This is a genomic window from Halobacillus sp. A5 (assembly GCF_024189315.1).
In the GTDB taxonomy this organism is placed as follows: Bacteria; Bacillota; Bacilli; order Bacillales; family Halobacillaceae; genus Halobacillus_A.
The window spans coordinates 749,730-807,400 of record NZ_JAIZEO010000001.1 but is presented as its reverse complement, the minus strand read 5'-3'; the positions used below and the strand labels follow the sequence as shown (position 1 = coordinate 807,400).

Sequence of the window (57,671 nt, the reverse complement as noted above, 5' to 3'; positions counted from 1 at the left end):
ATTTACGGGAGCCCAATTGATGAAGAATAGATTAGATTTACCGATTAGTGAAGTGAAAGGAATTGGAGAAAAGCTGCAAGCTCACTTAAATGAGCTTGGGCTTTTTAGCATTAATGATTTATTATTTTATTTCCCATTCCGTTATGATTCATATGAAGTAAAGCCATTAACAGAGCTTGCACACGAAGAAAAAGCAACTATTGAAGGTCAGTTAACATCCGATCCGGTTGTACAATTCTATGGTAAGAAAAAATCCCGCCTGACGATGACCCTCCAAGTAGAACAGTTTGCTGTTAAGGCCGTAATGTTTAACCGGGCATTTGCCAAAAAGCAGCTAAGTGCAGGTGATACAGTAACTATTACAGGTAAATGGGATCAGCATCGTCTTCAGATTACGGTCAGTAACTATAAAAAAGGGGCAGCCGAAGACCAAGAACCTATTCAACCCGTTTACACCCTGAAAGAAAGTATTACGCTTGTAACGTTACGAAAAGTAATTAAAGAAGCTCTAGAGGAATATTTAGAGGATGTAAGGGAGATTCTTCCGCAGGATAAGGTTCTCAGTTATAAGCTTCCTGAACGACGGCAGGCAGTAGAGCAAATGCATTACCCAAAAACCCGGACGATGTTAAAACACTCAAAGCGCCGTTTCATATATGAAGAGTTTTTGTTATTTCAATTAAAAATGCAGTTATTAAGAAAGCTGCAGAGGGAATTGACAACTGGTAATGCCCAAAACTACCATAATGATCGTTTAACAGAATTCGTTCAATCTCTGCCTTTCGAATTAACAGGTGCCCAAAAGAGAGCCTTAAGTGAAATTTTAAAAGATATGAAAAACCCGTACCGTATGAACAGACTTTTGCAGGGGGATGTAGGTTCAGGTAAAACGGCTGTTGCAGCTATAGCTTTGTATGCTTCTATAACTACTGGCAGGCAGGCGGCTCTGATGGTTCCTACTGAAATATTAGCAGAACAGCATGCAGACTCTCTAAAAGAAATGTTTGGAGAGAGAATACGTATAGTACTGCTCACGGGTTCAGTAAAGGGGAAAAGAAGGAAAGAAATTCTTCAGGATATTAAAGAGCATAAAGCTGATTTAATTATAGGAACGCATGCTCTAATACAAGATGAAGTGGACTTTCAGCAGCTGGGTTTTGTTATCGTAGACGAGCAGCACCGCTTTGGAGTTAACCAGAGAAGAACACTTAGGGACAAAGGTCTGCATCCGGATGTGCTGTTTATGACAGCTACCCCTATCCCGAGAACTCTCGCAATCACGGCGTTTGGAGATATGGACGTAAGTGTTATTGATGAAATGCCTGCCGGGAGAAAACCGGTTGAAACCTATTGGGTAAAAGGACAACTAACAGAAAAAGTACTTGCATTTATTCAAAAACAAATTCGTCTCGGCCACCAGGCTTACGTCATCTGCCCATTGATTGAGGAGTCAGATCAGCTGGATATTCAAAACGCGATTGATTTATATAATCAGCTCGCTCAAGTGTTTGAACCAGATATAATAGTAGGCTTAATGCATGGTCGTCTAACAAATGAAGAAAAAGAGGAAGTGATGCAAAGCTTCGCTGCAAACCGTGTACAGGTTTTAGTATCGACTACTGTTGTAGAGGTGGGGGTGAATGTCCCTAATGCAACGGTTATGGTCATTCATGACGCGGAACGTTTTGGATTATCCCAGCTGCATCAGTTAAGAGGACGGGTTGGAAGAGGAAGTGAGCAGAGCTATTGCATCCTGCTGGCTGATCCAAAGGGAGATGTCGGAAAGGAACGGATGAGAATTATGACAGAAACGACTGATGGTTTTGAGCTGTCAGAACAAGACTTAAAATTAAGAGGTCCTGGTGATTTCTTCGGAAGGAAACAGAGCGGTCTCCCCGAATTTAAAGTAGGTGACATGGTGCACGACTACAGGGCTTTAGAAACAGCAAGGCAGGATGCTGCACAGATTATTTCTGAAGGTCTGCTCGAAACGAGCGAAGAATATCGCATGCTTAAGCAGATGATTGAGAAGGACGAGCATATTTCAGGTAAAGTACTGGACTGACGGAGAAGCTTGATGATGCCTGCAGGCTTCTTTTTCAACCTCATCCTTGCGTTATTAAAAAAGGTATTATATATTACTATTAGTACCTAGTCATAATTTGATGACAAACGAACGGTGGGACAAAGGATGAAACGATCCAAACAGGTGAGACAGAAAGAATTAAAGGATACTATAAAAGAAACACCTTTTATTACGGATGAAGAGCTTGCACGCCATTTTAATGTAAGCATACAAACGATTCGTCTTGACCGTATGGAATTGTCGATTCCAGAACTGCGGGAGCGGATAAAATCTGTAGCTACACATGAATGGAATGAAACGGTTAAAGCTCTGCCGATTGAAGAAGTAATTGGAGAAGTGATAGATCTTGAATTGGATGAGCGGGCAATTTCTATCCTTGATATCAAACCTGAACACGTGTTTTCAAGAAATAATATAGCCCGGGGACATCATTTATTTGCGCAGGCCAACTCATTAGCCGTCGCTGTCATTAATGATGAACTGGCTCTGACTGCAGGTTCCGCAATTCGTTTCACACGCCCGGTAAAGCTCGGAGAACGTGTTGTAGCGAAAGCGATTGTTAAAGGTGAAGACGATAGAGGACGGACGATAGTGGATGTACATAGCTTTGTAGAAAATGATGAAGTATTTGCGGGGTCATTTGAGATGTTTCGTGAGAACGACCCTAAGGAGATGAAATAGTAATGAAATTAGCAATTGATGCTATGGGAGGAGATCATGCTCCTGAAGCTGTAGTCAAGGGTGCACTGAAGGCTGTCTCCTCTATAGAAGGACTTGAGATTTCACTGATTGGCGACGAGGAAAAAATTAATCCCTATTTAAATAAATCAAATAAAATTAGTGTAATACATACAACAGAAGTCATTACTGCGGATGATGAGCCTGTTCGTGCTGTAAGAAGAAAGAAGCAGGCATCAATGGTGCTGATGGCAAAAGAAGTTAAGGAAGGCAGAGCAGATGGGTGTATTTCGGCAGGCAATACAGGGGCATTAATGAGTGCCGGCCTATTTGGGGTCGGCCGTTTAAAAGGAGTTGAACGTCCGGCTTTAAGTCCAACTTTACCGACAGAAGACGGAAAAGGCTTTTTAATGCTGGATGTTGGAGCAAATGTGGATGCTAAACCTAGTCATTTGCTTCAATATGCGATTATTGGCTCAATTTACTGTGAGAAAGTCAGAGGTATTTCGTCCCCGCGGGTAGGGTTGTTAAATGTAGGGACGGAAGAAGGAAAAGGGAGCGAGTTAACGAAGAAAGCATTTGAACTGATGACCGGTGCTCCTATTAATTTTATAGGAAATGTAGAATCACGCGACTTACTCAACGGTGCAGCGGACGTTGTGGTAACTGACGGATTTACAGGTAATGTAGCTTTAAAAACAATTGAGGGAACAGCTTTAACTATGTTCTCTATGATTAAATCTACTTTTATGAAAAATATTAAGTCCAAAATTGCTGCAGGACTTGTAAAGAATGACCTTAAGAAACTAAAGAATCAGCTGGATTACTCTGAGTATGGAGGCGCGGGCTTATTCGGACTGTCTGCCCCTGTAATTAAAGCTCATGGCTCATCAAATGAGCGTGCTATTTTTAATGCGATTAAACAAGCGTGCAATATGGTAGAACAAAATGTTTCCGAAACTATCGAATCAACGTTAAAGGAAGAACAGAAAGAAGGTGGAGAACTATGAAGAAAGTAGCCTATATATTTCCCGGACAAGGTTCTCAAGAAGTGGGTATGGGTAAACAGATGTATGAAACTTACTCCGATGTGAAACAATTATTTGATCAAGCGGATGAAGCCTTACAATATTCCCTTACATCTCTCATGTTTGAGGGTCCTGGCGAAGAATTAACTAAAACCGAAAATGCTCAGCCTGCTCTGCTGTTAAACAGTGCAGGAATCACTAAGGTGTTGGAGCAGGAAGGCGTCACGCCTGTTATGACAGCAGGACACAGCCTTGGAGAATACAGTGCTCTTGTTGCTGCGGGGTCTCTACAGCCTGATGATGCTGTTCAACTAGTTCATACTCGAGGAAAGCTGATGGAAGAAGCGGTCCCCGCCGGGCAGGGGGCTATGGCGGCTGTTCTTGGTATAGAAAGAGGAGAAATAGAAAACGTATTATCTCAATTAGACGATAGTGAACCAGTAGATTTAGCTAATATTAACTGCCCTGGACAAATTGTTATTTCAGGAACAGCAAAGGGAGTCGAAGAAGCGTCACGCCTGCTTAAAGAAGCGGGAGCTAAAAGAGTGCTTCCTCTAAATGTAAGCGGTCCTTTTCATTCCCGATTGATGGCCCCGGCCAGCGAAGAATTGGCTTCTAATTTAAAGCAGGCAGCCATAAGCCGGGCTCAATGTCCGGTTTACGCTAATGTAACAGCTGAACCCGTGGAACAGGAAGATGAAATCGAGCAGTTATTAGTAAAACAATTATATTCACCTGTGCGATTTGAAGAAATTTTAGAGAAATTTGTCGCGGCTGACCTGGATGCCATTGTAGAGGTAGGTCAGGGGAAGGTGTTAAGTGGTTTAGTTAAGAAGGTTAATAGAAGAACAAAGACTTTTTCTATACAAGACCCTGAATCATTACAAAGCTTTGTAGAATGGTATAAGGAGGAGTCATAATGTTATATGAACAGGCAGCACTTGTTACAGGTGCTTCACGGGGAATCGGCCGGGCAATAGCACTTGAATTAGCAGCTAACGGAGCTAAAGTAGCGGTGAACTACGCCGGCAGTGAAGGAAAAGCAGAGGAAGTTGTTCAGGAAATTCAGGCGAATGGCGGAGAAGCTTTTAAAATTCAGGCGAATGTATCGAATACTGAAGAAGTAAAGAACATGGTCAAGGAAGTGGTAAATCAATTTGGCAAACTTGATATCTTAGTGAATAATGCCGGAATTACCAGAGATAATTTATTGATGAGAATGAAAGAAGATGAGTTTGACGATGTCATCGATACAAACTTAAAAGGTGTTTTCGTTTGTACAAAGGGTGTGACCCGTCAAATGATGAAGCAGAAGTACGGGCGCATCATTAACATTTCGTCAATTGTCGGAGTTTCAGGGAACCCGGGTCAGGCAAACTATGTTGCGGCTAAAGCGGGGGTTATCGGTCTCACGAAATCGAACGCAAAAGAGCTCGCTTCAAGAAACATTACTGTAAATGCAGTAGCGCCGGGGTATATTACGACTGATATGACGGACCAACTCACAGATGAACAGAGAGAACAGATGCTATCATTAATTCCTCTGGGACGCCTTGGAGAGGGAAAAGACATTGCCAGCGTGGTTCGATTTTTAGCTTCAGGGGATGCCGGATATATAACAGGACAAACCATCCATGTTGATGGCGGAATGGTGATGTAAAAATAGACTGGTTTTCCTTTTTGAAATTTACTATAATGATTGAAGGGAGGTGAAGTTCCTATGGCAGATACATTCGAAAGAGTAAAACAGATCATTGTCGATCGTCTTGATGCAGACGAATCAAAAGTTACAATGGAAGCTTCCTTCAAAGAAGATTTAGAAGCAGATTCTCTTGACGTTGTTGAATTAGTAATGGAGCTTGAGGACGAATTCGATATGGAAATTTCTGATGAAGAAGCTGAAAAAATCAATACAGTTGGCGACGCTGTTAACTACATAAACAGCCAGTCGTAACTTATGAATTGCTGTCTGCCCTGCAGGCAGCCTTTCCTATATAGAACAATTATTAGAAAAGGACAAGGTGAATTATGGAGGATTTTTCCAGTTTCCAAGAAAAAGTCAAGATTCATTTTAGCGACGTTTCGTTACTGGAACAAGCATTTACCCATTCATCCTATGTGAATGAGCATCGCAAAACCGATCGTGAGGACAATGAGCGTCTTGAGTTTTTAGGAGATGCTGTACTGGAGCTTGGAGTTTCTCAATACTTATATCGTGAATTTCCAGAAATGGCGGAAGGGGAACTTACAAAGCTTCGTGCTTCTATTGTTTGTGAGGCTTCACTGGTTAAGTTTGCGGATGACCTGAACTTTCAAGACCTGATCCTATTAGGTAAAGGTGAAGAAATGACCGGGGGCCGTAACCGTCCTGCCTTATTGGCTGATGTGTTTGAAGCTTTTATCGGAGCGGTGTATCTTGATCGGGGATTTGATCAGGTGGTTAACTTCCTGGAAAGCTATGTATATCCCAAGATAAAAAGTGGTGCTTTTTCTCATGCGATGGATTTTAAAAGTCAGTTGCAGGAATTTATACAGCGGGACCGCAATAGTCGTATTGAATACGAGATTGTGGAAGAGAGAGGTCCTGCCCACAGCAGGGAATTCATAGCTCACGTGAGTGTTCAACATGAAACAGTAGGAATCGGTGTAGGGCGGACTAAAAAAGAAGCCGAACAAAAAGCAGCACAGCAGGCACTTATTAATCAAGGGGCTATCAGCTGAAATAAGGCATAAAAAGAACCATTTCCATGAACAGAAATGGTTCTTTTTATGTTCGCTTACTTGCGGTAATTCCCTAATTCCTGAACAAAGGCCTGAATTTCAGAAACGCTGAGCTGACCTTTGGTTTGAATGATATCATACAGGGATTTTATTTCACTATACTTGTCCAGGTCATAATCCTCCGGATCCATAATGGAGCGGTTTACCACCTGAAGACGATCCGCCATATCGTCAATAATAAACGTTAAATTATCTTTTGTAGGCTCTTGAAGACTCACACTTTTCCTCCTCAACAATTCTCTGGGGTTTATTACATATCATAAATTAATTTCATGAATTTTAAAACCCTTAAAAAAGATTTACCTTTCTAAGTCGATCTCTACTTACCTAAACCTTAAAGGTTATGATAAAATAGACAAGTTAAAAAAGTGAAACACAGGAGGATGAGTATGTTCCTCAAACGATTGGATACTGTAGGATTTAAATCATTTGCTGAGCGGATTTCCGTAGAGTTTGTTTCTGGAGTCACCTCAGTTGTAGGCCCAAACGGCAGTGGGAAAAGTAACATAACAGATGCCATTAGATGGGTATTAGGGGAACAGTCAGCTCGTTCATTACGAGGGGCAAAGATGGAGGATATTATCTTCGCCGGAAGTGACTCGAGAAAAGCGTTAAACATGGCAGAAGTCACCCTTACACTTAACAATGACCAGCAAACCCTGCCGCTTGATTACGAAGAGGTAAGTGTCACAAGAAGAGTGTACCGTTCAGGAGAAAGTGAATTCTATATAAATAACCAATCCTGCCGGTTAAAAGATATTGTAGATTTATTTATGGACTCCGGTTTAGGACGAGAAGCTTTTTCTATCATCAGCCAGGGTAAAGTAGAAGAAATTCTCAGTTCAAAAGCAGAAGAGCGCCGGTCTATTTTTGAAGAAGCAGCCGGAGTACTTAAGTATAAGCAAAGGAAGAAAAAGGCAGAGCATAAACTCTTTGAAACTCAGGAAAATTTAAACCGGGTAGAGGATATTATTCATGAACTGAATACTCAGCTGGAACCATTAAAGGAACAAGCATCTATAGCGAAAGACTATTTAGATAAAAAAGATGAGTTGAAGCAGATTGAAGTATCGCTTCTTATCACTCAAATTGAGGATGCCCACAAAAAATGGGAGCAGCTTCTTAAAGACCTTGAAAAAGTAAAGCAGGAAGAAGCTGAACTTAACACAGCACTTCAAGAAAAAGGTGCTTCAATTGAAGAAAAAAGAGACCATATTCTAGCCCTGGATGAATCATTAGAAGACCTTCAGGAGACGCTTCTTTCATTGACCAAAGAACTGGAAAACCTTGAAGGCAGGAAAGAGTTAATGAAAGAACGCCATAAGCATTTCTCCGAAAATAAAGTGAAGCTTGAAGAAGAGCACGAAGAACTTACTGCTCAATCTAAGACTCTTGAAAAAACAGTCGATGAAGAAATGAATAAACTTAATGAAGTAAAGAAAGAAAGGCAGCAGACGAAAAAACAGATAAAGCTTACATCTGAAGAACTCAGCCTTGTTACGGAAGATACCGAAGCTCAAATAGAAGATTATAAAAGCGACTATATTGATCTTCTAAATGCACAGGCAGCTAAACGTAACGAAAAACAATCACTGGAGCGACAGCTGGAGCAACTGGAAAATAAAAAAGGCACACAGCAGGGTAAATTCAAAGAATTAGACCTTGAGCGCAAGGAACTGCAATCTTCTTTAAAAGAAATAGAAGCACAGCTTCAAGAGCTGGCTTCGGAAAGAACTGATTTAGAAAAGCAGCAGAAGAAAGTTCAGCATGAAATATCAGAAAATGAAAAATCGTATGATGAATGGCAGCAGAAGTTGTATCAAGGGTACCAGTATTTAGAGAAGCTTCGTTCAAAAAAGGAAATGCTGGAAGATTTAAAGGAAGATTTCTCAGGGTACTTTCAAGGTGTAAGAGAAGTACTGAAAGCTCGTGAAGAATCATTGCTTCAGGGAATTGAAGGTGCTGTTTTGGAGGTCATTGATATCCCCTCCCGCCTTATTACTGCCGTAGAGACTTCTTTAGGAGCTCAGGCTCAGCATGTGATTGTCAAAGACGAACAAACAGGGCGTCAGGCTATCCAGTGGCTGAAAAAATCAAATAAAGGGCGTGCTACGTTTCTTCCCTTATCAACTATACAGCCTAGAACGATCCCCTCCCATACTGTGTCTAAATTGTCGGGTCGAAAAGGATTTGTGGGTGTAGCAGCAGACCTTGTTGAATTTAAGCAGCATTATGCGCCGGCCATAAAACATCTTTTAGGCCACATTGTAATTGCAGAATCCTTAGAACACGCGAATTCCATTGCGAATGAGGTCAACCGTAAATTCAGAATCGTAACATTGGAAGGCGATGTTGTGAACCCGGGGGGATCTATGTCCGGTGGTGCGCAGAAGAAATCGAATCAATCTCTATTTACCCGTGAAAAAGAGTTGCTAGAGCTGACGGAGAAAATTTCTTCTTTTGATGAAAAAGCTAAAGAAGTAGAGAAAAAGGTTCAGGGATTAAAGCAGAATAGCCAAACTCAGCAACAGCAGCAGGAAGAAGTGCAGGCTCTTTTAACCGAGGTGAAAAACAAAGAGTTTGAAAGTCAGTCCAGCAAAAGAGAGTTTAAGATAAAGCTTGATCATTTAAACGATCAGCTGCTTATCTACGATCAGGACCAATCCCAGTATTCCAGCGATAAAAAATATGTAAGCGAACGACTCGTTACGTTAGATAAAGAATTAAATGATATACATGGGAAGCTTGAAGAGATTCAGGAGAATATCGATCGACTCACAGCAGCTAAAGAACGTCAAAAAGAAGATGAAGATAAGCTTCGTGAACGTCATCAGGAATTAAAAATGAAACAAGTTGAAGAAGAGTCAAAAGTAGCCAATCAACAGGAGAAGACGGACAGGCTGCAACAAGAGCTGGGTAAGCTTCAAGAGGCTATAAGAAAAAACCGTGAGTCCTATGGCCAGCTTCTTGAGGTAGCTGAGTCGAACGAAACAGAAGAAGAACTCGAAGAAAAAATGCAGACAACAAAAAGGCGGAAGGAAAAAACTTCTCAGCTGATCCAGGATAGAAGACAGGAAAGGAATTCGCTCTCCGCTGCTGTTCAGGAAGAAGAAAAAATATTAAAAGAAAATCAGCGGATTCATCAAAATTTTGTCCAGGATATCCAGCAAAAAGAAGTAAAAACGAATCGATTGGACGTTGAATTGGAAAATATGCTTGAATACTTGCAAAGTGAATATATTACTACTTTCGAAAAAGCTCAAAAAGAGTATTCAAGAGTAGATAATGTGGAACAGGCCTCAACTCAAGTTAAGTTGATAAAAAGAGCTATAGAAGAGCTCGGGACTGTCAATCTAGGAGCTATTGATGAATACGACCGCATAGTCGAACGCTATGATTTCCTGTCGGGTCAACAGTCTGATCTGCAGGAAGCCAAAGATACTCTTCATTCCATCATTGACGAAATGGATTATGAAATGAAGAGACGTTTTGAAGATACATTCACAAAAATTAGTGAAGAATTCGGACAAGTCTTTAAGGATTTATTTGGCGGAGGGCAAGCCGATTTGAAATTGACAGATCCTGACGACATGCTGGAAACGGGAGTCGATATCGTGGCTCAACCGCCTGGAAAAAAGCTTCAGAACTTAAGCTTGCTGTCAGGCGGAGAAAGAGCGTTAACCGCGATTGCGCTCTTGTTCTCGATTTTAAGGGTTCGCCCAGTACCTTTTTGTGTTTTAGACGAAGTGGAAGCTGCTTTAGATGAGGCGAATGTAAATCGTTTTGCTAAATTTCTAAAAGAGTTTAGTGAACAAACACAATTTATTGTTATTACTCACAGAAAAGGCACGATGGAAGAATCAGATGTTTTGTATGGTGTAACCATGCAGGAGTCGGGAGTGTCGAAACTAGTTTCAGTCAGGCTTGAAGAAACAGCCGAGCTAATGGAAGCCTAGAAAGGATGTTACGATGAGTTTTTTTAAGAAATTAAAAGATAAATTTATTATTGAACCAGATCCGGTGGAAGAAAAAGAAGACAATAAAGAGCTTGAAAAACACCGTGGGTCAGAGACTCCTGAAGAGAATGAGGCTGACACTGACACTTCCTTAGAAGGTGAAACCGAAACGATTAAGGAAACTGATCAGGCAGAGGCTCTTGTTGGGGAAACGGTTATGGAAGAAGAGCGTGCTTCTGATACTACTGAAGAAGAACCGGAGGAAGAATTAGTAGAAGAAGATAGAGTTCAAGATAATGACTCCATTGCTTCTAAATTTAAAAAAGGGTTAGAGAAAACGCGTAATTCCTTCTCTACGAAGCTGAACGACCTTGTGGCGCGCTACCGCACGGTAGATGAAGACTTCTTTGAAGAACTGGAAGAGGTACTTATTTCTGCCGATGTAGGGGTTAATGCTGTTATGGAAATGATTGAAGAGCTTGAGATGGAAGTGAAACGCCGTAACATTAAAGACACTATAGAGGTAAAAGAAGTCATTTCTGAAAAACTAGTAGAGCTTTACTACGGTGAAGAAATGGAAGAAAGTATAGAAGCACTCAGTACCAATCCTGATGGACTAACGATTTACTTATTCGTAGGAGTTAATGGTGTAGGAAAAACGACTACGATTGGGAAGCTGGCTCATCAATTAAAAGCAGATGGAAAGAAGGTTACATTAGCTGCAGGCGATACCTTCCGTGCAGGGGCTATTGATCAGCTTGATGAATGGGGAAAACGGGCTGGAGTGAATGTCATCAAGCACAATGAGGGCAGCGACCCTGCGGCAGTTATTTATGATGGCATACAGTCCGCTAAATCTAAAGGAGCAGATATACTGATTTGTGATACCGCCGGGCGTCTGCAAAATAAAGTAAACCTTATGAACGAATTATCAAAAGTAAAACGAGTGATCGAACGGGAAGTGCCCGGAGCCCCGCACGAGGTCTTACTCGTTCTTGATGCTACAACTGGACAAAATGCAATGAGTCAGGCTAAGACATTTTCCGAAGCTACTGATGTATCTGGGATTGTTCTTACAAAACTGGATGGGACGGCAAAAGGCGGAATCGTTTTAGCTATTCGAAACGAACTTCGAATTCCTGTTAAATTAGTAGGTTTAGGAGAAAGAGTGACCGATTTAGAAACCTTTGATGCCAATGCCTTTGTTTATGGTTTATTTGCAGATATGATAGAAGAGCAGGAAACAGAGCAGGAAGAACGTTAAACCTTGACACTGCCCGTCCAACTCGGTTAGTATTTGTATGTAAAGGTATTTCACTTAACAAGGAGTGAATAAACGTGCTGGAAAAAACGACACGAGTTAACTATTTGTTTGATTTTTATCAATCATTACTCACTCCGAAGCAGCGGAATTATATGGAGTTGTATTATTTAGAAGACTACTCCTTAGGAGAAATCTCTGAGAATTTCGATGTATCGAGGCAGGCCGTTTATGATAATATAAGACGAACGGAAGCCATGTTAGAAGAATATGAAAATAAACTTCATTTGTATGAAAAGTTCGATAAACGCCAAAAACTCTTTCAGCAAATGGAGTCTAAAGCAGAGAGCGATCACAAATTAAACAAATGGCTCCAGCAACTACAAGAATTAGAATAGGAGGGTTCCTTCGATGGCATTTGAAGGTTTATCCGACCGTTTGCAGCAATCGATACAAAAGATTAAAGGGAAAGGGAAGGTTTCCGAACAGGACGTAAAGGAAATGACCCGCGAAGTCAGACTAGCCCTTCTAGAAGCGGACGTAAACTTTAAAGTTGTAAAAGATTTTGTTAAGCGTATCCGCGAACGTGCGGTTGGTGAAGAGGTAATGGGAAGCTTAACTCCCGGTCAGCAGGTCATCAAAATCGTTAAGGACGAGTTGACAGAGTTAATGGGCGGTAATGAAAGTAAAATTGCCGTTGCCCAGCGTCCTCCGACAGTCATCATGATGGTAGGTTTACAGGGGGCGGGTAAAACCACCACCACAGGTAAACTTGCCAATTTACTGCGCAAAAGCTATAACCGTAAACCGCTCCTTGCTGCAGCAGATGTTTATCGCCCCGCAGCTATTCAACAGCTTGAAACACTCGGCAGGCAGCTGGACATGCCTGTTCATTCACAAGGAACAGATGCGGATCCAGTGGATATTGCCAGGCAGGCGGTGGATAAAGCGAAAGAAGAGCATCATGACTATGTCATTATCGATACAGCAGGTCGTCTTCATGTAGACGGAGACTTGATGGAAGAGCTTCAGCGTATTAAAGAAGCTGTAGGACCAGATGAAATCTTTCTCGTAGTAGATGCCATGACTGGTCAGGATGCAGTGAATGTTGCTGAAAGCTTTGACGAGCAGCTCGATGTTACGGGTGTGCTGTTAACAAAGCTCGATGGTGATACTCGAGGCGGTGCAGCGCTCTCTATTAAAGCTGTAACAGGCAAACCGATTAAGTTTGCAGGTATGGGGGAAAAGCTGGACCAATTGGAACAATTTCATCCTGAGCGTATGGCCTCAAGAATCCTCGGCATGGGGGATATGCTTACACTTATTGAGAAAGCTCAAACCCAGGTTGATGAGAAGCAGGCTAAAGATCTTGAATCAAAAATGCGTAATGCTTCATTTACTTTTGAGGACTTTCTCGAACAGATGGATCAAGTGAAGAATATGGGACCTCTTGATGAAATAATCAATATGATTCCCGGCGCTAATAAGATGAAAGGTCTGCAGAACGCATCATTTGATGATAAGCAGATTGTTCATGTTGAGGCAATTATTCAATCGATGACGAAGGCGGAAAGACAGGATCCTTCACTCATGAATGCAAGTCGTAAGAGACGTATAGCAAAAGGTTCAGGAAGATCAGTTTCAGAAGTTAACCGGCTATTAAAGCAGTTTGAAGATATGAAGAAAATGATGAAGCAGATGAGTAATACAAAAGGGAAAAAGGGCAAAGGAATGAAATTCCCCTTTATGTAATGTAAAAATCCTTTACACACATCAAAACATCTGCTAAAATCTAAACTTGTGCGAAACAATTTATAATAGAAAGATTAATGGAGGTTGTTAAATATGGCAGTAAAAATCCGCCTGAAACGCATGGGATCTAAGCGTAACCCATTTTACCGAGTAGTAGTTGCTGATTCACGTTCTCCTCGTGATGGACGTTTTATTGAACAAATCGGAACGTACAACCCTGTAGCTAATCCAGTTCATGTTGATATTGATGCTGAAAAAGCTATGGGTTGGATGTCAAATGGTGCACAGCCAAGCGACACTGTTCGTAACCTGTTCTCTAAAGAAGGAATCATGAAGCAGTTCCACGATAAAAAAAACAATAAGTAAAGAAGCGTGATATCATGAAAGCCTTGATCGAAACGATCGTTACACCGCTTGTAGATCATCCAGAAGAGATCGAAGTTAACGTTAAGGAAGAGAATAACAAAGTTGTTTACCACTTAACAGTTCACAAAGAAGATGTTGGTAAGGTGATTGGAAAGAACGGTCGAATTGCTAAAGCAATTCGGACGGTGGTTTATGCGGCAGGCTCAGATGCCAGTAAACGGGTCTATTTAGATATCATGTGAGAAAAGGGAGAGGGAAACCTTTCCCTTTTTTTAACACAAAAATCCATACAAGAGGCAGGAATGTCATGCAGATTATCAAGCGAATACCCGTCAAGCAAATCTTAACGGAAACGAGCAGACAAGCGTTGAAGGATCGTTTTAATAAAAAGTATGATCAGCTGGATAATGAAAGCCAGCAGCTGCAATTTGAACAGAAAAAAATTGAAAGAAATAAAGAGTTTAACCAAAATGAAGTTCGTCAACGCTTTAATAAAGAAATCCGGCTTCGCAGGGAAAGAATGAAACGGCTTCAGTATCAGTTGAACCAGCTGGAAACCCTTTCTAATGGCGAAGAATTAAAAGTGGATGAAGTAGAAACTTTGATTAATGTAGAAGAAGGCGATCATTACGAAGAGCTGTTAGGAGACCGCCAAATTGTCATTAAAGATGGAATAGTCATACGAGCGAGGTAGGATATCAGATGAGTGAGCAGTATTTTAATGTTGGTCAAATCATTAATACTCATGGTATTAAAGGTGAAGTAAAGGTTCGCCGCATCACTGATTTTGATGATCGGTTTGAACCGGGGCAGCTTTTGTATTGGGTGAATGAAGGAAATTCAATGGAAGAGCTTGTGGTTAAGAGTCACCGTATTCATAAAGGCTTTGACTTACTAAGCTTTGAGAATCACCCTTCTATTAACGATGTCGAGAGGTTACGTGATGGTTACTTAAAGGTTTCTTCAGGCGCTCAGGAAGTATTAGGAGAGCATGAATTTTATTTTCACGAAATTATTGGTTCGGAGGTTTATCTTACTTCTGGTGAAAAAATCGGGAGTGTCAAAGAGATTCTGACTCCTGGAGCAAATGACGTATGGGTAGTAAAACGGGCAGGTGCAAAGGATGCTCTAATCCCTTACATCGAAGAAGTGGTTAAGGAAGTTCGTCCAGAGAAAAAAGAAATTATCATTGATCCACTAGAAGGGCTGCTGGACTAATGCATATCGATATACTAACACTTTTTCCGGAAATGTTTCATGGTGTGATGGAGCAGTCGATGATGAAAAGGGCAGCTGATAAAGGTGCAGTTTCTTATCAAACGGTTAATTTCAGGGAATACACCGAAAACAAACATCAAAAAGTGGATGATTATCCTTATGGCGGTGGTGCAGGACTAGTTTTAACTCCACAGCCCATTTTTGATGCTGTAGAAACAACGAAAGAAAAGCGTGATACACAACCAAGAGTAATTCTTATGTGCCCCCAGGGAGAGCCTTATTCACAGAAGAAAGCTGAAGAACTCTCTAAAGAAGATCATCTCATCTTTTTATGTGGGCATTATGAAGGATATGACGAAAGAGTAAGACAGGAACTCGTGACTGATGAAATCTCGATTGGGGATTATGTATTAACCGGCGGAGAGTTAGGAGCTATGGTAGTAATTGATTCTGTTGTTCGTTTACTGCCGGATGTGTTAGGCAATGAACGCTCTGCCCCGGAGGACTCCTTTTCTAACGGATTGCTGGAGCACCCGCATTATACGAGACCAAGGGAGTTTAGGGGACATGAGGTGCCTGAGGTACTCCTTTCTGGGAATCACGCCAAAATTGAGGAGTGGAGACATTACGAATCGCTGAAGCGAACCTATTTCAGAAGACCGGATCTCCTTGAGGATCGTGAATTGACGGATAAGGAAAAAGCGTGGCTGGAGCAGTGGAAATAAAGGTTATCCTATTGCGAAATATAGAATTCTATGGTATATTATCAGTTGTGCTTAAACGTTCGGTTTAAGCTTTAAAACGGTGTTCCGCTTTCTCATAGAAGATATGAGCATTAGTTAAGAAGGAGTGAAGACAAATGCAACAACTAATTCATGACATTACGAAGGAACAGCTTCGTACAGACCACCCAACCTTCCGCCCAGGTGATACTGTTAAAGTACACGTGAAGGTTGTCGAGGGTAACCGTGAACGTATTCAGGTATTCGAAGGTGTTGTAATTAAGCGCCAAAACGGCGGAATCAGCGAAACATTTACAGTACGTAAGATTTCTTACGGCGTAGGTGTGGAGCGTACATTCCCATTACACTCACCACGTATTGCTAAAATTGAGCGTGCTCGTCGTGGTAAAGTACGTCAAGCTAAGCTGTACTACTTGCGTAACCTGCGTGGTAAAGCTGCTCGTATTAAAGAAATTATCTAATTTAGTGAAAAGGAGCTTGCATCGTCAAGCTCCTTTTTTCTAAATTTAAAAGCAAATAACTCTCGCATTTCTGATTGTTCAGCTGCAGCGGCTAGACACTCGAGTCATAATCCGTTCTTCTACGTGAAGAAAGTTCCAGCTTGGCTTATGCGGGTCGTGTCTCCCAAGCCGCATCGCATTTCTTGAAAAGGATTGATTTTAATGAAGAAGCAATGGTTTGAATGGATTAAGGCTTTTGCGATTGCTGCGGTCTTAGCCGTGATTATCAGGGTGTTTTTATTCGCACCGGTGATCGTAGAAGGTCCGTCTATGTCACCTAATTTACATAATGGGGATCATTTAATTGTTAGTAAAATTAATTATTCTTTAGGGTCGCCCGACCGATTTGATATTGCTGTCTTTCATGCGACAGATCAGCAGGATTACATTAAACGTATAATCGGCCTTCCTGGTGAAGAGATTGCCATGCAGGGGGACGATCTGTATATTGATGGCGAAGTGGTGGAAGAGCCTTATTTAGAGGGTCAGAAACAGGAATTGGCGGAAGGTGAGCAATTAACTGAAGATTTTACTATTGAGGAGCTTCCAGGAGGACATGCAACGGTTCCTGAAGATACAGTGCTTGTATTAGGAGATAATCGTAATAATTCAACGGACAGCCGTTCTATTGGAATGGTACCTTACGAACAATTAGTTGGGGAAGGGCTTTTTAGCTACTGGCCGATTAATCGTATAGGTCTGCTAGACTGAGGAGGAAAATGATGACGATCCAGTGGTATCCGGGTCATATGGCCAAAGCAAAAAGAGAAGCAGAGGAAAAGTTAAAATTAGTCGATTTTGTTATTGAGCTTGTTGATGCGAGAGCTCCATACTCTTCAGAGAACCCATCTTTACATCAGCTTTTGCAAAACAAGCCAAAGCTTGTAGTCTTTATGAAGAAGGACCTGGCTGATCCGTCGTTAACAGATAAATGGATTAACTATTATGCTGAACAACAGATTACAGCTATCGCAATTGAAGCTAATAATAAGAAAGATATTCAAAAAGTAATTCAATCAGGAAAAGAACTCGGCAAAGAGAAAATGGAAAAGTTAAAAGCTAAAGGTGTCCGACCGCGTCCACTTCGAGCCATGATCCTCGGTATACCTAATGTGGGCAAATCCACTCTAATCAATAGACTGGCCAATAAGAAGACTGCTGAAACGGGAGACAAACCGGGCGTCACCAAAAAACAGCAGTGGATTAAAGTTAAAAAAGAATTCGAACTGCTTGATACTCCGGGAATTCTATGGCCGAAGTTTGAAGATGAAGAGATCGGCTATCGCCTAGCAGCCATTGGGACCATTAAAGATACAATCTTACCTAAAGAAGATGTAGCTGCGTATATTCTTGATTACGTTAGCAGCAGGTATCCTGAATTATTGGAAATGAGATACGGTTTTCAATCTTATGATGATATTATGGAAGCATTCGAACAGATTGGCCGAAAGCGAGGATGTCTTGAAAGCGGAGGTATGGTTAATTTTGATAAAACCGCCGATGTCATTTTGCAAGACTTGCGCACCGGGAAGATAGGCTTAATCAGCTTTGAACAACCGGAATAGATGGAAAACGCAATGTGAGGTGAGTCTCTTATTGCGTTTTTCTTATTTTTGCCTTCTATTTTAATTGCTGTTGAGCTTTAGATTTGAAAAACTATTGACGCATACGCTGGCTGAAGAATGAATGGAAATTATGAAATGAGCACCATGGTGTAAAAGAGCCATTTAATTATTAAAAGAACTGCCGATATATACAGTACAGGAGTGAAGACCTTGAATGTTAACAGCACTATAAAAGAAATCAAACTTCGATTTGATTCAGGTGACCTGACGGAAGAAGAACTGAATGTTTATAGAAATGATCACCGAAAAGGAGTTCAGAAACTCGTAGCTCAGCATGAAAGAAATAAAAGCATAAGGGAAAAGCTTAAAGTTCGTTTTCAAGAGATGAAATTTTTTGAAAATATGTTTAGAAATAAAGGTAAATCCCTAATTGCAGGCATAGATGAAGCAGGGAGAGGGCCGCTGGCCGGTCCAGTCGTAGCTGCAGCAGTAATACTTCCAGAAAAATTTTACTTAGAAGGGTTATATGATTCAAAGCAGTTATCCTTACATAATCGAGAAGAATATTACGACTATATTAAAAAACATGCAGATGTTGGAGTTGGAATGGTTTCCAGTATAGATATTGATAAGCTGAATATATACCGCGCAACCAAGCTGGCGATGAAGAGAGCTGTGGAGCAGTTGACTGATATACCTGACCAATTGCTGATTGATGCTATGGTGGTGGAAGATGTCCCGTGCGACCAGGAGTCAATCATTAAAGGTGATCAAAGGAGTGTGTCTATAGCAGCAGCGAGTATAATAGCTAAAGTTACACGCGATCGCTATATGAAAGAGCTGTCGGTTAAATATCCTGGTTATCATTTTGAGAATAATCAAGGGTATGGAACTAAGGAACACATACAAGCTTTGCAGAATTACGGAATTACACCGTATCATCGAAAAAGCTTTAGTCCAGTCAAAGAACGAATCGATTGATAGGAGGTGTAACAGAGTGAGGGCTGCTGTTAAGGCAATTATTCAATCGTTGCAAGGTTCGAATAAAGATTTCTCTAGATCTCTTAGAGCCGGCCAGGTGGTTAAAGGAGAAATAAAGGAGATTTTACCTGGGAATAAGGCGGTTGTGAAGATTAACCATCAAACAATGAAAGCTCAGCTTGATACTCCGCTGACAAAGGGAGAACGGTATCTTATGCAGGTAAAGCACTTAGATGAGCAGCCTTTGCTGAAAGTATTGTCTGTCAATCCTTCCAGCTCGAATGAAAGTTTGATTCACGTTCTACAATCTATTGAAAAAAAGCCGACAAAAACGAATATTTCCTTCCTGCAGCAATTATTAAAGAGGGGAAGCAGCTTTACGAATCAAAGTTTATATAATGCTCTGACCATAATGGAAAAAGAAGGAATCTCAACTAAGTCAAAAGAAGCTCTTCTTCAAATGTTTGATAAACAGCTTCCTGTGAAGGAGAGTATATTCCAAGCATTAAGAGAAAGAAGTTCAATTTCAATGTCAAAAATGTTTAATGATGTTGCGGAAAAAGGTGCTGTTAACCGTACGAAACTGCAAGATACAGCCAATGTGTTTGCAGGAAGAAAACCTGCCATTCCGTTATCATCGGCTGTTAACAGCCAGTTAATTCGTGAACTCTCCCGTAGTGAACGTTCGAGCTTTTTACTACTTAAACAGGCTCAGGCTATTCCTTCTGACGTAACGTTTAGTAAATTTACAAGCCGTATGGAAGAAGCAATCGGCAGAAAACTGACTGTACCCTTAACCAGGAGCGAGACGGATCAGCTATTACAGGAAGTTAAGAGAAATAACCGGCAGTCTCTGCTCATACAGACGGATTCGAAATTCAAAGAACATATGGCAGCCTTATTTAAAGATCAGTTGGCTGTGTCTCCAAAACAGCTTAGAACCTTGTCGGAGTGGAGTAATCAACTTTCCACAATTTCGTCTAATGGCAGACCTAATATATCTCTACTTTCCCACACTCATGAAATATTAAAAAATGAGTCCGTTTTTACTAAAGTACAGGCAGCGTTAGGTGAAAGTTTCAAAACCGGTATACAAAAGATTGAGGCCTATATAAAACATCCTGAGGGCAATCACAACCTTCCTCTTGTATTTAATGATAAAGTTCAATCTCTGGTGCAGCGTCAAGTTTCAGCTGAGGCTGCCCCTCAATTTTTAGACTGGACTCTAAGAGGAAACATGCTAGAAGGTTTGAATAAGGATTCTATTCTATTAAAGATGAAAGCGGTTATGCAGTTAACTGGTTTTCAGGATGAAGCCGGGCTTCTTAAAGACTCCGAACACCAATTTAACGTAAGAGAAAATACTGTGAAGTCTCTGTTGTTACATAGTCTGCAGGAAAGCGGCAGTAAAAATAATGAAATATTAAAACAGGCACTTCATCTTTTAAATGGAATACAGATCGCCTCTCAACATGAAACCGCCCAGACTCTGCAGCTCACTATGCAGTTCCCTGCGGAATTCTTTCAATTGAATGAAGATGCATATGTTCACTTGGAAAGTAAAAAAAATAATCGTGGAGAAATTGATCCTGACACATGTAGAATTATGTTTTATTTGAATCTACAGCACATGAACGAGACTGCTGTAGATTTAATGATTATTCAGCGCAGTGTAAATGTTACGGTTTACAACGAAAATGAAGGAATTGATAAAATAATTAAAGGTCAAAAGAATAGGTTGAGCAAAGACCTTGAACAATTAAATTATCAGCTGGCTTCCGTCGTTATTAAACAAGGAAAAGATACTGACGTGCCTTCTGATTACAAGTTGGATCAGAGGGGGGTGGACCTGAAAATATGAAACGAAATCAAAAACGCGCAGTCGCACTGGGATACGAATCAGAACAACAATCAGCCCCAAGGGTTTTAGCTAAAGGAAGAGGCTATGTAGCAGAAAATATTTTAAATAAAGCAAGTGAAGAAGGTATTCCGATTCAAGAGGATGCAAGCTTAATAGAGCTATTGGCAGAATTGAATATAAATGAACAGATACCTGAGGAATTATATCATGTAGTTGCTGAGTTATTTGCCTTTATTTACAGGTCAGATCAGGAATTTAAGAATTAATTCGTGATTTTGGTTTACGTAATGTTGTGTCTGTAAACTAATTTGAATTTTTCGACAGAAAAACAGGTTAGTGTGGACAATTGTTGTTGTTTTTTTATACAATGATAATGCAGTGAAATTTGATGGGAGGATGAAACATGAATATTCATGAGTATCAAGGAAAACAAATTATGAGCGATTTTGGCGTACCAGTGCCAAAAGGCCATGTGGCATATTCGGTGGATGAAGCCGTTGAAGCAGCTAAAAAGCTGGATAGCAGTGTCACTGTTGTAAAAGCACAAATCCATGCAGGCGGACGTGGAAAAGCCGGTGGAGTTAAGATTGCCAAGAATCTTGACGAAGTGCGTACATACGCTGACGAAATACTGGGTAAAACGCTTGTAACCCATCAGACCGGTCCTGAAGGTAAAGAAGTTAAGCGCTTACTAATCGAAGAAGGATGCGACATTAAGAGCGAATATTATGTCGGATTAGTATTAGACCGCGCGACTAGTAAGGTAACAATGATGGCTTCTGAAGAAGGCGGTACAGAGATTGAAGAAGTTGCAGAAAAAACGCCTGAGAAGATCTTTAAGGAAGTTATTGATCCTGTAACAGGATTAACACCTTTCCAGGCACGCCGTTTAGCGTTTAACATTAACATTCCAAAAGAAGCGCTTGGTAAAGCGGTTAAATTTATGCTCGGACTTTATGATGTTTTCGTGCAAAAGGATTGCTCCATCGCAGAAATTAATCCACTAGTTACAACTGGAGACGGAGATGTTATCGCATTAGACTCTAAATTAAATTTTGATGATAATGCGCTGTATCGTCAAAAAGATGTAGCTGAACTGCGTGACCTAGACGAAGAGGATCCAAAAGAAATCGAAGCGTCTAAATACGACTTAAGCTATATTGCACTTGATGGAAACATCGGCTGCATGGTTAATGGTGCAGGTCTTGCTATGGCTACTATGGATACGATTAAGCACTATAAAGGAGATCCCGCCAACTTCTTAGATGTTGGAGGCGGAGCAACTACAGAAAAAGTAACAGAAGCGTTCAAAATTATTCTCTCCGATGATAATGTAAAAGGAATTTTCGTCAATATTTTCGGTGGAATTATGAAGTGTGACATTATTGCTGAAGGTGTAGTTGCAGCTACGAAACAAATTGGACTAACACTTCCTCTTGTAGTAAGACTAGAGGGAACTAACGTAGAAGCTGGTAAGAAAATTCTTGATGAATCTGGACTAAATATTACTTCAGCAGATTCCATGGCAAACGGTGCCCAAAAAATCGTAGAACTAGTGAAGTAGAAAGGCGGGGAATGGAATGAGTGTATATATTAATAAGGATACAAAAGTAATAGTACAAGGGATTACTGGTTCAACAGCCCTTTTTCATACGAAACAGATGGTCGAATATGGAACGCAGATTGTCGGCGGGGTAACTCCTGGTAAAGGTGGAACAGAAGTAGAAGGTATACCAGTATTTAATACTGTATCTGAAGCTGTCGAGAAGACTGGAGCTACAGCTTCTGTTATTTATGTACCTGCGCCATTTGCAGCAGATGCTATTATGGAAGCAACAGATGCCGAGATGGACCTGGCGATTTGTATTACCGAGCATATTCCAGTTTTGGATATGGTTAAAGTGAAACGTTATATGGAAGGGAAGAAGACACGTCTGGTCGGTCCGAACTGCCCTGGTGTCATCACTCCTGATGAGTGCAAGATTGGCATTATGCCGGGGTACATCCATAAAAAAGGTCATGTAGGCGTTGTATCTCGTTCAGGTACACTAACTTATGAAGCTGTTCATCAGCTTTCTGAAGCTGGTCTTGGACAATCTACGGCCGTTGGTATTGGCGGAGACCCTGTCAACGGTACGGACTTTATTGACGTGCTTAAAGCGTTTAATGAAGATGATGATACGAAAGCAGTTATTATGATCGGGGAAATCGGCGGTACGGCTGAAGAAGAAGCCGCTGAGTGGGTAAAGGCCAATATGGATAAACCTGTAGTAGGCTTTATCGGCGGCCGTACAGCGCCTCCAGGAAAACGTATGGGACATGCGGGTGCGATTATTTCCGGTGGTAAAGGAACGGCAGATGAAAAGATCCGCGTCATGAATGAATGTGGAATTGAAGTTGCAGAAACACCTTCAGTGATGGGTGAGACACTAATTGACGTTTTGAAAAAAGAAAATCTTTTTGAAACTTGCAAAACTCATTAATTTAAATCAAACCGTGCCCTATGCAGGGCGCGGTTTACCTATTATTATAAGTGAAATGAGGACGAGTAATGAACAATCTACGAGATAAATTAATAGCATTACATGAATGCCCTGATGTAACACGTTCTTTATTAAGAAAGATATTGAAAGTAGAAGGACTGCTTTCGTCGCTGGGACGCACAGCTCCTGAACATCTTGCACAAATCATCAGCATCCCTCCTTCAAAATCCTATAAAATAATTCAATTTATAACAAACCCTAATATAATGAAGAAACTCGACATAAATAAAAAAAATTATCATTATATTACTTATTTTGACAGTGAATATCCTGTGCAGTTACGCACCATTCCAGACCCTCCCCTAGTCCTCTATGCTTTAGGTAATACTTCTCTTCTTCATCTCCCCTTAAACTTAAGTGTAGTTGGAACAAGAACTCCTTCTAATTATGCATACCCCGTTATGAAAAAAATACTTACCCCCCTTGTCAAGGCAGATTTTAATATAGTGAGCGGTATGGCCATGGGTGTGGACCAGCTTGCTCATAAGGTTGCTTTATCTAATGGAGGGACTACAATTGCGGTCCTTGGTTCAGGGTTTCATTATCCGTATCCCAAAAATAATTACAGGTTGTTCGAACAGCTGGCGAAACACCAGCTTCTCTTAAGTGAGTATCCACCCGACACCCCTCCGAAAAAATATCATTTTCCAGAAAGAAACCGAATTATTTCAGGTTTGTCTGAAGCAACTTTGGTTGTTGAAGCCCGCCTTAAAAGCGGATCACTAATCACGGTTGATCAAGCCCTCGAACAAGGTCGTGATATCTATGCACTTCCTGGACCAGTAAGTGCAGCAACAAGTGAAGGGTGTCATTACATTATTCAGCAGGGAGCCAAGCTTGTGCAGAGCTATGAGGATATTCTCCAGGGTTACTGTGAGAAAAATTAAATTTTTTAAAAAAAACGTTTAAAAAAGGGATAAAACGGATCAAGATATCTATAAAATTAAAAAGTAAGTTTGACAAACGGTTTCAATCTATTTAATAATAGGGAAGATTTGTGATATATATAATTAAACAGAAATACCTCTATGGGAGGAAACTACATGGCAGATTATCTTGTAATCGTTGAGTCACCTGCTAAAGCAAAAACGATTGAACGATATCTTGGAAAAAAATACAAAGTTAAAGCGTCATTAGGACACGTACGAGACTTACCAAGAAGTCAAATGGGTGTCGACGTTGAAAATGAATTTGAGCCTAAGTATATAACAATACGCGGGAAAGGCCCCGTACTTAAAGAATTAAAGACAGCTGCTAAAAAGGCTAAACGTGTATATCTAGCTGCTGACCCCGACCGTGAAGGGGAGGCTATTGCATGGCATTTAGCCCACAGCTTGGACATCGACGATAAATCTGAATGCCGGGTTGTTTTTAACGAGATAACAAAGGATGCAATTAAAGACTCGTTTAAGCAGCCCAGAACCATTGATTCGGATTTAGTGGATGCTCAGCAGGCCAGGAGGATTCTAGATCGGCTTGTTGGTTATAACATAAGTCCAATACTATGGAAAAAAGTAAAAAAAGGCTTAAGTGCAGGACGGGTTCAGTCCGTAGCCGTAAAAATTATTATTGATCGAGAAAATGAAATCAAAAACTTTGAACCGGAAGAATATTGGACAATTGAAGCAGACTTCCTAAAAGACAAAGAGGAATTCGAAGGAGCATTCTACGGAGTAGATGGAAAGAAAAAAGAACTCAAGTCTGAAGAAGATGTTAAAGAAATACAACAACAGATGAAGGGTGATCAATTCACTATAGAGAAGGTGAACAAAAGGGAACGAAGAAGAAACCCGTCTCAGCCCTTTACAACCTCTTCACTCCAGCAGGAAGCTGCACGTAAACTTAATTTTAGAGCAAAGAAGACGATGATGGTTGCTCAGCAGCTATATGAAGGAATTGACTTAAAAGGAAAACAAGGGATTACAGGTTTAATCACGTACATGCGTACGGATTCAACCAGACTTTCTAATTCTGCTAAAGCTGATGCGAAATCTTATATTGAAGGCAACTTTGGCAGTGAGTATCTTTCCAAAAGTAATAATGAGAAGAAACAGGGCGGAGCCCAGGATGCTCACGAAGCTATTCGTCCCACAGGTGCTGACAGAGACCCCAAATCGATGAAGAGCATTCTATCTAGGGACCAGTACCGTTTATATAAGTTGATTTGGGACCGATTTATTTCAAGTCAAATGGCGCCTGCCGTATTAGATACAATGACTGTCCACCTTTATAATGAAGGTGTTGAATTTAGAGCAACTGGATCTGAAGTCAAGTTTAAAGGTTTTATGAAAGTGTATGTGGAAGGTAATGATGATAATAAGAAAGAGAAAGATAAGCTTCTGCCTCCATTAGAAGAAGGTATGAAAGTAAAGGCCGAAGCTATTAAACCTAATCAGCATTTTACTCAGCCTCCTCCACGTTATACAGAAGCTCGATTAGTTAGAACGCTGGAAGAGCTTGGAATAGGCAGACCTTCCACATATGCACCGACTTTAGATACCATTCAACGTAGAGGATACGTCGCCCTCGACAATAAAAGGTTTGTTCCTACTGAACTTGGTGAAATCGTCTTAGAACAGTTAAGGGAGTATTTTCCTGAAATTATTGATGTTGATTTCACAAAGGATATGGAAGATGACCTGGACTCTATTGAAGATGGCAAACAGGATTGGGTTTCAATTATTTCTCAATTTTATCAAGGCTTCCAGCCAAGACTTGAAAAGGCTGAGGAAGAAATGGAGCACGTTGAAATTAAAGATGAGCCTGCCGGGATAGATTGTGAGAAGTGCGGCCATGAAATGGTTTATAAAATGGGCCGGTATGGGAAATTTCTTGCCTGCTCAAATTTCCCTGACTGCCGCAATACGAAACCCATCTTAAAGAAAATTGATGTTACTTGTCCTAAGTGTCAAAAAGGGGAAGTGGTTGAAAGAAAAAGTAAGAAAAACCGCAAGTTCTTTGGGTGTGAAAGATTTCCTGAATGTGACTTTATATCCTGGGATAAGCCGATTTCAAGACCTTGTCCTAAGTGTGAATCCCTACTCGTGGAGAAAAAGTCTAAAAAAGGAACACAAATTCAATGTACCGAATGTGATTACAGAGAAGAACAGCAATCCTGATGATGAGAAACCTGCGTCGCAAGAGAGGCGCAGGTTTTTTTTATGAAAAGGATACTAAATTGTTTGACACCTCTTCACTTGAAAGCTATAATTACGGTTTGGTAAGAATAATTACTTGACAGTAATTATTTGTAAACGTTTATTTTTGGTTTCATTAGCCGTATAATAATATAAATGAACCTTAAACAATTCAGAATTTTATTACAATTTTATTAAATGAATTGTTATTATAGTGAATAGTGTGATAAAATTTAGACGCTTTGTGAGGTGAATTATGAACGATAGTGAAATCAAAAGCCAAAAAAATTTATTCTTAGAATATTTGCAGATTGAAAAGAATGCTTCTCCTTTAACAATAACGAATTATAAAGAGGATCTCCTGCATTTTATGAATTTTTTGCAGGGCGAAGCAATATCATCATTGAAGCAGGTTGATTATTCTGTAATTAGAATTTACTTATCCCAGCTCCATAGTGATCAGCTCTCCAGAAGAAGTATCTCTAGAAAGCTATCCTGCTTAAGAAGTTTTTACCGCTTTTTAGAACGGGAAAAACAATTGAACAGCAACCCTTTTCTGAATATAAGGATGCCAAAAACTACGAACCCAATCCCGCAATTTTTCTATGAAGAAGAACTGAAATACTTATTTGAAGTAAGTGATACGACGACTTCTTTAGGCCAGCGTAATCAGGCTTTAATTGAACTGCTGTATGGTACCGGCATGCGGGTGAGTGAATGTGAACAGCTTGTGTTTAGTGACATTGATTTTTCTCTTTCTACACTCCTTGTAAGAGGTAAAGGACGGAAAGAGAGATATGTGCCTTTCGGTCAATTTGCTTCTGAAGCTCTCTCACTTTATTTAAAAGAAGGAAGACCTGATTTGCAAAGTGAAAAAACGCAAGGTACGAACCGTATCTTTTTAAACGCAAGAGGCGGACCTTTAACAGCAAGGGGGATTCGCACTGTTTTAAATAAAATGGTCGAGGACGCTGCATTAACCGTAGATATTCATCCTCATAAGCTGAGACATACATTTGCTACACATCTGCTTAATGAAGGAGCGGATCTCCGTTCAGTGCAGGAATTACTTGGTCATGAGCATTTATCTTCTACGCAGATATACACACACGTCACGAAGGATCGACTGCGGCATGTTTACATGAATAGTCATCCTCGCGCTAATAAATAGATGAGGTGATGGAATGGAGCATCAATTTCATGCAACAACTATATTCGCAGTACAGCACAACGGCACAGCAGCAATGAGTGGTGACGGACAGGTGACTCTTGGTAATCAAGTTGTCATGAAACATAAAGCAGTCAAAGTTCGAAGGCTTTTTAACAGTCAGGTTCTAGCCGGGTTCGCAGGGTCAGTTGCTGATGCATTTACGTTATTTGAAAAATTTGAGGCGAAGCTTGAGGCCTATGACGGCAATTTAGCACGAGCTTCTGTAGAACTGGCAAAAGAATGGCGCAGTGATCAGGTTCTCAGAAAACTCGAAGCCATGTTAATTGTGATGAACAAGGAGAAGATGTTTTTAGTTTCTGGTACTGGTGAAGTAATAGAACCGGATGACGGTATTCTCGCTATTGGCTCTGGAGGAAACTATGCACTTAGTGCAGGTCGTGCATTAAAGAGGTATTCACCTGACCAATCAGCTGAAGAAATCGCTCAGGCCGCTTTAGAGATAGCAGGCGAAATTTGTGTATTTACAAATAACAATATTACGTTAGAGGTTTTGGAATAGGAGGCTTGCGCTGTGTCCATGAATTTAACACCTAAACAAATTGTCGAACGTCTCGATCAGTATATTATAGGGCAGACAGATGCAAAAAAATCAGTAGCTGTAGCTTTAAGAAACCGTTATAGACGTATGCAGTTGACCGATGACTTAAAGAATGAAGTCGTTCCTAAGAATATCTTAATGATGGGGCCGACAGGGGTTGGGAAAACGGAAGTAGCCAGGAGGCTGGCTAAGCTTGTAGGTGCTCCGTTTGTAAAAGTTGAAGCAACTAAGTTTACCGAAGTAGGCTACGTGGGCCGGGATGTTGAGTCGATGGTACGTGATCTGGTAGAGATGGCCGTGCGAATGGTTAAAGAAGAAAAAATGGAAGCCGTCAAAGCCCGTGCGGAAGAACAAGCCAACAAACGATTGGTTAAACTTCTCGTTCCATCTAAGAAAAAGCAGGCCAGCACAATGAAGAACCCGTTTGAAATGCTTTTTCAACAAGGGAACGAGGATACTCCGCAATCCGATCAAAACAGTGAGGATAGTGAAGTAGAATCGAAAAGAAGCCGTATAAAACATCAGCTTGAACTGGGTGAATTAGAAGATCATATGGTGACGGTAGAAATTGAAGAGTCTCAATCTTCTATGTTTGACATGCTCCAGGGTTCGGGAATGGAGCAAATGGGTATGAACATGCAGGATGCATTTAGTCAGTTTATGCCCAAGAAGAAGAAGAAAAGAAAACTTCCTGTCTCAAAAGCTAGAAAAATATTAACTCAGGAAGAAGCCCAGAAGCTGGTGGATATGGATGAAATCGGACAGGAAGCAGTTGAAAAAGTGGAACAGTCAGGCATGATTTTTATTGATGAAATTGATAAAGTTGCCGCGAAAGGTGAAAATCAGGCGAATGTTTCCAGAGAGGGAGTACAAAGAGATATCCTTCCGATCATTGAAGGCTCAACCATAGTAACAAAATATGGTCCCGTCTCAACAGACCATATTTTATTTGTTGCTGCCGGCGCGTTTCATATGGCAAAGCCTTCAGACCTGATTCCTGAATTACAAGGGCGCTTCCCTATTCGGGTAGAATTGAAAAAGTTATCGGTGGAAGATTTTCGGAGTATTTTAGTAGAACCTTCAAACGCTTTGCTGAAACAATATACAGCACTTCTTGAAACGGAAGGTATAAAGGTTGAATTTTCTGACGATGCTATAACCAGACTAGCTGAAATTGCGTATGAGGTTAACCAGGAAACCGATAATATTGGAGCCAGACGCCTGCATACAATTTTAGAAAAGCTTCTTGAGGACTTATCTTTTGAGGCGCCTGATGTAACACTAGAAACTATAGAAATAACCCCTCAATATGTAGAAAGTAAACTATCTACAATTGTTAAAAATAGAGATTTAAGCAGATTTATACTTTAGAATTTGTAAGGAGGAAAAGCACAATGGAATTATTAAACCGTGCAAGAAGAATTAATGCAATGCTTCAAAAGACTACAGGGAAATCGGTGGACTTTAATGACATGTCTGCCACATTAAGGGACGTAATCGGAGGAAATACTTTCGTCCTGAGCCGCCGCGGTAAACTGCTGGGTTTTGCCATCAAGCAGGAGATTGAAAATGAAAGAATGAAAGCTATGCTTTCCGAGAGACGTTTCCCTCAGGAATACACTCAAAATCTATTTAACATACAGGAAACCACTCCAAACCTGGATATTAATAGTGAATATACTGCTTTTCCAGTAGAAAACAAGGAGCTTTTTGAAGAAGGATTAACCACCATTGTTCCGATTATTGGCGGAGGGCAGCGCCTGGGGACACTCATCCTTAGTCGTTTAAATGAAAGCTTTAACGAAGATGATTTATTATTAGCTGAATACGGGGCTACTGTTGTAGGAATGGAAATACTTCATGAGAAAACCGAAGAGATTGAACAGGAAGCGCGTAACAAAGCGGTAGTACAGATGGCTATCAGTTCATTATCCTATAGTGAATTAGAAGCAATTGAACACATTTTTGAAGAACTGGAAGGTAATGAAGGTCTGCTGGTTGCAAGTAAAATAGCTGATAGAGTGGGGATCACCCGGTCGGTCATTGTTAATGCCCTTCGTAAGCTGGAAAGTGCCGGCGTTATTGAATCAAGATCTCTTGGTATGAAAGGTACTTATATTAAAGTACTAAACAACAATTTTCTAGTAGAACTACAAAAGCTCCGCACCAATTAATAAAAAGCAGTTCCCGAATTCGGGAACTGCTTTTTTACATTGGGCGAGTTATATCCTGCTGCTTGCTTATTATTGAAGAGGGAGGGTAAAAGAGTCTTGCTGACTGAACCGTTTTTATATTTATCTCGAAATCAGATTTTACTTTAAACATGCTGGATAGATATTATTTGAGCAAATATCACCATTAATAACAATTAATTTTATTATTAAGTAAGGCCTAGATTAGTGGAAGTAATTTCTAAATACTAAAGCAAAAGGACCTCATTTGTCCTCCTTTTGTAGCTTTTTTAATATGTTTGAAATTCTAATTTATTTTACTGAGTAATTATGTAATAATGTTCTTTATAGTAGTTTTTTCGACAAATAGAAATATTATCCGACTTATTGAGTCTTTTTTACTAGTAGTAAAGTTGTGTTTGTTCGTTTAAATAAAAATTACCAATATTATAATGGACACTTTACCAAACTTTGCATAAAATAAAGTTTGGCTGCTTGTCAATTTATGTCTAAATACAGGGGGGAAAACATGAAGCTGTTTAATGATACCTTTACCACATTAGAAAACTCGTTAAACTTATCTACTAAAAAAAATTCAGCAATCTCCGATAATATTTCAAATGTAGATACTCCGGGTTACAAATCGAAGGAAGTCGCTTTTAAAGATGTGCTTAATGGTGAGATGGGCGGAATGGAAGCTCAAAGGACAAATGAGCGGCATCTGCCTTTTACCGGAACAGAAGGGAATAACATACGAACAGTACGCAAAGAGGGCACTACATATAATCACAATGGAAATAACGTGGATATTGATAAAGAAATGAACGATCTTGCTAAAAACCAAATTCAATATCAGGCACTTGTTGACCGAATGAGTGGTAAATTTAACAGTCTGAAAAGTGTCATTCAAGGGGGGAATTAGGTATGAGTATTTTTAACTCTATTAATTCTAGTGCCAGCGGTCTTACAGCTCAACGACTTCGAATGGATACAGCTTCTTCCAACATGGCGAACGCTGATTCTACACGTGCTACAGAAAATGAAGACGGAGAATGGGAGCCTTATCGTAGAAAAATGGTTGAATTGCAGCCTAAAGACCAGTCATTTAGTTCTTTTTTAGAAAAAGCCCAGTCAGGAAATGATTCATCGGGAAAAGGCGGAGTGAAAGCTTCTGAGATCCAGGATGATGAAACACCCTTTAAACAAGTTTACAACCCGGACCATCCGGATGCTGATGGAGAAGGATATGTAGAAATGCCTAATGTTGATCCATTAAAAGAAACGGTCGATATGATGAGCGCAACACGATCTTATGAAGCCAATGTAACTTCATTAAATGCCTCTAAAGGTATGTTAATGAAAGCATTAGAAATCGGTAAACAGTAAAGGAGGTTATTAGGTTGGTTACCAGTAATCCAATTCCAAGTAATTCAATTCAAGCCCCACAGTCAGCTGCGCCGGTGTCAGGCTCGCCTGCTGAGGCACATTCTCAGTTTTCCGATCATTTAAAAAATGCAATAGAGAATGTAAACAGCACCAATAAGGCTTCGGATGAGATGACTAAAGGTCTGGCAAATGGTGAAGTCGATGATTTACACGAAGTAATGATCGCCTCTGAAAAAGCCAGTATTACCACTCAAACTTCAGTAGAAATTAGAAATAAAGTAGTAGATGCTTATAAAGAAATTATGAGAATGCAGGTATGATCCTATAGTTAATTTCAAGTATTAAACACATTCTCGAATCTTCTGCTTTTTGTGGGGGCAATTATGAAAGAAAAATTTAAAAATTATCAACGTAAAATCACAACGTTTTGGAAAGAGCGGAGTAAAAAGCAAAAAGGTTTCTTTATTGGAGCTGCTGCAGCATTCGTTATTGTGTTGTCCGCAGCAAGCATTTTAGCAGCCAGCTCAAATATGGTCCCACTTTACAGGGATCTTTCTTTGCAGGAAGTAGGGCAGGTCAAAGAGGAACTTGACGCCAGAGGTGTAAATTATGAACTTGATTCGGGAGGTACGACGATTTCTGTACCTGAAGCCGAAGCAGAATCATTATTAGTAGACCTGGCAGCCTCCGGTATCCCTGACAGCGGAAATATTGACTACAGTTTTTTTAGCGATAATGTTTCCTGGGGGATGACTGATAATGAATTTGATGTGATAAAACTAGACGCCATGCAGTCAGAATTATCAGGATTAATGACAGGTATATCAGGAATTGAGGATGCGGACGTTATGATCAATGTACCTGAAGAAGAAGTGTTTGTTTCAGATACCGAGCAGACGGCTACAGCTTCTATAGTCCTGACTTTGACGCCTGGTCATGACATTCAAAATGAACAAATTGAAACACTTTATAACTTAGCTTCTAAGTCAGTTCCAAACCTATCTAAAGATGATATCGTCATAATGGATCAAAATTTCAACTATTTTGATACAAATAATTCAGAAAATGCAAATAGTTCAGATGCTTATACATATCAGCAAGGTGTAAAAGAAGACATAGAACGAGATATTCAACAGCGAATTCAGAAAATGCTTGGTACTATGGTGGGTCAGAATAAAGTAGTTGCTTCTGTTACAGCAGATATCGATTTTACACAAGAAAATCGTACAGAAGAACTGGTTGAGCCAGTCGACGAAGAAACTATGGAAGGATTGCCGGTAAGTGTGGAGAGGATAGAAGAAGCTTATGAAGGCGGTACTCCCGAAGGCGGCACAGCAGGGACCGGCGATGAAGACGTACCTGGATATGAGGCGGAAGATGGTGAGGACAGCGGGGATTATGAGATGTCCAAGGAAACTGTGAATAATGAATTTAACCACATCCAGCGGAATATTCAGGAAAGCCCATTTAAAGTGAGAGATATGGGAATTCAAGTAGCAGTCGACTCATCTAAAGGTGAAAATGCACAAGGTGAAGTAGAAATGCTTTCCCAGCAGGAACAGGCCACAGTTGAAGAAAGTATACAATCAATGATTGATTCGATGATCACTACTTCAATTGATGGAAGCTATGAAGAAGAAATCGATACAGCAGAAAAAGCTTCGATTGTATTTCAAGAATTTGAAGGCAGCCAGCAGACTACTCCTGAATCTGAAGGTTTACCACTTTGGGTGTACATTGCAGGGGGCGTGCTCCTGGTGATGGTCATCCTTGTTATTTGGAAACTCATGAGACGGGGAAGCGGGGAGGAAGAGGAAGATTACGTTTTTGAAGAAGTCGTAGAGCAACCGGCACCTGCAGCTGTACCTAATATGGAAGAAAAAGAATCAGAATCAACTGTGAAAAGAAAACAGCTTGAACGAATGGCGAAAGAAAAGCCCGAAGACTTCGCCAAGCTGCTCCGTTCATGGATTGCAGAAGATTAAGGAGGGACCTAAATGGCCTATCAACAAGCAGGTTTATCAGGAAAGCAAAAGGCAGCTCTTCTGCTTATCTCTCTTGGTCCTGATGTGGCAGCTCAAGTATATAAACACTTAACAGAAGAAGAAATGGAAAGATTAACCCTGGAAATATCATCAGTACAAAAAGTAGATGCGAAGCAGAAGGAAGAAATAATGGATCAGTTTCACCAGATTGCTCTGGCCCAGGATTATATTTCGCAGGGTGGTATAGGGTATGCGAAAACAGTACTTGAAAAAGCGCTTGGTGAAGAAGAAGCATCAAATATAATCGGCAGGTTAACCTCGTCCCTTCAAGTTAAGCCTTTTGATTTTGCTCGTAAAGCGGATCCCGGCCAAATTTTAAATTTCATTCAAAATGAACACCCTCAAACCATTGCGCTGGTTCTTTCATATCTGGATGCTGCTCAATCAGGTCAGATTCTCTCAGAACTGCCGCAGGAATTACAAGCGGATATTGCCAGACGGATTGCAACTATGGATTCCACTTCTCCAGAGATTATAAGCCAGGTGGAAAGCATTCTTGAAAAAAAGCTTTCCGCAACTGTGACCCATGATTATACAGAAACGGGAGGGATTCAGGCGGTTGTAGAAGTATTAAACGGGGTGGACCGAAGTACGGAACGAACCATTCTAGATGCTCTGGAAATCCAGGACCCTGAGCTCGCCGAAGAGATCAAGAAGCGCATGTTTGTATTTGAAGACATTGTCACCCTTGATAATAGAGCAATACAGAGAGTCATTCGTGAAGTTGAAAATGATGACCTCCGTCTCTCACTGAAAGTTTCCAGCGAGGAAGTAAAAGAGCTTGTATTTAACAATATGTCAGAGAGAATGGCTGATACATTCAAAGAAGAAATGGAAATTATGGGACCTGTACGACTCCGGGATGTTGAAGAAGCACAAACAAGGGTCGTATCCACCATCCGGCGCTTAGAGGATGTTGGAGAAATAGTAATTGCCAGAGGCGGAGGAGATGACATCATTGTATAACAACAGACGTGTCATTGAAATCAAGCCCGTAGCTGATGAGAAACGTCATCCTTCGGTAGATGTTCAGCAGCAGGCCGGCCAATTACTTGCGGAGAGTAAAACACAATTGCTGAAAGCTGAACGTCAAGCTGAGGATATGTTACAGGAGGCAAGGCAATTGATTGAACAGGAAAAGAAAGAATGGAGAAAAGAAAAGGATTATGTTAAGAGACAGGCAGAGGAGAAAGGTTACCAGGAGGGTTTTTTGAGAGGGGAACAAAAGGGGGTACAGTCTTATAGTGAAAAAATAGATGAAATAAATTATTTAGCAGAGCTGGCCCGCCAGGATTATTTAACTGAAATTAGTTCAACCGAAGAAGCGATTATTGAAATCGCTGTTGCATGCTCAGAAAAAATTATTAATAAGGAATTGGAGCAGAACAAAGACTGTATCGCTGAAATCGTTAAGAAAGCTATAGAAGAAGTTTATAATCAGCCTGAAATTAAAATATATGTTCACCCCGATGATTATAAAATCATTCACTCTCAAAAAGAAGAACTTGCATCCATAATAGACTATCATTCTTCACTCCATATAATCATGAAAGAAACTGTTGAAAGAAACGGGTGTATTATTGAATCTCCATTTGGTCAGATCAATGCTGAGGTAAGTTCTCAGCTACAGGAACTAAGAGAAAGACTTCATCAGCTCGCGCTAGAGGAGAAGAATGATGAATAAAGATTTCTATTTAAAATCAGTTCAAAATTTTGATGCATATAAGCGTTTTGGAAAGGTTACAAGAGTTATTGGATTAATGGTGGAATCAAAAGGGCCTGAAGCGAGTGTGGGTGACTTGTGCTATATTCATACCCCTGCTATTTCTGAAACGAGGAAAATTGCAGCCGAGGTTGTTGGTTTTAAACAAGAAAATCTCCTGTTAATGCCTTTTTCTGAACTAAAAGAAATAGGTCCGGGAAGCCTAGTTGAGGCCACTAAAGAGCCTTTGCATATTAAAGCAGGTAAAGGCTTGATTGGACAGGTAATAAACCCTATGGGAGAAATGTTGAACACGAAGCCATTGCCTAAAGGGTTGAAAGCATACCCTACAGAACAGCTTCCTCCCAATCCTTTAAATCGACCTCCTATATCAAATCCTATTCAAGTGGGAGTCAGAGCAATTGATACGCTGCTTACTATTGGTGAAGGGCAGAGGATTGGTATATTCGCCGGCAGTGGTGTAGGAAAGAGTACTCTTCTTGGCATGATCTCAAGAAATAGTTCAGCAGATATTAATGTTATTGCTCTTATTGGGGAACGGGGCCGGGAAGTGAGGGAATTCATAGAAAACGACCTGGGTGAGGAAGGCTTGAAACGATCAATCGTAGTAGTGGCTACTTCAGATCAACCGGCTTTGATGAGAGTGAAGGGAGCGTATACAGCTACAGCCATAAGTGAATATTTTCGTGAACAAGGGTACAATGTCAATTTGCTGATGGATTCGATTACTCGTTTTGCCATGGCGCAGCGTGAGATTGGACTTGCAACTGGTGAACCTCCGACTACAAAAGGTTATACTCCTTCAGTTTTCGCTGAATTACCAAAACTACTCGAACGGACGGGTAAGAGCCGGGCGGGTACGATTACCGCTTATTATACTGTTTTAGTGGATGGAGATGATTTTAATGAACCCATTGCAGACGCTGTCAGGGGCATACTGGACGGTCATATCGTTTTAGATCGGAAACTTGCTGAACAGGGTCAATTCCCTGCTATTAATGTTTTGAAATCAATCAGCCGTGTCATGAACCAGGTTATTGACAATGACCACAAAAAAGCGGCTGATAAGCTTAGATCTCTACTAGCTACATACGAAGAAAATAGTGAACTTATTCAAATAGGAGCTTACAAACGGGGAAGCAGCAGAGCGATTGATGAGTCGATAAAATATCAACCTTCAATTGTGAAATTTCTAAAGCAGGATGTTAATGAAAAATCTAGTTTCGACCAATCTATAAAAAATCTTTCACAGCTTTTTGACTAGGAGGTTACTGCAATGACATCTCTTCAAACGTTTTATAAAGTTAAAGATTTGCAGGAACGTGAAAAAAAACAAAAACAAAAAATTTATCAGGAACATATTGACCATTTTGAGTCGGTAGCTACCCAAATGTATGAACTACTTAAAAGAAAAGAAACTGAGGATTTACGCTTTGATGAAGAGCTTTCGGGTTCCTCTATAAAAGCAGAGGTCTTTATGCAGCACGAACGATTTGTAGAACAGCTCGAACAGCAGATAAATGATCTGCAAAATACGGTACATAAAGCAAGAACCGACATGGAGTCAGCTCATGAAGTGCTTTCGACTGCTCACATCGAAGTTAAGAAATATGAGAGTCTCATAGACCGGAGGCTCCAGCAAAGATCTGCATGGAACAAAGCAGAGGAAAGTAAATCTATGGATGAGTTATCAGTGAGACAATTTTTAAATTATAAAAACAGGTGATTGCATGGCAAAACAGAAGAAATCAAAAAAAACCCCTATACAGAGCTTCTTTATGATCATTGTAGTGCCGGTTGTGTTCACTTTAACTTTGGTAATCGTGGTGCTTCTTTTTATGGGGATTAATGTATTTGAGAAAGCAGAAAATACAGCAAGCCAAATTCCTGTTGTTTCTGAGTGGTTCCCAACTTCTGAAGAAGAGAATGTGCAAGGATCTACTGAAAGATTAGAAGCCACAATAGCAGAGAATAACTCAGAAATTGAACAATTAGAAGCAGACAACAGTGATAAAGAATCGACTATTGAAGAACTAAATCATACCATAGAGAATTTAGAGTATGACCTGGAACCATCAGCCGAGGAAAAGGATAATGAAGACTCAGATCAGACAGAGGATATGGCAAGAGCCTTTCAAGAAATGGACGAAGAAGAGGCTGCACCTATTATTGAAAATATGGATGAGACTATAGCCATTGCCCTGCTTGAGCGTATTCAAAGTGATCAGCGTGGAGCGATTTTAGGTGTGATGGATGCTGAGACGGCAGCGGAATTAACTAGTTTAATGACAGATTCCTATTAATGATAACTATTGAAAGGAGGTGAACGAAATGGAAATGACGGCTCAGCTTATGCCGCAGAAGCATAAAAATATTATTCAGCAAACCGAACCCAGGTCAACGAAGAAAGCTGAAGGTATGGCGTCGTTCATAGAAACGCTTGAAAGCTTTAATCAAGGCGAAGGCGACCTATCGAATAATAAAGAATTGCAGGATTTATTATCTTCAATTAAAAAAATGATGGAAGAACTGAACATATCACTAGATGAAGGTACGGTGGATCTAAGCGCTGATCAAGTAACATCTATCATTAGTAAACTTGACCCTTCTAAAGCTTCGATGTGGATGGAAGAAGGGGTTCCTGAAGAACTGCAAGTTTTATTACAGATGGATGAATCTCAGTTCAAGAAATTAAATGAAAGTGATCAATCTGAGCTTATGACTAAGCTGGAAAGTATTGGTGATAATTTAGGTGCCGGTGAAAAAAATATCACGGAAGTACAAAAATCTATTCATCAACTGCTTCAGTCTACTACTGGAATGAATCACTTAGAAGATGTAAAGACTTCTGAAAATCAATCCGTATTATCACAGCTCAAGGAGATGTGGAGTAAGTTTGACAAGGTTTCTACTCAGCTCATTGATCAGAAGCAGCCTAATGGCGCCATACGTCCAGAATTACTTGATCAAAAAATGACGGGGCAGCTTAAGCAGATTTTAGAACAGGTGACAAGGCTAGCCGGTAAGTCAAAGGATGGAGAATCGTTCCAGGAGAAGATTACTCAATTGAGCAGACAAGGCAGCAATGAACAACAGCAGCTTTTCGCGCATTTAGTGAAAAATTACTCAGATCGAAAATCGATGCCATTCAGCTATCAACAGCAATCTACTGTCAGAAATAAAGACATTGCTTTATGGGCAGCTCAGCCGATGACCAGAAACTCCAACACGGAGCAAATGGGGGCAGCTCAAAGTGGAAGCCTGCAGACATCAATGAGTAAGGTGGAACAATTTGTTATCCATATGAATAAGAACCAACCCCAGTCTATGATGTCAAATCAATTTATGGAGCAATTCGAACAGCTCGTTAAATCCAGTCGTATGTTTCAAAAAGGAAGCGGTCAGGCAGAGATGAATTTACGACTTAAACCTCAGCAGCTTGGTGATATGAACGTAAAGCTTATGCAGATGAATGGAGAAATGACTGTAAAAATAACGGTAACGACTCAAGCAGCTAAAGAAATGCTCGAAAGTAACATGAACCAATTAAGGCATATGTTTTCTCCTCAGCAAGTAGCTGTAGAGAAGGGGGAAATGAATGCAGGGGACCAGTTCGAATCACAAGAGGAAAAAGGAACAGGAGAATTTAAAGATCAAGGTTCTTCTCACCAGCATAAAGGTGATGAAGAGAAAGAATCTTCTTCTGAAGAAAGTTCTTTAACTTTTAAGGAGCTATTAGTTAATGAGAAAGTGTAGGTGAAAAAATGACAAGCATTGATCCTTCTTACTACCTAAATAATCAGCCTCCGAAGAAATCTGGAAGTGATGACTTGGGGAAAGATGATTTTCTGAAAATCTTAATGGCTCAATTACAAAACCAAGATCCTCTCGACCCTATGGAGGATAAAGAATTCGTTTCACAAATGGCTCAATTCTCAAGCCTTGAACAAATGACAAATATGACATCTACAATGACCGACTTTACTGAGAGTCAAAATTCGCTCCCGGTCGTCCAGTACAGCGGATTAATCGGTAAAGAAGTAACTTATCCCGTATATGACGAAGAAACAGATACTGTTGAAGATTATAACAATGGACAAGTCGATTCAGTAAGTCAGAAAGATGGGATTACTTCATTAGTTTTATCAAATGGGGAAGAAGTGTCGATTGAAGACATAACGAAAGTAACAGAACCGAAAGAATAGGAAGAAGGAATGGGCATGGATCCAAGAATACATCAGGTTCATCAACCGTTACCTGTTACAAACACTAAGAAATTCCAATCAAAAACTAACACAAAATTTGAAGATGTTCTCAAAGAAGCCAGCGGACTGCATTTGAGTAAACACGCTGAAAAAAGGTTGAAAGACCGAAATATAAAAATAGACGACCAGCAATGGAAACAAATTTCTAAAAAGGTTCATGAAGCAAAAAATAAGGGTGTCACTGATTCCCTGGTTATTCTCAATGATTCAGCTTTAGTTGTAAGTAACAAAAATAATACAGTAGTGACTGCAATGAATAAAGAAGAATCCAAGTCTCAAATTTTCACAAACATCAATGGAACGATCATCTTAGAATAATAGGCCGGACCCATACAGGGAAGCCTTTTATACTTACTGACCGACAGAAGTAGGTAATTAAAAATTAAAGGAGAGATCGTGTAATGCTGCGTTCAATGTATTCAGGTGTATCAGGAATGAAAGGGTTCCAAACTTCTTTAGATACGATAGGTAATAATATCGCCAACGTAAATACGAGTGGGTTTAAGAAAGGAAGAGCTTCGTTTCAAGACATGATGAGTCAGTCTGTCTCAGGTGCACAAGGCGCTATAGAGGGAGCAGACGGGAATAATCTCCGGGGAGGAACGAATCCTTCTCAAGTTGGTTTAGGTTCACAATTAGGCTCCATCGATAATGTACACACCCAGGGAAACAGACAAACGACAGACCGCCCTTTGGATTTATCTATTGAGGGGGATGGTATGTTTGTTCTTGCAGAAGGACGAGATGGAGAGACCATTGATACAGATGGAACTTTCGGAGAGGATGGTCTTGAAGATTTGAATACGAGTTTTACTCGTGCTGGTAACTTTTACTTAGATGAAGAGGGAGCGATTGTTAACGGAGATGGTAAATATCTTGTAGGCGAAGCATTCGAAGGCGGCGACGGTGATGATTTTGAGGCAAGTGGTGAAGCCGGGGTGATCCGTATTCCTGAAAATGCTCAAAGCTTTAACATCCAATCAGACGGCACGGTGAGTTTTGTAGACGAAGGAGGAAACCCGCAGACGGCAGGTCAAATCCGCCTGGCTAATTTCTCTAACCCTGAAGGGTTGGAAAAGGTAGGGGGCAGTACTTATCAGAATACGGATAACGCAGGATTAATGGCGGATGATGGGGTGTTAAGTAATTTGGATGACTTATCACCGGCAGGAGAAAACGGTACTGGAGAAATGGTATCTGGCTCTCTGGAAATGTCTAATGTGGACTTAGCTGAATCCTTTACTGAAATGATCACTGCCCAGCGCGGCTTTCAGGCGAATACAAGAATCATTACTACCTCAGATGAGATATTACAAGAGCTTACAAACTTAAAACGATAGTGAAGGGGGCAGGAGGACTCATTCATTGAGTCCTCCAACACTCATGATTTCATTGACGAGGTTAAATGGGGATAAGTTCTATTTTAATCCAATTTACATAGAAAGAATTCATTGTAACCCTGATACAACAATTACGACCACTCAAGGAAAGAGTTTTGTCGTGAAAGATTCAGGTGAAGCGGTGATCAAAGACTTAAAACGCTTTTACAGGGAAATTGGTTTAGTAAGAATTGTAAACAAGGCAGGTGATGAGGATGAAAAATAGTATTTTTAAAACGATGATGATTATCCTGGGAACCATCACTGTACTTGGAGCAGCTGCTCTTGTTTTAGTGCTGAATATGTCGGAGGGGCAAGCTGACGGAGAACGAGATATTGATGAAATTGTAGAGTCTTCCATGACCACTGAAGATATAACTACTGATATCGAAGGCGGGGATTATGTCCGCATTAGTTTTCGGGTAGTGACAGATAGTGAAGATGCATTAAATGAACTCGAAAAGCGGGATTTCCAGATGCAGAACATCTTAATTAAAGAGATGGCAACGATGGAAGGGAAGGATTTCAGTTCCGATCTCGATAACTTAGAAGAAGAAGTGAAAGCGAGACTTAATGAGCTCATGACTGAAGGGCAGATTACTGAGGTGTATACAGTCGATAAAGTTCTTCAATAAAAGGATAGAAAAATGTATAAACAGGTGGAGGTGAGTGTTTTTTGGCAGAAGAAGTACTGTCCCAAACAGAAATAGATTCCCTGCTCTCTGCGTTATCAACAGGGGAAATGAATGCAGAAGAACTTAAAGCTGAAGATAATGAAAAGAGAGTCAGAGTGTATGACTTCAAGAGGGCTCTTCGTTTTTCAAAGGATCAAATTAGAAGTCTTTCTCGAATACATGAGAATTTCGCAAGATTATTAACAACCTATTTTTCTGCACAATTGAGAACATACGTAAATATTAGTGTAGCTTCAGTTGATCAACTGCCTTATGAGGAATTTATTCGTTCTATACCTACGATGACGATCTTAAATATCTTCAGCGTTCATCCTCTGGAAGGACGGATTCTGCTGGAAACGAATCCTAATATTGCCTACTCCATGCTTGATCGTGTACTCGGTGGTAAGGGCAGCAGTGTTAACAAAGTAGAAAATCTGACTGAAATTGAAACGACGATCATGACGCAGTTATTTGAGAATTCTCTAGAAAACTACCAAGAAGCATGGGGTTCAATTATCGATGTAGACCCTGTATTAGAAGAACTGGAAGTAAACCCTCAGTTTCTGCAGATGGTTTCGCCTAACGAAACAGTAGTAGTGGTAACTTTAAATACTTCTATTGGGGAAACAACCGGGATGATCAATATTTGTATACCTCATGTTGTCCTTGAACCGATTATACCGAAATTGTCTGTACACTACTGGATGCAGACGCAACAGCCTAAGGAAAGTGATCCGAAGGAATTAGAAGCGTTATCAAAAACAGTCAAACAGGCCGAAGTAGATGTAGGGGCTGTGTTGGGTGAAGCGAATATGTCAATTGAAGAATTTTTAATGCTGGATCACAATGATGTGATTCAGCTCAACCAGTCAATTGACGATCCTATGAAACTAAGAATTGATGAAGAAGAGAAGTTCCATATTCAGCCAGGAAAAGTGAAGAATAAGCTGGCTGTTCAAGTTTTAAATGAGTACCAGGGGGGTGCCGGATTTGATGAGTGATGACATGCTGTCTCAAGATGAGATTGATGCACTATTAAACGGAAGCGGTTCGGATAGTAAAGAAGGTGAGGCTGCATCCAGGGAAGAAACTGAAGTAAAAGAATATATTTCAAGTCTAGAAGAAGATGCGCTGGGTGAAATAGGGAACATATCTTTTGGAAGTTCAGCAACAGCTCTATCCTCTTTGCTTAACCAGAAAGTTGAAATAACAACACCATCAATTTCCACGATTAAACGTTCTGAACTGGGAATGGAATTTCCTAAGCCGCATGTTGCAATAAATGTAAACTACACTGACGGCTTTTCCGGGGAAAATATGCTTGTCATTAAAAATCCTGATGCGGCTATCATCGCCGATTTAATGTTAGGAGGAGACGGGACAACACCTGACGATGACCTGAATGAAATCCATCTAAGTGCTGTTCAGGAAGCTATGAACCAAATGATGGGGTCAGCTGCAACAAGCATGTCGACCGTATTTAATAAAAAAGTCGATATTTCTCCCCCGGCCATTAATGTTTTAAACCTGGAAGAAAACAAGGGAACTGAACAAATACCAGATGATGAACAGCTCATTAAAGTCTCTTTTAATTTAAAGGTGGGCACTTTAATTGATTCAAGTATTATGCAGTTGCTTCCCGTTAATTTTGCTAAAGAATTGGTCGACGAACTTTTAAACCCGCCGGAAGAAGAGTCTCTTCCACAGGAAGAACCTGTAACAGAGGTGAAATCACAGGAAGCGGAAGAGAAGCAGACAACTAAAAATATGAAGCGAAATCCTACTACACAAGTAGAGGAATCAAGAGACCCCCGCTTATTAGGCGGCGCAGGGGGGCAGCATTTGAACAACTCGAGTGTACAGACGGCTCAGTTTTCTGATTTTGAGAATATCCAGTTAAATAACACAGAACAAAGAAATCTAGACATGTTAATGGACATTCCATTAAAAGTGACCGTTGAGTTAGGGAGAACGAAAAGAACAATTAAAGAGATATTAGAACTGTCTTCTGGATCCGTAGTTGAGCTCGACAAGCTCGCTGGTGAGCCCGTTGATATTCATGTGAATGAGAAGCTGATGGCAAAAGGTGAAGTCGTTGTAATCGACGAGAATTTTGGAGTGCGTGTTACGGATATTTTAAGCCCAAGAGATCGATTAAAGAAATTAAAGTAATGTTTTAGGAGGAATGGGAAATGTCAGAAAGTATATTAATAGTTGATGATGCAGCTTTTATGAGAATGATGGTGAAAGATATTCTAACGAAAAATGGGTATGAAATTGCAGGGGAAGCTGAAGATGGACAGAAGGCGGTAGAACTGTATAAAGAACATAAGCCCGATCTTGTAACAATGGATATCACAATGCCTGAAATGGATGGGATCACGGCATTAAAAGAAATTAAAGCTCATCATCCGGACGCAAAAATTATTATGTGTTCCGCCATGGGCCAGCAAGCCATGGTAGTTGATGCGATTCAAGCTGGGGCAAAGGACTTTATAGTTAAACCTTTTCAGGCAGACCGCGTTATCGAAGCTATTCAAAAAGCGCTCAATTAACAGCTTGGTTAGGATGAACAACATGAAGCGAATACTTATTGCAGTCATCACCGCACTATTTGTTAGTTTACTGGGTATATATGAATTACCGCTGCATGCCGCGCCTTCTGTTACTGAATGTACAAAAAATCCGGAGCTGGAAGGCTGTGGGTCAAGCAGCCTTGAAGGGGAGGAAGTTGAAAGTGATCAAAACTCTGATCAATCCACCTCTTTAGTCTGGAATATTTTGAAGCTCATTTTTGCTTTACTTGTTGTACTTGCATTAATTTATGGTTTGTTAAAGTTATTTAACAAACGGAATAAGTTGTTCCAAAAAAACAAAACCATGGAAACACTCGGAGGCATTACGCTGGCACCAAATCGTTCATTGCAGGCTGTACGGATCGGTGAGAAATATTATGTAGTTGGAGTAGGCGATTCTATTGATCTAATTACAGAAATCACTGACAGTAAAACAATAGAGAATCTAAATAAAAACGAAGATTCAGAACTGATGAGCAAAGGAGCAGATCAACTAAAAATATTCAGGAAAAAAGGTCGATCCAGCTCTACAGAAAAAGCGTCTACTGTCCAATTTCAAAACTTATTTGAACAACAGTTAAAAGAAATGAGGAGTAAAAGAAAGTCACTTTCAAACAGAGAGGATGATACTTAATGAGTGAATTTGTAGACATCTTCTCTGGCTCTGACCCTGAGAATGTAGCGACGTCAGTTAGGCTGCTTCTTCTGATGACTGTATTGTCACTTGCACCTGGAATATTAATTCTAATGACAAGCTTTACAAGGATTTTAATTGTTCTATCGTTTGTAAGGACCTCTCTGGCTACGCAGCAAATGCCTCCTAATCAGGTACTCATTGGAATTGCCTTGTTTTTAACTTTCTTTATTATGGCTCCAACCTTTCAAGAGGTGAATGAGGAAGCATTGACGCCGTTATTTAATGAAGAAATTGGCTTAGATGAAGCTTACGAAGAAGCCAGTGTGCCAATGAAAGAATTTATGGCTGAGCATACGAGGCAGAAGGATTTAGAATTATTTATGGGATATTCTGAAATGGAAGAACCAGAAACAATTGAAGATATCCCGCTGACCACAATGGTTCCGGCATTTGCCATTAGTGAACTTAAAACGGCCTTTCAAATGGGTTTTATGATATTTGTACCTTTCCTGGTTATTGATATGGCAGTAGCCAGTGTGCTCATGTCGATGGGAATGATGATGCTGCCGCCGGTCATGATTTCTTTACCATTTAAAATTCTGCTTTTTGTACTCGTCGATGGCTGGTACTTAATATCCAAATCATTGCTGGATGGATTTTAAACAGGTAATGGAGGTTGGTTAATTATGACAACAGAGATGGTTCTATCTTTTGCAAGGGAAGGTATTTACACTGTACTGCTGGTCTCGGGTCCTTTGTTGATCTTAGCACTTGCAGTTGGTTTAATTGTTAGTATTTTTCAAGCGACCACTCAGATTCAGGAACAAACCTTAGCATTTATTCCGAAAATTGTTGCAGTTCTTATAGGAATGGTTTTCTTCGGCTCGTGGATGTTAACTACGATGGTTGATTTTACAGTGCGTGTCTTTGAAAACTTAAATATGCTGGTGGGATAGTATGCTTGAATATATTAGTACAATCAATCTACCAGCATTTTTACTAATTTTCGTAAGAATTACTTCTTTCTTTGTGACACTGCCCATTTTTTCTTATCGTAATATGCCTGCCCAGCATAAAGTAGGGTTCAGCTTCTTTCTGGCAGCGTTAATGTATTTTACTATCGAAATTCCTTCATTAAGTGTGGACTCTTCTTATTTTTTATTGTTATTTAAGGAAGCAGCTGTAGGGTTAGCAGTTGGTCTGCTGGCATACATTATTCTGGCAGCCATACAAATTGCAGGTGGGTTTATTGACTTTCAAATGGGTTTTGCCATAGCTAATGTTATTGATCCTCAAACTGGAGCTCAGAGTCCTTTGATTGGTCAATATATGTATACGATAACGTTATTGTTTATTTTAGCAGTGAACGGCCACCATTTAATGATTGATGGCGTTTTTTACAGCTATGAATTGATTGCGCTTGATCAGCTGCTGCCAATCGAAGATGAGAATTGGATAATTTACATAATTGAAGCTTTCAATCAAATGTTTGTCATTGCATTTTTAATGGCAGTTCCCATTGTCGGATGTTTGTTTTTGGTAGACGTAGCTTTAGGGATTATAGCGAGAACAGTACCTCAGTTAAATGTATTTGTTGTTGGACTTCCTTTAAAGATATTTGTTGCTTTATTTGTATTAGTTATCGCAATGACCTTTTACATTATGCTGATTCAGAATTTATTTGAAACGATGCTTGTTACAATGCAAGGGCTGATGGAACTGTTCGGAGGTGAGTAGGTTTTTGGATTTAATGACTTTGGATTTGCAGTTTTTTGCAGCAGATGAAAAAACGGAAAAAGCCAGCCCTAAAAAAAGGACCGATACAAGAAAGAAAGGACAAGTCGCGAAAAGTCAGGATGTAAACACAGGATTTCTACTTCTATTAGTATTCGGCGGATTGTACCTGCTGGGAGGCTATATTAAAAATGCTATGACCGGTATGTACGAACAAACTTTCAAGGAATACATGACATGGGAAGTTACAGTGGATACTGTTGCGGCTGTTTTTCTTGAAGTTACAGTTGAAATGGCTAAGGTGATCGGTCCATTGATGGGAATTGCCATTGTTGCAGGTATCGCTTCAAATCTTGTTCAGGTCGGCATTCTTTTTACAGGTGAACCATTAAAATTTGATTTAAAAAAAGTTGATCCAATTAAAGGAGCTAAGAGGATCTTTTCAGCTAGAGCTCTTGTTGAACTTATCAAATCCTTATTAAAAATATCATTAATTGGGGTCATCACTTTTGCAATTATTTGGCTCAACAAAGACCAGATGATGATCATGTCACAAAAATCTGTCGAAGATGCTCTCGTATTTTTTGGTGAAATAACGATTGTAATGGGGCTGGCCTCCGGCCTGGCTCTGCTGCTTCTCTCTATACTGGATTATACATATCAGCGCTATGACCATGAAAAAAACATTCGAATGTCGAAAAAAGATCTTAAGGATGAACATAAGAACATAGAGGGTGATCCTCTAATTAAATCAAAAATTAAAGAGAAGCAGCGACAGATGTCAGCGGCGCGTATGATGAACGAAGTGCCGGATGCCGATGTAGTAATTACAAACCCGACACACTATGCAATTGCCATAAAGTACGACGAAAAGATTTCTGATGCCCCAATTGTTGTTGCTAAAGGAGTGGATTTCGTAGCACAGAAAATAAAAGAAGTAGCTAAGGCGCATGATGTCGTCATGGTCGAGAACCGTCCATTAGCAAGAGCGATGTATCAGGACGCTGAGATTGATCAGCCGATCGATGAACAATTTTTTAAGGCAGTTGCCGAAATATTAGCCTACGTGTATCGATTAGAGAAAAAAGTGTAGTTCTAAGGAGTGACCCTCATGTCAGCAAGAGATTTATCTGTTCTAATTGGAGTAATTTTAATCATTATCATGCTTGTTATCCCTCTTCCGGGGTGGCTTCTTAGTTTTTTAATTTTAATCAATATTACGCTGGCTCTCATTGTTATCCTCGTATCTATGAATATGGAAGAAGCATTACAGTTCGCTGTATTTCCAACACTTCTTCTGCTGCTCACGCTATTCAGGCTAGGATTAAACGTCTCTACTACACGGTCTATTTTATCGGAGGCTGACGCAGGTGGAGTAGTAGAAACTTTTGGAACTTTTGTTATCGGCGGCAATCCTCTCGTTGGTTTTGTCGTTTTTATCATATTAGTAATTATCCAATTTTTAGTTATCACTAAAGGTGCCGAAAGAGTTTCTGAAGTAGCTGCCCGCTTTACGCTCGATGCGATGCCGGGTAAACAAATGAGTATAGATGCTGATTTAAATGCAGGAATGATCAATGAACACCAGGCTAAAGATAGACGTGAAAAAATTGAAAACGAAGCTGATTTTTACGGTGCTATGGATGGTGCCAGTAAATTCGTAAAAGGTGACGCAATTGCTGGTATTATCATCGTAATTATGAATATTATTTTTGGTTTAATTATAGGTATGGCTCAAATGGGAATGCCATTTAACGAAGCGATTGATACTTATATGAGGCTAACCGTAGGCGACGGCCTGGTCAGCCAAATTCCAGCGCTGCTTATTTCCACGGCTACCGGAATCGTGGTTACAAGAGTGGCTTCAGAAGGGAATTTAGGATCTGACGTAACTGGTCAACTCCTCAAGTTTCCTAAGCTGTTGTATATTGCTGGTGCCACCATATTTCTACTGGGATTAACTCCTATTCCATTTTTCTTAACGACCCTCATCTCTTCTGTACTCATTTTTGGAGGTTACTGGCTTTCCCGTGTTGAAGATGAAGCAGAGTATGAAGAGCTGGAAGAAATGGATGAATCAGAAAGTGATCAAATGAGGTCACCGGACAATGTCGTAAACTTGATTAGCATGGACCCTGTTGAGTTTGAGTTCGGCTACGCACTCATACCCATTGCAGATACAAATCAAGGCGGTGACCTGCTTGATCGAATAGTAATGATTCGCAGGCAGCTCGCAATAGAACTCGGAATTGTTATACCAGTTGTACGCATCCGCGACAATATTCAGCTTGGTCCGAACGAATACAGGTTAAAAATAAAAGGAAATGAAGCAGCAAAAGGGGAATTGCTTCTTGATCACTATTTAACGATGAGCCCTGGTATGGATGATGATGAACTCGAAGGTATTGAGACGACAGAACCTGCATTTGGACTCCCTGCCAAATGGATTACAGAAGACTTGAAGGATGAAGCCGAGCTTTCGGGCTATACTGTTGTGGATCCTCCTTCGGTCGTATCCACACACATTACGGAAGTGATTAAAAAACATGCTCATCAATTAATTGGACGTCAGGAAACCCAGCAGCTAATAGACCATTTAAAGGAATCTTATCCTATATTAGTAGATGAAGTAACACCGGAGCCGCTGTCTGTCGGTGATGTTCAGAAGGTATTGGCAAAACTTCTGAAGGAAAATGTATCGGTTAAGAATCTGCCGGTTATCTTTGAAACGCTGGCCGACTTTGGATCAATGACAAACGATACAGACCTGCTGGCGGAATATGCCCGTCAGGCACTTGCAGCACAAATTACGAAACAATATCAGAAAGAGGATCACAATCTGCGCGTGATTACAGTATCTGGAAAGGTGGAAAAGCTGGTTGCCGACCATATACAGCAGACAGAGCATGGGAATTATCTTGCTCTCGATCCAGAAGTTCAGCAAAAAATAATTCATTCTGTATCAGAACAAGTAGATCAGGTTTTACTCCAGGAAGAGCATGCTGTTATATTATGTTCTCCTGCCGTTCGTATGTATGTTAAGCAGCTTCTTGACCGTTATTTCCCGCAGGTAGTTGTCTTATCATACAATGAGCTCGATCCAAATGCAGAAGTAGAAAGTGTAGGGGTGGTGAATGTGGCATGAAGGTAAAAAAATTTCAAGCTCCATCAATGCCGGAGGTAATGACTAAAGTAAAAAAAGATTTAGGTAAAGATGCTGTTATTTTAAATTCAAAAGAAGTAAAAGCTGGCGGTTTTTTAGGAATGTTTAGAAAGCCCAATATTGAAGTCATAGCTGCCATTGATCCAGAAGATATCCAGCAGTCTTCTTTTAAACCAACACCAGAACCCTTACCAGCCAGGCAGGCCAAAGGTACTCGTAAAACAAGCGAAGATGACAGTGTGATGAAAGAAATCAAAGAACTTAAGTTTATGCTTCAGCAATCAGGTAATGAAGAGAAACGTTCCTTAATACAGGAAACGGCTGCCTCTTTAAAAAAACTTGAACTGGATCATGAAATCATTGAAGAAATTATGGAAGCAGTGAAGGAAAAATGTGCTGACGATGATTTGTCAAGAGATGGAATAAATAAAATATTGAAAACTTCATTACTGGATAAGCTGTCAAGCATCAATGCAGGACATCAAGAATTTTCAAAAAAATATATACATCTGGTCGGACCGACAGGGGTCGGTAAAACAACAACGATTGCGAAGTTAGCATCAGAAGCTGTATTGAACCAAAATAAGAAAGTTGCATTTATTACAACGGATACATACAGAATTGCTGCAGTGGAGCAGTTAAAGGTATATGCGAAGTTGTTAGACGCCCCCCTGAAAGTAGCCTATAGTGTGGATGATTACAGGAAAGCAAGAGAATCTTTTAGTCACTACGATCTCGTCTTTATAGATACAGCCGGGCGCAATTTTAAAGATAGGGGGTACGTAAACGAGTTAACGAAGCTTATTGATTTTACTCAGGATACTGAAACATTTCTCGTGCTTTCTCTTACTTCAAGATATGAGGATATGAAACAAATTCACAGCAGCTTTGATCAAGTTCCTATTAATAAGCTTATTTTCACAAAAAAAGATGAAACTTCTAAGTTAGGCGGTGCGGTAAGTCTGGCAATTCAAACAAATACCGGGATAGCGTTTATTACTCATGGCCAGGACGTCCCGGATGATATTGAAAGTGCCGACCCCGTTGAGTTAGTAGAAACCGTTGCCGGAGATTATACTTATGAGTGATCAGGCGGAAAAGTTACGCAGCCGCTTACTAAACAGACGTAACGTTATTCCTGCGAAGACTATAGCCGTAGCTAGTGGGAAAGGCGGAGTGGGTAAGTCTAATTTCACGATAAATTTTGCACTTAAATTAATCGAATATAACAAGAAAGTTCTCATCATTGACTTTGATATCGGAATGGGGAATGTAGATATTTTGTTAGGAGTCTCTCCTCACAGGTCGATAGTAGATTTATTCAGCGGCTCGACTTCCATTGGGCAGATTGTTGAACAGGGGCCGGGAGGACTCGAGTATATTTCGGGAGGATCCGGCCTGAGTGAGATTTTTACTTTGAACAACGAAAGGGCAGATTACTTTTTTAAACAGTTTAATGAATTAATCAATACATACGATTTTATTTTATTCGACATGGGAGCAGGGGTTTCACGGGATAGTCTGTATTTTATGGCTTCTGCTGATGAAGTTATTATTGTTACGACAGCGGAGCCTACTTCAATTACTGATGCGTATGGGGTCATCAAACATCTAGTTTCATATGACAGCAGACTTCCGATTAAAGTGTTACTGAACAGGACGCTTACGAAGGAATCAGGCGGGGTAACTTTTGAAAGGCTTGAGCAGGCTGCTTTGAAATTCATAAAAAAGAAAATTACTTTCTTAGGCAGCCTTCCGGATGACCATAAAGTAATGAAAAGTGTACTGGCTCAAGTTCCATTTGTTACAGCAGAGCCTGACTCTAAAGCGGCGAAAGCTGTACAGACTATTACGCAGCGTTACTTGCATTTACCAGTAGCTCCGTCAAACAAATCCTTCTTATCGAAGCTTAAGAGCTTTGTTAAAGAGAGGTAGATATTAATGGAAAAAGTAAAGGTATTAGTAGTAGATGATTCGGCCTTCATGCGAAAGATGTTAACTGATATTTTAAATAAAGACCCGAGAATCCATGTAATGGCTACAGGCCGAAATGGTGAAGAAGCACTTGAAAAGGCAATTCAGCTTCAGCCTGATGTAATTACGCTCGATGTTGAGATGCCTAAAATGGATGGTTTAACCGCTTTAAAGAAATTAATGAAAAGTCATCCAACCGCCGTCGTTATGGTATCAAGTCTAACGGGTGAAGGAGCAGACAGTACAATTGCTGCAATGACTTTAGGAGCTGTGGACTTCATATTAAAACCATCAGGTTCAATTTCGCTTGATATCCACAAGGTGGAGCAATCTATTATTCGTAAAGTTATTACAGCTAGTAAAGCTAATGTGGCCCCGCTCATAGATTCAGTTGAACGTCCTGTCCCAGCCTCTATTTCAAAAAATATTCAAACTTCTAATTCCACAACTAAGATTTTAGCTATCGGCACTTCTACAGGAGGCCCTCGAGCGCTGCAAACCGTTTTAACTGCGCTTCCCGAGCATTTGGATTGTCCTATAGTGATCGTACAGCATATGCCTAAAGGCTTTACTAAATCTCTTGCAGACCGGCTTAATCACTTGTCGAAGATTCATGTAACCGAAGCTAAAGAGGGGATGATCTTAAAAAAGGGCACGGCATATATCGCTCCTGGAGATTACCACATGGGCATTAAAGCGGTTAATGGAAAATTTATTATCCAATTGCAGCAGAGCGAACCACAAAACGGCCACCGCCCCGCAGTTAATTATTTATTTCGTTCATTGTCTCTTCTACATTTGCATACTGTGGCAATTGTTATGACAGGAATGGGAGCCGACGGTACAGAAGGTTTGTTTGAGTTGAAGCAGCACCGGCCGGATACATACGTTATTGCTGAATCCGAGAAAACGTCAATCGTTTATGGAATGCCTAAGGCTGTCATTAAATCAAACCTTGCCAATGAGGTGGTTCCTGTCGATAAAATAAGTGAGCGTATAAAAAAAGTAATATAAGCAGGGGGCATGGAGATGGAAACCAATCAATATTTAGAATTGTTTATTGATGAAAGTAATGAACATTTACAGTCAATTAACGATCGGCTGCTTGAGTTAGAGAAGAATCCTGAAGACTTGACCATCGTTAGTGAAATTTTCAGGTCCGCGCATACATTAAAAGGTATGGCGGCTACTATGGGGTACCAGGATTTAGCTAATCTCACACACCAAATGGAAAATGTGTTAGATGGAGTCAGAAACGAAAAAATTTATGTAGACTCTGAAATGGTTGATATTGTTTTTGATTCGATGGACGATCTTGAGGCCATGGTGCTGGATATTTCTCAGGGCGGAGCTGGGGAAAGGGACGTTACTAAGGTAGTGGAACTTTTACAGGCTATTGAATTAGGTGAAGAGCTTGGGCAGAAGCAGAAAGGCTTAAGTTCAGTTGAAAAAGCGCAAACTGATAGAATTATGCAGATTGATGAATTTACCCGTACTGTTCTTGAGCAGTCCAAAGAACAAGGGTTGTTTAATTACAGCATAAATGTAACTTTAAGAGAAGATTGTATGCTGAAGGCGGCAAGAGTATATATGGTCTTTGAAGTATTAGAGCAGATGGGAGAAGTTGTCGTAGCCCAACCCTCTGTAGAAGAATTAGAAAATGAAAATTTTGAAGATAATTTTATGGTTCTTTTTGTTTCCGCTCAGACTTCTGAGGAGACGAAAGCTAAAATTATGAAAGTCTCTGAGATTGAGGCAGTAGACATTTCAAATTATCAATTATCTGATAAATCTGTGCAACAGGGCTCTGCAGAGAAGAATGAAATATCTGAAGATGCAGGAACAAGCAGAGAAAAAGAGGAAGCACTGCCAAATAATAAGCAGACTGCGAATAAAACGATACGGGTGAACATCGACCGACTTGATATCCTAATGAACTTATTTGAAGAATTGGTCATTGACCGCGGCCGGTTAGAGCAGATTTCTGACGAATTACAACACTCTGATCTCCAGGAAACCGTGGAAAGAATGTCCCGTGTTTCAGGTGACTTGCAGAATATTATTTTAACGATGCGGATGGTCCCTATTGAACAAGTTTTCAACCGTTTTCCGAGAATGGTTCGTCAGCTTTCAAGAGATTTAAACAAGAAGATTGATTTGAAAATAATCGGTGAGGATACAGAGCTTGATCGAACCGTTATTGACGAGATTGGAGATCCTCTTGTTCATTTAATAAGGAATGCTATAGATCATGGGATTGAAAGTCCAGACGAACGAGAAATGAACGGGAAACAAGCTACAGGGAGTATTGAACTTAAAGCCTATCACAGCGGTAACCATGTAATTATTGATATTACTGATGACGGCGGCGGAATCAATCGTGATAAAGTGCTCCAGAAAGCACTTGATAATCATGTAGTCACTGAAGAGCAGGCAGAGAAGCTTTCTGACCCTGAAGTTTATGAGTTAATCATGTCCAGTGGTTTCTCAACGGCGGATACGATTTCGGACGTATCTGGACGAGGAGTAGGGCTCGATGTGGTGAAAAACACTATCGAATCTCTTGGAGGAACGATTACGATCAATTCACAGCTCAGCCAAGGCAGTGTATTTTCGATTCAGCTTCCACTTACGCTTTCTATCATTTCTGTAATGCTGGTAGAAGTACAAAAAGAGAAATATGCTATTCCTCTTTCTTCTATCATTGAAACGGCGATCATAAATAAATCAGACATTCTTAGAGCTCATAATAAAGAAGTGATTGACTTTAGAGGAAGCGTAGTACCTCTTGTTTTTCTGAAAAATGTGCTTGAGGTGCCAGATGAACTGGATGAAGACGGGTACTATTCCATTGTAATGGTTCGAAAAGGGAACAAAATGGCTGGATTAGTAGTAGATTCTTTTATTGGACAGCAGGAGGTAGTGCTGAAATCTTTAGGTGAATATTTATCAGGTGTATTCGCTATTTCCGGTGCTACCATTCTAGGGGATGGTCAGGTAGCTTTGATTCTGGATGTTAATGCTTTAATAAAATAAGGGAGGCAGTCAACATGATAGCAGAAAGTAAGACAATGAAGGTTATCGTTTTTCAACTTGGCCGCGAGGAGTATGCAATTCCCGTTCATCAAGTCGGCTCAATAGAAAGAGTCATGCATATCACCAGAGTACCTCGTACCGCTCCTTTTGTAGAAGGAGTAATTAACCTGCGAGGGGTGGTTACTCCAATTATTGATTTACGTAAGAGGTTTGGTATAGAAAACTATGCATCCAATGACAATACCCGTATCATTATTGCAGCCATTGAAAATATGGATGTCGGTTTGATTGTTGATGCAGCAAATGATGTATTAGATTTTGAGGTTGATGCAATTGAGCCGCCGCCAGAGGTAATTGATTCAGTGGAAGCAGGATATGTCAGTGGTGTTGTTAAAGTCGAACAGCGTCTATTTATCCTTTTAGACTTATCGAAAGTACTCTCTGTTGATGAAATGAAAGAGATAGAAGAAATTGAAGACTGATTGTATTCCTTTTCAGGATTCATTTTGTCCTATTCAGCTGGATTTACTTAAAGAAGTGGGGAATATCGGTGCTGGAAATGCTGCTGCCTCGCTTTCTTCATTATTAAATATACCGATAGCCATGTCGGTTCCTTCCATTCAAATTGCAGGATTCGATGAAGTTATGGAGAGCGCAGGCGGTGCGGCGGAAGAAATGACTATTATTTCATTGCGAATTGAAGGTGAGGCACCAGGGAGCATGTTCTTTGCGCTTGCTCCGAACCGAGCCGAATTATTTTTAACGCTGCTGTTAGGTGATTTAAGTAATACGCTTGATCTGCGGCAGTCTGCATTGGAGGAAATAGGAAATATTATAGCCGGTTCATATTTATCAAGTCTCGCCGATTTCACTCGGTTGGAGCTTTTTCCTTCAGTGCCCGTAGTAATTAACGATATGGTGGGTGCTGTGTTGAGCACCGGCTTGATAGAACTTTCTAAGCATTCAGACCAGGCACTAGTTATCGAAACAGTGCTTATAGTGGATCAGGCTGAACAAGTTCATGGAGTTTTCTTATTATTTCCTGATCCCTTATTTTACGATGCATTGTTTCGTTCTGAGGGAGTAACCAGTGAGGGATAATGTTAGAACAATTGTAAAAGTCGGAATAGCTGAAATGAAAATTACATCGGCTCCAGGGGTAATAAGAACTGCAGGTCTTGGCTCTTGCATGGGGGTAGTTATCTATGACGCTGATCGTTCAATAGCGGGAATGGTCCACGTTATGCTTCCAAACTCTGAGATGAGCAAGAACCAATATGTTAACCCGGCGAAATTTGCTGATACTGGAATTGCAGCACTGCGGAACAAGCTCATTAAAGCAGGAGCGGCTTCTTCCAGGCTGCGTGCAAAGATTGCAGGAGGATCTCAAATGTTTCAGTTTCATTCAAAGAGCGAGTTAATGAGAATTGGACCTCGAAACATAGAAGCTGTAAAGAGCAGGTTAAGCGAACTTGGAATTATGCTTGCAGCGGAAGATACTGGCGGTGACAATGGCAGGACCATTGAGTTTGATCCGGTGAGCTGTGTTCTTAATGTGAAAACTATTCATATGGGAGAAAAGAATATATGACCTTGTGCAGTCGAACTAAACTTCTGGTATTTAAAGGGTAAGGAGGGGTACGATGAGGAGTTCTGTAACACAGGAAAGCGAGTTGTGGGAAGAATGGGTGAACAATGGAAGTAGTGAAGCGGCAAATGAATTAGTTCAAGTGTACGAATATTTAGTCAGTTTTCATGTTCAAAGAATATCTGCACATTTGCCAAAAAGTGTGAGTAAAGAGGATGTAAGAAGTCTTGGTTTACTTGGGTTGTATGATGCTCTGAGAAAATTTGATCTAAGTCGTGATTTGAAGTTTGATACTTATGCATCTTTTAGAATCAGAGGTTCGATTATTGATGGACTACGTAAAGAAGACTGGCTACCAAGATCTGTAAGAGATAAATCAAAGAAAATCGAGACGGCCGCTGAAGAACTAGAACAATCTCTAAAAAGACCTCCCACTTCTTATGAAATCGCTGAAAAAACATCTATGACTCCTATGGAAGTAGAAGAAGTGATAAAAGATTCATTATTTGCTAATGTGCTGTCTATGGAAGAGAAACCTAAAGACGGAAAGGAAGAAAACAAAGAAGGAATTGGCTACTCCATACCTGATTATTCCGCATTATCACCATCTGAAAATATCGTTAAAAAAGAAAACTACCAGGAACTGGCAAATCAAATCGAGCAGCTGAACGAGAAAGAGCAGCTGGTCGTAAGTTTGTTTTACACAAAAGAATTGACTCTGACTGAAATTGGAGAAATTATGGAATTAACAACCTCCAGAATTTCACAAATTCATGCTAAAGCATTATTTAAACTTCGCAATTCTCTCATTGACATTGTTAGTTAAAAAGGGAGGGGAGTCTGCTGGAAAATATTAAGGAACCAAAAGAAATCGGTAAAGTCACATTATCCAGGGACCGAATGGAAGCTTATTTTGAACTTTCGGCTGGGTATGAAGAAGTATCCAGGAATTTAATTCTTGAGACGTTGCATCGTGAAGGTGTTGGTTTTGGAATACATGAAGAAACTATTCACAGGCTTGTTTCTAATAGAAATTCCGATCGACAGTCTAAAGAAGTAGTTGCCGTCGGGAAAGACCCTGTTGAGGGGATA

At 40.3% G+C, this 57,671-nt stretch carries 65 protein-coding genes (2 of these 65 cut by a window edge); 64 read left to right on the top strand and 1 reads right to left on the bottom strand.

Translation table 11 applies throughout. The features are described 5' to 3' along the window. The 8 genes from sdaAA to rnc all read left to right on the top strand — a co-directional run. Positions 1-30: the end of an L-serine ammonia-lyase, iron-sulfur-dependent, subunit alpha gene (sdaAA, locus tag LF822_RS04250; RefSeq protein ID WP_253922707.1), read on the top strand. Its footprint begins 855 nt before the window's first position; only the last 30 of its 885 coding nucleotides appear in the window; its start codon lies off the left edge, out of view; its stop codon occupies positions 28-30. Further along, on the top strand, positions 20-2,065 hold the full coding sequence (gene recG / locus LF822_RS04245) for an ATP-dependent DNA helicase RecG (RefSeq protein WP_253922706.1): 2,046 nt from the start codon (positions 20-22) through the stop codon (positions 2,063-2,065). Before sdaAA ends, recG begins: the two co-directional genes overlap by 11 nt. Positions 2,066-2,191: 126 nt before the next feature. Beyond that, the gene (gene fapR, locus LF822_RS04240; protein WP_253922705.1) at positions 2,192-2,767 is read left to right on the top strand and encodes a transcription factor FapR; all 576 of its coding nucleotides are present in this window, start codon (positions 2,192-2,194) and stop codon (positions 2,765-2,767) included. A 2-nt stretch (positions 2,768-2,769) separates the two neighbouring features. Continuing rightward, the gene (plsX, locus tag LF822_RS04235) at positions 2,770-3,774 is read left to right on the top strand and encodes a phosphate acyltransferase PlsX (RefSeq protein WP_253922704.1); all 1,005 of its coding nucleotides are present in this window, start codon (positions 2,770-2,772) and stop codon (positions 3,772-3,774) included. Continuing rightward, positions 3,771-4,712 (top strand): ACP S-malonyltransferase, encoded by a 942-nt coding sequence (fabD, locus tag LF822_RS04230; protein WP_253922703.1) that lies wholly within the window; start codon positions 3,771-3,773, stop codon positions 4,710-4,712. Before plsX ends, fabD begins: the two co-directional genes overlap by 4 nt. Further along, on the top strand, positions 4,712-5,452 hold the full coding sequence (fabG, locus tag LF822_RS04225) for a 3-oxoacyl-[acyl-carrier-protein] reductase (protein WP_253922702.1): 741 nt from the start codon (positions 4,712-4,714) through the stop codon (positions 5,450-5,452). Before fabD ends, fabG begins: the two co-directional genes overlap by 1 nt. A 60-nt stretch (positions 5,453-5,512) precedes the next feature. Beyond that, positions 5,513-5,746 (top strand): acyl carrier protein, encoded by a 234-nt coding sequence (gene acpP / locus LF822_RS04220; protein WP_101843854.1) that lies wholly within the window; start codon positions 5,513-5,515, stop codon positions 5,744-5,746. Positions 5,747-5,820: 74 nt separating this feature from the next. Further along, the gene (gene rnc, locus LF822_RS04215; RefSeq protein ID WP_253922701.1) at positions 5,821-6,513 is read left to right on the top strand and encodes a ribonuclease III; all 693 of its coding nucleotides are present in this window, start codon (positions 5,821-5,823) and stop codon (positions 6,511-6,513) included. A gap of 56 nt (positions 6,514-6,569) precedes the next feature. On the opposite strand, the gene LF822_RS04210 is transcribed toward rnc, so the two are convergent. Continuing rightward, a complete protein-coding gene (locus tag LF822_RS04210) occupies positions 6,570-6,791 on the bottom strand; it encodes a DUF1128 domain-containing protein (protein ID WP_253922700.1) in 222 nt (73 codons plus the stop codon). Between the two features lie 171 nt (positions 6,792-6,962). Between LF822_RS04210 and smc the strand changes: the two genes are divergently transcribed. The 56 genes from smc to LF822_RS03930 all read left to right on the top strand — a co-directional run. Next, positions 6,963-10,529, top strand: a complete 3,567-nt coding sequence (gene smc / locus LF822_RS04205) for a chromosome segregation protein SMC (protein ID WP_253922699.1) — start codon at positions 6,963-6,965, stop codon at positions 10,527-10,529. A gap of 13 nt (positions 10,530-10,542) precedes the next feature. Continuing rightward, positions 10,543-11,793, top strand: coding sequence for a signal recognition particle-docking protein FtsY (gene ftsY / locus LF822_RS04200; RefSeq protein ID WP_253922698.1), 1,251 nt, complete (start codon positions 10,543-10,545; stop codon positions 11,791-11,793). Between the two features lie 74 nt (positions 11,794-11,867). Then, the gene (locus LF822_RS04195; protein ID WP_253922697.1) at positions 11,868-12,188 is read left to right on the top strand and encodes a putative DNA-binding protein; all 321 of its coding nucleotides are present in this window, start codon (positions 11,868-11,870) and stop codon (positions 12,186-12,188) included. 13 nt (positions 12,189-12,201) lie between these two features. Beyond that, complete coding sequence (ffh, locus tag LF822_RS04190) at positions 12,202-13,542, top strand: signal recognition particle protein (protein ID WP_253922696.1); 1,341 nt, start codon at positions 12,202-12,204, stop codon at positions 13,540-13,542. A gap of 93 nt (positions 13,543-13,635) precedes the next feature. Beyond that, on the top strand, positions 13,636-13,908 hold the full coding sequence (rpsP, locus tag LF822_RS04185) for a 30S ribosomal protein S16 (protein ID WP_253922695.1): 273 nt from the start codon (positions 13,636-13,638) through the stop codon (positions 13,906-13,908). Positions 13,909-13,922: 14 nt separating this feature from the next. Continuing rightward, positions 13,923-14,150 (top strand): KH domain-containing protein, encoded by a 228-nt coding sequence (locus tag LF822_RS04180; protein ID WP_253922694.1) that lies wholly within the window; start codon positions 13,923-13,925, stop codon positions 14,148-14,150. Positions 14,151-14,215: 65 nt separating this feature from the next. Next, a complete protein-coding gene (locus tag LF822_RS04175; RefSeq protein WP_253922693.1) occupies positions 14,216-14,602 on the top strand; it encodes a YlqD family protein in 387 nt (128 codons plus the stop codon). 8 nt (positions 14,603-14,610) lie between these two features. Then, complete coding sequence (gene rimM, locus LF822_RS04170) at positions 14,611-15,126, top strand: ribosome maturation factor RimM (protein ID WP_253922692.1); 516 nt, start codon at positions 14,611-14,613, stop codon at positions 15,124-15,126. Then, positions 15,126-15,851, top strand: a complete 726-nt coding sequence (trmD, locus tag LF822_RS04165) for a tRNA (guanosine(37)-N1)-methyltransferase TrmD (RefSeq protein WP_253922691.1) — start codon at positions 15,126-15,128, stop codon at positions 15,849-15,851. The genes rimM and trmD overlap by 1 nt, the downstream gene beginning before the upstream one ends. A gap of 134 nt (positions 15,852-15,985) precedes the next feature. Further along, positions 15,986-16,330: a 50S ribosomal protein L19 gene (rplS, locus tag LF822_RS04160; RefSeq protein ID WP_188376095.1), complete on the top strand. Its 345-nt coding sequence runs from the start codon at positions 15,986-15,988 to the stop codon at positions 16,328-16,330. Positions 16,331-16,531: 201 nt separating this feature from the next. Next, entirely contained in the window at positions 16,532-17,080 is a 549-nt protein-coding gene (lepB, locus tag LF822_RS04155; protein WP_253922690.1) for a signal peptidase I, read from the top strand. Between the two features lie 11 nt (positions 17,081-17,091). Further along, positions 17,092-17,934 (top strand): ribosome biogenesis GTPase YlqF, encoded by an 843-nt coding sequence (gene ylqF, locus LF822_RS04150; protein WP_253922689.1) that lies wholly within the window; start codon positions 17,092-17,094, stop codon positions 17,932-17,934. A gap of 210 nt (positions 17,935-18,144) precedes the next feature. After that, positions 18,145-18,915, top strand: a complete 771-nt coding sequence (locus LF822_RS04145; protein WP_253922688.1) for a ribonuclease HII — start codon at positions 18,145-18,147, stop codon at positions 18,913-18,915. 16 nt (positions 18,916-18,931) lie between these two features. Further along, positions 18,932-20,776 carry a hypothetical protein gene (locus LF822_RS04140; protein ID WP_253922687.1) on the top strand — a complete coding sequence of 615 codons (1,845 nt, stop codon included), beginning with the start codon at positions 18,932-18,934 and terminating at the stop codon, positions 20,774-20,776. Then, entirely contained in the window at positions 20,773-21,042 is a 270-nt protein-coding gene (locus tag LF822_RS04135; protein ID WP_253922686.1) for an EscU/YscU/HrcU family type III secretion system export apparatus switch protein, read from the top strand. Before LF822_RS04140 ends, LF822_RS04135 begins: the two co-directional genes overlap by 4 nt. A gap of 137 nt (positions 21,043-21,179) precedes the next feature. After that, a complete protein-coding gene (gene sucC, locus LF822_RS04130) occupies positions 21,180-22,340 on the top strand; it encodes an ADP-forming succinate--CoA ligase subunit beta (protein WP_253922685.1) in 1,161 nt (386 codons plus the stop codon). Positions 22,341-22,356: 16 nt separating this feature from the next. Beyond that, complete coding sequence (gene sucD, locus LF822_RS04125; RefSeq protein ID WP_253922684.1) at positions 22,357-23,259, top strand: succinate--CoA ligase subunit alpha; 903 nt, start codon at positions 22,357-22,359, stop codon at positions 23,257-23,259. A gap of 68 nt (positions 23,260-23,327) precedes the next feature. Next, complete coding sequence (dprA, locus tag LF822_RS04120; protein WP_253922683.1) at positions 23,328-24,206, top strand: DNA-processing protein DprA; 879 nt, start codon at positions 23,328-23,330, stop codon at positions 24,204-24,206. A gap of 156 nt (positions 24,207-24,362) precedes the next feature. Continuing rightward, positions 24,363-26,438 carry a type I DNA topoisomerase gene (gene topA / locus LF822_RS04115; RefSeq protein ID WP_253922682.1) on the top strand — a complete coding sequence of 692 codons (2,076 nt, stop codon included), beginning with the start codon at positions 24,363-24,365 and terminating at the stop codon, positions 26,436-26,438. A 274-nt stretch (positions 26,439-26,712) separates the two neighbouring features. Continuing rightward, entirely contained in the window at positions 26,713-27,627 is a 915-nt protein-coding gene (gene xerC, locus LF822_RS04110) for a tyrosine recombinase XerC (RefSeq protein ID WP_253922681.1), read from the top strand. Positions 27,628-27,640: 13 nt separating this feature from the next. Continuing rightward, complete coding sequence (gene hslV, locus LF822_RS04105; protein WP_253922680.1) at positions 27,641-28,186, top strand: ATP-dependent protease subunit HslV; 546 nt, start codon at positions 27,641-27,643, stop codon at positions 28,184-28,186. A 12-nt stretch (positions 28,187-28,198) separates the two neighbouring features. Next, complete coding sequence (gene hslU, locus LF822_RS04100) at positions 28,199-29,596, top strand: ATP-dependent protease ATPase subunit HslU (RefSeq protein ID WP_253922679.1); 1,398 nt, start codon at positions 28,199-28,201, stop codon at positions 29,594-29,596. 23 nt (positions 29,597-29,619) lie between these two features. Next, positions 29,620-30,399, top strand: a complete 780-nt coding sequence (codY, locus tag LF822_RS04095) for a GTP-sensing pleiotropic transcriptional regulator CodY (RefSeq protein ID WP_253922678.1) — start codon at positions 29,620-29,622, stop codon at positions 30,397-30,399. Between the two features lie 526 nt (positions 30,400-30,925). Then, positions 30,926-31,318, top strand: a complete 393-nt coding sequence (gene flgB / locus LF822_RS04090) for a flagellar basal body rod protein FlgB (protein WP_253922677.1) — start codon at positions 30,926-30,928, stop codon at positions 31,316-31,318. 2 nt (positions 31,319-31,320) lie between these two features. After that, a complete protein-coding gene (flgC, locus tag LF822_RS04085; RefSeq protein WP_253922676.1) occupies positions 31,321-31,782 on the top strand; it encodes a flagellar basal body rod protein FlgC in 462 nt (153 codons plus the stop codon). Between the two features lie 14 nt (positions 31,783-31,796). After that, positions 31,797-32,102 (top strand): flagellar hook-basal body complex protein FliE, encoded by a 306-nt coding sequence (gene fliE / locus LF822_RS04080; RefSeq protein WP_253922675.1) that lies wholly within the window; start codon positions 31,797-31,799, stop codon positions 32,100-32,102. 63 nt (positions 32,103-32,165) lie between these two features. Beyond that, a complete protein-coding gene (gene fliF, locus LF822_RS04075) occupies positions 32,166-33,767 on the top strand; it encodes a flagellar basal-body MS-ring/collar protein FliF (protein ID WP_253922674.1) in 1,602 nt (533 codons plus the stop codon). A gap of 12 nt (positions 33,768-33,779) precedes the next feature. After that, positions 33,780-34,793, top strand: coding sequence for a flagellar motor switch protein FliG (gene fliG, locus LF822_RS04070; protein ID WP_253922673.1), 1,014 nt, complete (start codon positions 33,780-33,782; stop codon positions 34,791-34,793). Continuing rightward, positions 34,786-35,511, top strand: a complete 726-nt coding sequence (gene fliH, locus LF822_RS04065) for a flagellar assembly protein FliH (RefSeq protein ID WP_253922672.1) — start codon at positions 34,786-34,788, stop codon at positions 35,509-35,511. The genes fliG and fliH overlap by 8 nt, the downstream gene beginning before the upstream one ends. Next, on the top strand, positions 35,504-36,814 hold the full coding sequence (gene fliI / locus LF822_RS04060) for a flagellar protein export ATPase FliI (protein ID WP_253923456.1): 1,311 nt from the start codon (positions 35,504-35,506) through the stop codon (positions 36,812-36,814). Before fliH ends, fliI begins: the two co-directional genes overlap by 8 nt. A gap of 12 nt (positions 36,815-36,826) precedes the next feature. Next, the gene (gene fliJ / locus LF822_RS04055) at positions 36,827-37,276 is read left to right on the top strand and encodes a flagellar export protein FliJ (RefSeq protein WP_253922671.1); all 450 of its coding nucleotides are present in this window, start codon (positions 36,827-36,829) and stop codon (positions 37,274-37,276) included. Positions 37,277-37,280: 4 nt separating this feature from the next. Further along, positions 37,281-37,853 (top strand): MotE family protein, encoded by a 573-nt coding sequence (locus LF822_RS04050; protein WP_253922670.1) that lies wholly within the window; start codon positions 37,281-37,283, stop codon positions 37,851-37,853. 28 nt (positions 37,854-37,881) lie between these two features. Next, positions 37,882-39,306, top strand: a complete 1,425-nt coding sequence (locus LF822_RS04045) for a flagellar hook-length control protein FliK (RefSeq protein ID WP_253922669.1) — start codon at positions 37,882-37,884, stop codon at positions 39,304-39,306. 8 nt (positions 39,307-39,314) lie between these two features. After that, a complete protein-coding gene (gene flgD / locus LF822_RS04040) occupies positions 39,315-39,755 on the top strand; it encodes a flagellar hook assembly protein FlgD (protein WP_253922668.1) in 441 nt (146 codons plus the stop codon). Positions 39,756-39,770: 15 nt separating this feature from the next. Then, a complete protein-coding gene (locus tag LF822_RS04035) occupies positions 39,771-40,133 on the top strand; it encodes a TIGR02530 family flagellar biosynthesis protein (protein WP_253922667.1) in 363 nt (120 codons plus the stop codon). A gap of 83 nt (positions 40,134-40,216) precedes the next feature. Further along, the gene (gene flgG, locus LF822_RS04030) at positions 40,217-41,155 is read left to right on the top strand and encodes a flagellar basal body rod protein FlgG (protein ID WP_253922666.1); all 939 of its coding nucleotides are present in this window, start codon (positions 40,217-40,219) and stop codon (positions 41,153-41,155) included. Between the two features lie 25 nt (positions 41,156-41,180). Then, positions 41,181-41,420, top strand: coding sequence for a flagellar FlbD family protein (locus tag LF822_RS04025; protein ID WP_371925822.1), 240 nt, complete (start codon positions 41,181-41,183; stop codon positions 41,418-41,420). After that, positions 41,410-41,829 carry a flagellar basal body-associated protein FliL gene (gene fliL, locus LF822_RS04020; protein ID WP_253922665.1) on the top strand — a complete coding sequence of 140 codons (420 nt, stop codon included), beginning with the start codon at positions 41,410-41,412 and terminating at the stop codon, positions 41,827-41,829. Before LF822_RS04025 ends, fliL begins: the two co-directional genes overlap by 11 nt. A gap of 41 nt (positions 41,830-41,870) precedes the next feature. Beyond that, entirely contained in the window at positions 41,871-42,872 is a 1,002-nt protein-coding gene (fliM, locus tag LF822_RS04015) for a flagellar motor switch protein FliM (RefSeq protein WP_253922664.1), read from the top strand. Then, positions 42,865-44,043, top strand: coding sequence for a flagellar motor switch phosphatase FliY (fliY, locus tag LF822_RS04010; RefSeq protein WP_253922663.1), 1,179 nt, complete (start codon positions 42,865-42,867; stop codon positions 44,041-44,043). The genes fliM and fliY overlap by 8 nt, the downstream gene beginning before the upstream one ends. 20 nt (positions 44,044-44,063) lie before the next feature. Next, the gene (locus LF822_RS04005; protein ID WP_253922662.1) at positions 44,064-44,426 is read left to right on the top strand and encodes a response regulator; all 363 of its coding nucleotides are present in this window, start codon (positions 44,064-44,066) and stop codon (positions 44,424-44,426) included. Positions 44,427-44,448: 22 nt separating this feature from the next. Next, complete coding sequence (locus LF822_RS04000) at positions 44,449-45,081, top strand: flagellar biosynthetic protein FliO (RefSeq protein ID WP_253922661.1); 633 nt, start codon at positions 44,449-44,451, stop codon at positions 45,079-45,081. Continuing rightward, on the top strand, positions 45,081-45,746 hold the full coding sequence (gene fliP / locus LF822_RS03995; RefSeq protein ID WP_253922660.1) for a flagellar type III secretion system pore protein FliP: 666 nt from the start codon (positions 45,081-45,083) through the stop codon (positions 45,744-45,746). The genes LF822_RS04000 and fliP overlap by 1 nt, the downstream gene beginning before the upstream one ends. Before the next feature lie 24 nt (positions 45,747-45,770). Then, positions 45,771-46,040: a flagellar biosynthesis protein FliQ gene (fliQ, locus tag LF822_RS03990; protein ID WP_253922659.1), complete on the top strand. Its 270-nt coding sequence runs from the start codon at positions 45,771-45,773 to the stop codon at positions 46,038-46,040. 1 nt (position 46,041) lies between these two features. Beyond that, positions 46,042-46,821, top strand: coding sequence for a flagellar biosynthetic protein FliR (gene fliR / locus LF822_RS03985; protein ID WP_253922658.1), 780 nt, complete (start codon positions 46,042-46,044; stop codon positions 46,819-46,821). 13 nt (positions 46,822-46,834) lie between these two features. Beyond that, positions 46,835-47,911, top strand: coding sequence for a flagellar biosynthesis protein FlhB (gene flhB, locus LF822_RS03980; protein ID WP_253923454.1), 1,077 nt, complete (start codon positions 46,835-46,837; stop codon positions 47,909-47,911). A gap of 18 nt (positions 47,912-47,929) precedes the next feature. Then, on the top strand, positions 47,930-49,963 hold the full coding sequence (gene flhA, locus LF822_RS03975) for a flagellar biosynthesis protein FlhA (protein ID WP_253922657.1): 2,034 nt from the start codon (positions 47,930-47,932) through the stop codon (positions 49,961-49,963). Continuing rightward, positions 49,960-51,069, top strand: a complete 1,110-nt coding sequence (gene flhF, locus LF822_RS03970) for a flagellar biosynthesis GTPase FlhF (protein WP_253922656.1) — start codon at positions 49,960-49,962, stop codon at positions 51,067-51,069. Before flhA ends, flhF begins: the two co-directional genes overlap by 4 nt. Further along, positions 51,062-51,916 (top strand): MinD/ParA family protein, encoded by an 855-nt coding sequence (locus tag LF822_RS03965; RefSeq protein ID WP_253922655.1) that lies wholly within the window; start codon positions 51,062-51,064, stop codon positions 51,914-51,916. The genes flhF and LF822_RS03965 overlap by 8 nt, the downstream gene beginning before the upstream one ends. Positions 51,917-51,922: 6 nt before the next feature. Continuing rightward, the gene (locus LF822_RS03960) at positions 51,923-52,969 is read left to right on the top strand and encodes a protein-glutamate methylesterase/protein-glutamine glutaminase (protein ID WP_253922654.1); all 1,047 of its coding nucleotides are present in this window, start codon (positions 51,923-51,925) and stop codon (positions 52,967-52,969) included. A gap of 15 nt (positions 52,970-52,984) precedes the next feature. Beyond that, positions 52,985-54,991, top strand: coding sequence for a chemotaxis protein CheA (locus tag LF822_RS03955; protein ID WP_253922653.1), 2,007 nt, complete (start codon positions 52,985-52,987; stop codon positions 54,989-54,991). Positions 54,992-55,005: 14 nt separating this feature from the next. After that, positions 55,006-55,473: a chemotaxis protein CheW gene (locus tag LF822_RS03950; RefSeq protein WP_253922652.1), complete on the top strand. Its 468-nt coding sequence runs from the start codon at positions 55,006-55,008 to the stop codon at positions 55,471-55,473. Further along, a complete protein-coding gene (locus tag LF822_RS03945) occupies positions 55,463-56,092 on the top strand; it encodes a chemotaxis protein CheC (protein ID WP_253922651.1) in 630 nt (209 codons plus the stop codon). Before LF822_RS03950 ends, LF822_RS03945 begins: the two co-directional genes overlap by 11 nt. Continuing rightward, positions 56,082-56,582 (top strand): chemotaxis protein CheD, encoded by a 501-nt coding sequence (locus LF822_RS03940; protein ID WP_371925821.1) that lies wholly within the window; start codon positions 56,082-56,084, stop codon positions 56,580-56,582. The genes LF822_RS03945 and LF822_RS03940 overlap by 11 nt, the downstream gene beginning before the upstream one ends. A 52-nt stretch (positions 56,583-56,634) precedes the next feature. Then, positions 56,635-57,405 (top strand): FliA/WhiG family RNA polymerase sigma factor, encoded by a 771-nt coding sequence (locus tag LF822_RS03935; protein WP_253922650.1) that lies wholly within the window; start codon positions 56,635-56,637, stop codon positions 57,403-57,405. A 14-nt stretch (positions 57,406-57,419) separates the two neighbouring features. Continuing rightward, positions 57,420-57,671, top strand: the 5' portion of a protein-coding gene (locus tag LF822_RS03930) for a flagellar assembly protein A (protein ID WP_371925851.1). The gene runs 1,122 nt beyond the window's last position; the window shows 252 of its 1,374 coding nt (coding positions 1-252); the start codon lies at positions 57,420-57,422; its stop codon lies off the right edge, out of view.

What these genes read in the sequence shown, in the direction of transcription:
- recG (WP_253922706.1), top strand. Translation starts at nt 20, where the DNA reads ATGAAGAATAGATTAGATTTACCGATTAGTGAAGTGAAAGGAATTGGA.
- fapR (WP_253922705.1), top strand. Translation starts at nt 2,192, where the DNA reads ATGAAACGATCCAAACAGGTGAGACAGAAAGAATTAAAGGATACTATA.
- plsX (WP_253922704.1), top strand. Translation starts at nt 2,770, where the DNA reads ATGAAATTAGCAATTGATGCTATGGGAGGAGATCATGCTCCTGAAGCT.
- fabD (WP_253922703.1), top strand. Translation starts at nt 3,771, where the DNA reads ATGAAGAAAGTAGCCTATATATTTCCCGGACAAGGTTCTCAAGAAGTG.
- fabG (WP_253922702.1), top strand. Translation starts at nt 4,712, where the DNA reads ATGTTATATGAACAGGCAGCACTTGTTACAGGTGCTTCACGGGGAATC.
- acpP (WP_101843854.1), top strand. Translation starts at nt 5,513, where the DNA reads ATGGCAGATACATTCGAAAGAGTAAAACAGATCATTGTCGATCGTCTT.
- rnc (WP_253922701.1), top strand. Translation starts at nt 5,821, where the DNA reads ATGGAGGATTTTTCCAGTTTCCAAGAAAAAGTCAAGATTCATTTTAGC.
- smc (WP_253922699.1), top strand. Translation starts at nt 6,963, where the DNA reads ATGTTCCTCAAACGATTGGATACTGTAGGATTTAAATCATTTGCTGAG.
- ftsY (WP_253922698.1), top strand. Translation starts at nt 10,543, where the DNA reads ATGAGTTTTTTTAAGAAATTAAAAGATAAATTTATTATTGAACCAGAT.
- ffh (WP_253922696.1), top strand. Translation starts at nt 12,202, where the DNA reads ATGGCATTTGAAGGTTTATCCGACCGTTTGCAGCAATCGATACAAAAG.
- rpsP (WP_253922695.1), top strand. Translation starts at nt 13,636, where the DNA reads ATGGCAGTAAAAATCCGCCTGAAACGCATGGGATCTAAGCGTAACCCA.
- LF822_RS04180 (WP_253922694.1), top strand. Translation starts at nt 13,923, where the DNA reads ATGAAAGCCTTGATCGAAACGATCGTTACACCGCTTGTAGATCATCCA.
- LF822_RS04175 (WP_253922693.1), top strand. Translation starts at nt 14,216, where the DNA reads ATGCAGATTATCAAGCGAATACCCGTCAAGCAAATCTTAACGGAAACG.
- rimM (WP_253922692.1), top strand. Translation starts at nt 14,611, where the DNA reads ATGAGTGAGCAGTATTTTAATGTTGGTCAAATCATTAATACTCATGGT.
- trmD (WP_253922691.1), top strand. Translation starts at nt 15,126, where the DNA reads ATGCATATCGATATACTAACACTTTTTCCGGAAATGTTTCATGGTGTG.
- rplS (WP_188376095.1), top strand. Translation starts at nt 15,986, where the DNA reads ATGCAACAACTAATTCATGACATTACGAAGGAACAGCTTCGTACAGAC.
- lepB (WP_253922690.1), top strand. Translation starts at nt 16,532, where the DNA reads ATGAAGAAGCAATGGTTTGAATGGATTAAGGCTTTTGCGATTGCTGCG.
- ylqF (WP_253922689.1), top strand. Translation starts at nt 17,092, where the DNA reads ATGACGATCCAGTGGTATCCGGGTCATATGGCCAAAGCAAAAAGAGAA.
- LF822_RS04135 (WP_253922686.1), top strand. Translation starts at nt 20,773, where the DNA reads ATGAAACGAAATCAAAAACGCGCAGTCGCACTGGGATACGAATCAGAA.
- sucC (WP_253922685.1), top strand. Translation starts at nt 21,180, where the DNA reads ATGAATATTCATGAGTATCAAGGAAAACAAATTATGAGCGATTTTGGC.
- sucD (WP_253922684.1), top strand. Translation starts at nt 22,357, where the DNA reads ATGAGTGTATATATTAATAAGGATACAAAAGTAATAGTACAAGGGATT.
- dprA (WP_253922683.1), top strand. Translation starts at nt 23,328, where the DNA reads ATGAACAATCTACGAGATAAATTAATAGCATTACATGAATGCCCTGAT.
- topA (WP_253922682.1), top strand. Translation starts at nt 24,363, where the DNA reads ATGGCAGATTATCTTGTAATCGTTGAGTCACCTGCTAAAGCAAAAACG.
- xerC (WP_253922681.1), top strand. Translation starts at nt 26,713, where the DNA reads ATGAACGATAGTGAAATCAAAAGCCAAAAAAATTTATTCTTAGAATAT.
- hslV (WP_253922680.1), top strand. Translation starts at nt 27,641, where the DNA reads ATGGAGCATCAATTTCATGCAACAACTATATTCGCAGTACAGCACAAC.
- codY (WP_253922678.1), top strand. Translation starts at nt 29,620, where the DNA reads ATGGAATTATTAAACCGTGCAAGAAGAATTAATGCAATGCTTCAAAAG.
- flgB (WP_253922677.1), top strand. Translation starts at nt 30,926, where the DNA reads ATGAAGCTGTTTAATGATACCTTTACCACATTAGAAAACTCGTTAAAC.
- flgC (WP_253922676.1), top strand. Translation starts at nt 31,321, where the DNA reads ATGAGTATTTTTAACTCTATTAATTCTAGTGCCAGCGGTCTTACAGCT.
- fliF (WP_253922674.1), top strand. Translation starts at nt 32,166, where the DNA reads ATGAAAGAAAAATTTAAAAATTATCAACGTAAAATCACAACGTTTTGG.
- fliG (WP_253922673.1), top strand. Translation starts at nt 33,780, where the DNA reads ATGGCCTATCAACAAGCAGGTTTATCAGGAAAGCAAAAGGCAGCTCTT.
- fliI (WP_253923456.1), top strand. Translation starts at nt 35,504, where the DNA reads ATGAATAAAGATTTCTATTTAAAATCAGTTCAAAATTTTGATGCATAT.
- fliJ (WP_253922671.1), top strand. Translation starts at nt 36,827, where the DNA reads ATGACATCTCTTCAAACGTTTTATAAAGTTAAAGATTTGCAGGAACGT.
- LF822_RS04050 (WP_253922670.1), top strand. Translation starts at nt 37,281, where the DNA reads ATGGCAAAACAGAAGAAATCAAAAAAAACCCCTATACAGAGCTTCTTT.
- LF822_RS04045 (WP_253922669.1), top strand. Translation starts at nt 37,882, where the DNA reads ATGGAAATGACGGCTCAGCTTATGCCGCAGAAGCATAAAAATATTATT.
- flgD (WP_253922668.1), top strand. Translation starts at nt 39,315, where the DNA reads ATGACAAGCATTGATCCTTCTTACTACCTAAATAATCAGCCTCCGAAG.
- LF822_RS04035 (WP_253922667.1), top strand. Translation starts at nt 39,771, where the DNA reads ATGGATCCAAGAATACATCAGGTTCATCAACCGTTACCTGTTACAAAC.
- flgG (WP_253922666.1), top strand. Translation starts at nt 40,217, where the DNA reads ATGCTGCGTTCAATGTATTCAGGTGTATCAGGAATGAAAGGGTTCCAA.
- fliL (WP_253922665.1), top strand. Translation starts at nt 41,410, where the DNA reads ATGAAAAATAGTATTTTTAAAACGATGATGATTATCCTGGGAACCATC.
- fliY (WP_253922663.1), top strand. Translation starts at nt 42,865, where the DNA reads ATGAGTGATGACATGCTGTCTCAAGATGAGATTGATGCACTATTAAAC.
- LF822_RS04005 (WP_253922662.1), top strand. Translation starts at nt 44,064, where the DNA reads ATGTCAGAAAGTATATTAATAGTTGATGATGCAGCTTTTATGAGAATG.
- LF822_RS04000 (WP_253922661.1), top strand. Translation starts at nt 44,449, where the DNA reads ATGAAGCGAATACTTATTGCAGTCATCACCGCACTATTTGTTAGTTTA.
- fliP (WP_253922660.1), top strand. Translation starts at nt 45,081, where the DNA reads ATGAGTGAATTTGTAGACATCTTCTCTGGCTCTGACCCTGAGAATGTA.
- fliQ (WP_253922659.1), top strand. Translation starts at nt 45,771, where the DNA reads ATGACAACAGAGATGGTTCTATCTTTTGCAAGGGAAGGTATTTACACT.
- fliR (WP_253922658.1), top strand. Translation starts at nt 46,042, where the DNA reads ATGCTTGAATATATTAGTACAATCAATCTACCAGCATTTTTACTAATT.
- flhB (WP_253923454.1), top strand. Translation starts at nt 46,835, where the DNA reads ATGACTTTGGATTTGCAGTTTTTTGCAGCAGATGAAAAAACGGAAAAA.
- flhA (WP_253922657.1), top strand. Translation starts at nt 47,930, where the DNA reads ATGTCAGCAAGAGATTTATCTGTTCTAATTGGAGTAATTTTAATCATT.
- flhF (WP_253922656.1), top strand. Translation starts at nt 49,960, where the DNA reads ATGAAGGTAAAAAAATTTCAAGCTCCATCAATGCCGGAGGTAATGACT.
- LF822_RS03965 (WP_253922655.1), top strand. Translation starts at nt 51,062, where the DNA reads ATGAGTGATCAGGCGGAAAAGTTACGCAGCCGCTTACTAAACAGACGT.
- LF822_RS03960 (WP_253922654.1), top strand. Translation starts at nt 51,923, where the DNA reads ATGGAAAAAGTAAAGGTATTAGTAGTAGATGATTCGGCCTTCATGCGA.
- LF822_RS03955 (WP_253922653.1), top strand. Translation starts at nt 52,985, where the DNA reads ATGGAAACCAATCAATATTTAGAATTGTTTATTGATGAAAGTAATGAA.
- LF822_RS03950 (WP_253922652.1), top strand. Translation starts at nt 55,006, where the DNA reads ATGATAGCAGAAAGTAAGACAATGAAGGTTATCGTTTTTCAACTTGGC.
- LF822_RS03935 (WP_253922650.1), top strand. Translation starts at nt 56,635, where the DNA reads ATGAGGAGTTCTGTAACACAGGAAAGCGAGTTGTGGGAAGAATGGGTG.